The sequence below is a fragment of the Nonomuraea sp. NPDC049625 genome (assembly GCF_040675285.1).
In the GTDB taxonomy this organism is placed as follows: Bacteria; Actinomycetota; Actinomycetes; order Streptosporangiales; family Streptosporangiaceae; genus Nonomuraea; species Nonomuraea angiospora_A.
This window is the reverse complement of the sequence record NZ_JBFAOQ010000022.1, coordinates 1-56,871: the sequence shown is the minus strand read 5'-3', so window position 1 is coordinate 56,871 and position 56,871 is coordinate 1. Positions and strand designations below refer to the sequence as shown.

Genomic DNA, 56,871 nt, shown 5'->3' with positions numbered 1-56,871 from the left:
GGCCCTCGCCGCCGCGCTGGTCGGCGGCGCGGGTAGCGCCCAGGCGGTCGCCGACCCGCTGCTGTCCCAGGGCAAGCCCGTCACCGCGTCGTCCGCCGAGAACGCCGGCACGCCCGCCTCGGCGGCCGTGGACGGCAACGCCGCCACCCGCTGGTCGAGCGCCTTCGGCGACCCGCAGTGGCTGCGGGTCGACCTCGGCGGCACCGCCGTCATCAGCCAGGTGGTGCTCAGCTGGGAGTCCGCGTACGGCCGGGCGTTCCAGATCCAGACCTCCGCCGACGGCCTGACCTGGACCACCGTCTACGCGACCGGCACCGGCACCGGCGGGACGCAGACCCTCGCCGTGACCGGGAACGGGCGGTACGTACGGATGTACGGCACCTCCCGCGGCACGGCCTACGGCTACTCGCTGTTCGAGTTCCAGGTCTACGGCACGATGGGCGGTACTACGCCACCTCCAGGGGGCACCATCCCCGACCCGACCACCCAGTCGCTGGAGGCGACCACCGGCCCGCTGGCCACCGCGACCTACACCGTCCCCAACCCCAGCGGCTACAAGGCGGGCACGATCACGTACCCGACGGCCAGTGGCTCGTACCCGGGCATCGTGCTCATGCCGGGCTACCAGGGCACCCAGCAGAACCTGAGCTGGCTCGGCCCGCGCCTGGCGTCCTGGGGCTTCGTCGTCCTCAACGTCGACACCAACACGCTGTCCGACAGCCCCGACCAGCGGGGCACCCAGATCAGGGCGGCCGGCACCCAGCTGCTCAACCTCGGCAACGCCACCGGCAACCCCATCTCGGGCAAGTTGAACGGCGTGCTCGGCGCCGCGGGCCACTCCATGGGCGGCGGCGGCACGATGGTGGCGCTGCGCGACGACGCCCGGTTCAGGGCGGGCGTGCCGCTGGCGCCCTACCACCAGAGCGGGAGCTTCGCCGGGGTGGCCAAGCCGACCTTCTTCCTGACCTGCGCGAGCGACGTCGCCGCGCCCGGCGGCACGTACGCCAGGCCCTGGTACAACAGCATGACGCAGGCCGAGAAGCTGTACATCGAGGTCCCCGGCGACCACCTCTGCCCGATGACCGGCTACGGCAACAAGGCCAAGCAGGGCAAGTGGATCGTGTCGTTCTTCAGCCGCTGGCTGCGCGACGACGCCCGCTTCACCCCGTTCCTGTGCGGCAGCGTGCGTGACGCCGACCGGAACAACACCTCGCTGGTGACCCAGTGGACGGACACCTGCCCGTTCTGAACGACGTGACCCGGGCACGGCTCCCGAGAGGGGGCCGCGCCCGGCCCGGGCTAATTGAGCGCCGAGTGGCGCCGGCTGTAGGCGAAGTAGATGACCAGCCCGATCAGGAACCAGACGGCGAAGCGCAGCCACGTCACCGGACTCAGGAACGTGATCAGCCAGATCGAGAAGAGCGCCCCGACGCCCGGCACCACCGGCATCCCCGGCAGGCGGAACTGGCGCGGCAGGTCGGGCTGCCGGTAGCGGAGCACGATCACCGCCACGCACACGACCACGAACGCCAGCAGGATCCCGATGTTCGTCAGCTCGGCCGCCTCCCGGATGGGCAGGAACCCGGCGATCAACGCCGACGCGACGCCCACGATCCAGGTGACCCGCGTGGGCACCCGGCGCACCGGGTGCAGCTTGGCGAACCAGTGCGGCAGCAGCCCGTCCCGGCTCATCGAGAACCAGACCCGGGTGACGCCGAGCATGAACGTGAACATGACCGTGAGGATGCCCACCACGGCGCCCGCCGCGATCAGGGACGCGAGCCCGGGCAGCCCGACGGAGGCGAACGCCGAGGAGAAGCCGCTCTCGGGATCGATCTCCCGGTAGTTCTGCATGCCGGTGAGCACGAGCGTGGCCAGCACGTACAGGACCATGGAGATGGCCAGCGAGTAGATGATCGCCTTCGGCATGTGCCGCTGCGCGTCCCGTGACTCCTCGGCCGCGGTGCTCATCGCGTCGTAGCCGAACACCGCGAAGAACACGGTGGCGGCACCGGTGATCGCCCCGCCGACCCCGAACGGGAAGAACGGCGTGTAGTTGTACGGGTTGATGTAGAAGAAGCCGACCACGATCACCAGCAGCACGACGGCGACCTTGATGCCCACCACGGACGTCTCGAACCTGGCCGCGGCGCGGATCCCGAGATTCAGCAGGAAGGCGATGAACAGGCACAGGATCGCCGCGAACAGGTCCACCACGTGCCCCGCGCCGGTGCCGGGCGCGCCGAGCATCCACGCGGGCAGCGTGAAGCCGAGCTGCTCCACGAGGAAGCCGAAGTAGCCGGAGATGCCGATGGCCACGACCGCGACGATGGCGGTGTACTCCAGCAGCAGGTCCCAGCCGATGCACCAGCCGACGACCTCCCCGAGGACCGCGTACCCGTAGGTGTAGGCGGACCCGGCCTTCGGGATCAGGCCCGCGAACTCGGCGTACGAGAACGCGGCGGCGGCGCTGGCGATCCCCGCGATGAGGAACGAGACGAGCACCGCCGGCCCCGCGGTCTGGTTGGCGACCGCGCCGGCCAGGGCGAAGATGCCCGCGCCGATGATGCCGCCCACGCCGATGGCGGTGAGCTGCCACAACCCGAGCGACCTGGCCAGCTCGCCCTCGTGCTCGGTGGCGATGAGCTCCACCGGTTTGCGTCTGAAGACGCCTCCTGAAGTTGTCATGACGCCCCCGATGCGACTATGTGCGTCCGTCCTGCCCACCAGGGCCGTCCCTATGCGAAGGAGCCCTGGTGGGCGGGGTCACGGGCGCCACGTGCCGCCCGTCCGCGAGGTGCTGCTGCAGCTCGACATGCCGGAACTGGTAGTACGGCCCTTCCGTGCGCAGCAGGCCCAGCCGGTGGGCGTCGTCCAGGAAGTCCATCGCCCGCAGCGGCAGGCTCCCCCGGGTGGCCAGGCGGGGGATCGTCAGCTTGTAGGCCAGCCAGGCGTGGTGGCGGCCCAGGACGAGCCCGAACAGCAGCCCCAGCACCAGGCCGACCAGGATCGACATGTCCGGGGGGATCCCCGAATACAGCAGGACGCCCGCGGTGGCGAGCCCGACCACGAGCCCGCCGATGATCCGGATGGCGGTGAGGTTCCGGTCGGCCTGCCAGGTCGAGCGCGGGGATCTGGCCGTCAGGTCGGCGGTGGGGCTCTCGACCCAGCGGATCAGGCTGAGCAGGGCGACGAACCCGACGAAGGACAGCAGCCCGATCTGCACCGAGGATCTCAGGGCGAAGACCGGCTTCCCGCTCGCGTAGGCCATGAGCCAGCCGACGATGGCCCCCAGGGCTCCGACGATCAGCCCGTCCCGGAGGGCGGGAAGGAGCTCGGCGAGCCTGCCGCGCAGGTGGAAGTCGGCGTGGCCCGGCGACTCGGTGAACCAGGAGCCGATCAGGGTCTCGGCCACGAGCGCGGAGAACAGGCCGGCCATCGCGCTGAAGAAGAGCGACTTCGTCAGCAGCCCGAAGGCCAGCCCGACCACGACCCCGATCACGGCGGCGGCCCCGAACCGGACCGTGCGGCTGGAGGTGTAGCGGGCCAGATGCCACCACGCGACGTCGCGCGGGTCCTCCTCGTTGCGCTCGAGCTGGCGGGACAGGTACGTGAGCCAGCGGTCGACCTGCTCCGGCGTCCAGGCGTGCTGGGGCCGGAAGGGCTGCGGCGGGCCCTCGGCGGGCGTACGCGTGCTCACCAGAGCCGGGATGAGCTGGTCGCACAGATGGTCGTGCAACGTCGCCGCGCTGCCGCGCCCGAGCGCCAGCAGCGGCGTCGGATCCACCCGCGGCGCGATGTAGGTGGCGCGGACCAGCCAGAGCCCCAGAGACGTCGAGGTGACCTCGGACAGTGCGGGGACGGTGCCCTTGCGCAGCTCCTCCAGGACCTGGGGCCAGACGGAGTGGGGCACCGGCGGCAGGCACGCCTCCAGGTAGTCGGCCGACGCGGCGGGCGACATCGGCTGTGGCTCGATGACCGCCGCCGCCGTGAGGGCGTCGCCGATCTCCTCGACGGACTCGGCGAACTGGTCGGTACGGCAGGTGAGGATGAGCTGGTCGGTCTCGTACATCGACCGGTTCAGCGAGGTCAGCATGTCGGCGCGGGCGGTGTCGGGCAGCTCGTCCAGGCCGTCGATGACGGGCAGCACCTCGCCCCGGGCCACGAGCGTCTCCGGCATGTCCGTGCCGAGGCCCTCCGCGCGCAGCGCCGGATAGTCCAGCGCCAGGCTCGCGGCCAGCCAGTCCTGCAGCCGCCCATAGAGGCGGTCGTCCCAGCGCGCGGCCGACAGCAGCACCGGGACGGGCTCCTCCGGCTCCCGCGTGCGCAGCAGTTCGAGGACGAGCTGCACGGCCAGGGTCGTCTTCCCGGTGCCCGGGCCGCCCAGGATGACCAGCCGGCGGCAGCGCAGGGCGCGGAAGTTACGTGCCATGTCCGCGATGTGCACGTCCAGGCCGGGGAAGGCCACGGTGCCCTTGGCGATGATCTCGGGACGGTCGGCGAGCTCGCGGCGCTCGGTCGAGTGCCAGGGCAGCGGCATGGGCTCGGGATCGCACAGCGAGCGCAGGACCGTCTCGTCGCGCCACTGCTGGGTCACCAGCCCGGAGAGGACGTCCTTCGCGGTGGCGACGTCGGCCGAGGTGGGGGCGGCGGCGGCCGCGCCCCGCTTGCGCCACCAGGTCAGGAACTGCACCAGGCCGTTGCCCAGCCCTATCGCGCCCGTCACCGCCGCGATGATCTGAGCGGATCCGGCCGTGATCCCCCAGTCCTTCGGCAATCGGGTGGCCACGGTCAGGATCATGGTGGCCAGGGCCAGGAGCAGAACGCCGAGCACCACCGACATCTTGGCCTGGCGATTCTGCCAATATCGTGCGCCCATAAATCCAGTATGTGCGGATAAAGAGGCTGGTAATTCTCCACGCAAGGTCGATAAAGCGGAAAAACCATTCACCTCATTGATGGGGGCCGCCAATCCTGTGGCATCGAATCGGAAACCCGTCCGGCCGCGACGGCCAGCCCCCTGCGGCCGGGCAGGACGAGGTTGCCGTCGGTGACCAGCATGAACCGCTCCAGATCCGGCACGATCACGTGCACGGCGGTGATCCCGCAGGGGAGGACGCGCACCATGCGGTGGTAGGCCGGGTGGCCCCGCGCGGCCAGCATCGTGGCCACCTTCCGCAGCTGGGCGCCGGGAGTCCCGGCCGCCGCGGTGGCCTGCGGAAAGGGGACCACCTGCGCCTCCCGCAGGGCGTCGGTGAGGTCGAACCGTCCGCACGCGTGCAGCGCGGGGTGCGCCGCCAGCCCGGCCAGATCGCCGCGTACGGCTCCGGAGCGCGGCAGACCCTCGCCGAGCGTGGCCTGGACGAGCTCCGTGAGCGCCCGCCAGGCGGCGTACGCCGGGTCCAGCGAGGTGCCGCCGCCGCGCCGGTGCGGACGGCGGTCGGCCGGAGCCGTGTACGCCAGCATCGTCGGCATGCCGAGGTCGCTGGTGATGTCCAGCAGGTGCACCGGTGACCCGGTCAGCTCCTCCGCCGTCGCGTAGGCCCGCGCGAGGCCGTGCGGAAGCGTCCCCGGGTCGATCAGCCTGAGCCGGAAGCCGTCCCCGCCCAGGAAGGCGCGTACGAGGAGCAGCGACAGGGCGTCCCGCTCCACGGCCTCGTTGAGGGCGTGCAGCAGCGCCTCGGCGGCGGTGATGCCGACGGCCGAGCCGCTGTTGCAGCTGTAGCGCATCAGGTCGGCGTAGTCGCAGTCGTCCCCGGCCAGCTCGCGCAGCGGCGCGGCGCCGGTCTCGGCGTACCAGGGGGCCGACAGGAACAGCGGCACCAGCGCGTCGACGCGCCTGTGGGGGAGGGGCGGCCCGTCGAGGAGGCGATAGCGCAGGCAGGCCATCCGCCGGCCGGGCGTCCCGGTCAGCAGCAGCGCGCAGGCGTCCCCGCGCAGCGGGCCCGTGGCGAGGGCGGTGGGCGCGACGGGCCGCACGGCGGCGGGGTCGAACCCGGCCGGGCCGGTGAGGTAGTGCTCGACGGCCTCGAACAGAGCGCCCACGCGGGCCTCGTCCGGGCGTCCTTTGCCCATCCCGCACGCGACCGGCGAGAGGTCCCCCGCGCCGCCGAGCAGGCGGCACCACCAGGCGGTCGGGTCGCGGCCGTCGCCCGCGTCAACGAGCTCCGCCCGCAGGCCGAGCGCGGTCAGTGCCGCGGACGCCCGCCTCCCGGCCTCGTCCAGCGGCACCGCTCGTTCCGCCGCGCAGAACGGCCGCCCCGCCCGTCGCGGGGATTTCGGAAATCGACGCGGCCTACCTTCTGCCATCGCCGGTCGTGGCGGACAGCAGCTCGCCCAGCCGGTCGAGTTCGGCCTGGGTCAGGTGCTGGGTCGCGCGATCCAGCGACTCGGTCACGATATAGTCCACGACATTTCCCATGAGCCTCCCCCTTCCTTTCCGCCTTAATTGTAGCGCCGCCTCTGCAAAAGCCTAGAAAGGCTATTTGCGGACTTATTTACATTTTCTGGGGGATGGCCGCGGCCGGGGTGGGTACCCATCCCTGTCATCCGGAGTCCCAAGATCGTCACTCTGAGTGAGATGACGGCCGTTACGGTCACGAACCGTGTGCTGACAAAGAGTCAACCCGCCATTCGTGATGTTTCTTCGCATCCGTACCTTGAAGTACATCTGGCCCATCGGCATAGTGGACGCACCACAGGCGTGCCAGTCGTGGCGGACATTCTCGGGGTAGTGCCGGTTCGCGACTGCCCGGCGGCGCATCATCCGGTGCGCGGAATTGGACATGATGGATGAGTTCGCCCCCGCCGATCCGTACCAAGCTGCTCAGGATTCTCCTGCTTCCGCTGGTCTCCATGGTCGCTCTGTGGGGGTTCATCGCCTACTCCAGCGTTGAGGAGATCGTCACCGTCTCCCAGGCGCAGGACCGCTGGGAGGGCATCGGGTCGCCGGTGCTGCAGCTGATCGTCGAGTTACAGCGGGAGCGCCAGCTCTCGGCGGAGGCGGTCCGCGGCACCGGCTCGTACGAGCCGCTGGCCGAGCAGCGGCGGATCACCGACGGCAAGGCCAAGCGCCTGCGCGAGGTGATCAGCGCCCTCGACGTCGGGGCGGCGGACGGGGAGACCCCGGCCCAGGTGCAGGCGCTGCTGCAGGCGCTCGACGGGCTGCAGTCGCTGCGCGATTCGGCCGACGGCGGCGTGCTGGCCCCGCCGCTGACCATCATCGAGGCGTACAACAACCTGATCAGCGTCGCCAACGGGCAGTTCAGCGACCGCGACGCGCTCAGCGACGTCTCGTCCTACCAGGCGGTGCGCGGCATGGCGGCCTACAGCGCCGCGGCCGAGTATCTGGGCCGTGAGCACGCCGTGCTCACCACCACGATCGTGCACCACAAGATGACCCCCAGGGACCGGGCGTCGTTCGTCTCCGCGATGACCAGCCGCCGGCTCGTCTTCGCCAACGCCGAGCGCGACGTCGGCCCCGAACTGCGGGCGAACTACGACCGGCTGGTCGCCAGCGCGTCGTTCAAGCGGCTGGTGGACGCGGAGGACCTGCTGTTCGGCTGGGACACCAGCGGCGGCGCGCCGCCCGTGGACCCCACCGTGTGGAAGCGGGACGCCGACGCCATCTTCGGCGCGATCAGCCGCGACACGCAGACGGAGCTGGCCCGCACCGCGGAGGAGGCGCAGTCCCAGAAGTCCGGTGCGTACTGGCGGATCGGCCTGGTCCTGCTCCTGGGGCTGTTCGCGGTGGTGGCGTCGGTGGCGCTGTCGTACCGGTTCGGCCGCTCGCTGATCGCCGAGCTCAGCCGGCTGCAGGAGTCGGCCGTGGAGCTGGCCGAGCGGCGGCTGCCCCGGCTGGTCGAGCGGCTGCGCCGCGGCGACGACGTGGACCCGGCCACCGAGGCGCCCGGCCTCGACCGCGCCGACACCGCCGAGGTCGACCGGGTGGTGCACGCCTTCTCCGCCGTACGCCGTACGGCGGTCGAGGCGGCGGTGGGCCAGGCGACCCTGCGCAAGGGCGTCGGCCTGGTCTTCCTCAACCTGGCCCGGCGCAACCAGGCGCTGCTCCACCGCCAGCTCACGCTGCTCGACACCATGGAACGCCGGGTCGAGGAGCCGGAGGTCCTGGAGGACCTGTTCAAGCTCGACCACCTGACCACCCGCATGCGGCGGCACGCCGAGAACCTGATCATCCTGTCCGACTCCGCCCCCGCGCGGCGCTGGCGCGACCCGGTGCCGCTGTTCGACGTCGTACGCGCGGCGGGGCTGGAGGTCGAGGACTACACCCGCGTCACCGTCGTACCGATGCCGAACGCCCCGCTGCTGGTCGGCCCCGCCGTCACCGACGTGATCCACCTGGTCGCCGAGCTGGTGGAGAACGCCACCGTCTTCTCCCCGCCCGACACGACCGTGCACATCCGCAGCATGACCGCGGCCAACGGCTTCGCGCTGGAGGTGGAGGACCGGGGCCTGGGGCTGAACCAGTCCACCCTCGACGAGCTCAACTCCCGGCTGGCCGACCCGCCGGAGTTCGACCTGGCCGACAGCGACCGGCTCGGCCTGTTCGTGGTGTCCAGGCTCGCGGGCCGGCACGGGATCAAGGTCTCGCTGCGCCGCTCGCCGTACGACGGGACCACCGCGATCGTGCTGCTGCCGGCCTCCCTGCTCGTCAACCTCCAGCCCCCGGTCGTCGTCGCGCCCGCCACGGACCGCGTCGCCGCGCACATAGCCAGGCCCATGCGCGCGCTCGGCACCGGGCCCGCCGAGCCCCGGTCCCGCGGGGTGGCCGTCGCCCCTGAGCCCTTCCCGCCCCTTGGGCCGGACGCGCCCGCCCGCGCCCCGGAGCGCGGGACCTGGTTCGAGGCCGGGCCCGCGCCGACCCCGATCCTCCAGGCCGGGCCAGTGAGTGGGCCTGTGAACGGCTCCGCGAACGGGCTCACGGGCTCGTCCTCCAACGGGCTCACGGACGGGCTCACGGGCGGACTCGCGAACGGACTCGCGGGCGGACCCGCGGATGGGCTCGCGAACGGACTCGCGGGCGGACCCGCGGACCGGCTCGTGGACGGGCTCGTGGAGGAACCGGACAGCGGGCCCGCCACTGGACCGATCCGGATTCCGACGCCGGTCCCCGGCCCCGCCACCCCGCCCGGCCCGCCCGCCGACTGGAGCGTCACGGTGCCGGCCGAGGACGCGGACGAAGACCTCGACGGGCTGCCGATGCGGGTACCGCAGGCCAGCCTGGCTCCCCAGCTCCGCTCCGCCAGACGCGCGGACCGGCGCGGCACCCCGGCGCGCTCGCCGGAGGAGCTCGCACAACTCATGTCGTCCATGCAACGCGGCTGGCAGCAAGGCCGTCGCCAGGCGGAGCAGGGACCAGACGTGTGGAACCGAAAGGACGACCATCCCGATGCCCGACCCCAGAAGTGAACTGAGCTGGCTGCTGGACGACCTCACCCAGCGCATCCCCGGCATCCGGCACGCCATCGTGCTGTCCGCCGACGGGCTGGCCATGGGCGGCTCCCGGGACCTGACCCGGGAGGACGCCGAGCACCTGTCCGCCATCTCCGCCGGCAGCCACAGTCTGGCCATGGGCGCCGGGCGCCACTTCGGCATGGGCGGCGTACGGCAGACGATCATCGAGATGGAGGACGGCTTCCTGTTCGTCACCGCGGCCGGCCAGGGCGCCCGGCTGGCCGTGCTCGCCACGGGCGACGCCGAGCTGGGCATGGTCACGTACGAGATGGCGCTCATGGTCAAGCGGGTCGGCGAGCACCTCTCCGCGCAGCCGAGGGGAGCGGCACCGGCACCCGCCTGGAACGGCGCGAGACAGTGACCGGGGAGGATCCCGGGCCGCTGCTCCGGCTCTTCGGGCTGACCGGGGGCCGGGCGCGCCCGCAGGGCGAGGCGTTCGACCTGGTGGCCATCGTCACGACGGTCGCCGGCACCTACGAGCCCACGGAGCTGCTCCCGGAGCATCGCGCCGTGCTGTCGCTGTGCCAGAGGCCCACGCCGGTGGCCGACGTCGCGGCGCACCTCAGGTTGCCCCTCAACATCACCCGGGTGATCCTGAGCGATGTGCGGCGAGAGGGCCTTGTCACCATCGAGCGCCCGCGCCCCGCGGCGCAGACGATCGACGAACGCATCTACAGGGAAGTGCTGCATGGACTACGCAGCCTCTGAGCCGGGGACGACCGCCGTCGCCTCGGCCTTGGCCATCAAGATCCTCATCGCGGGCGGCTTCGGCGTCGGCAAGACCACCTTGGTCGGCACCATCAGCGAGATCCGGCCGCTGCACACCGAGGAGCTGCTGAGCGAGCGGGGCATCGGGGTGGACGACACCTCGGGCGTGGAGTCCAAGACCACCACCACGGTCGCGCTCGACTTCGGCCGCATCACCATCCGCGACGGGCTGTGGCTGTACCTGTTCGGCACTCCCGGGCAGGACCGCTTCTGGTTCATGTGGGACGAACTGGCCCTCGGCGCGCTCGGCGCCGTGGTGCTCGCCGACACGCGCCGCCTGGGCGACTGCTTCCCCGCGGTGGACTACTTCGAGCAGCGCGGCGTCCCGTTCGTGGTCGGCGTGAACTGCTTCGAGGGGGCCCGCCGCCACGACCCGGCCAAGGTGCGGCGGGCGCTCGCGCTGAACGAGCGCATCCCGATCGTGCTGTGCGACGTCCGCGACCGCGCATCGGTCAAGGAGGTGCTCACCACATTGGTGAAGTACGCGGTGGAAGGCGGATGAGCCGGGTTCAGGGGGCCGGCGTGAGTGGCGGGACGGCGTTGCGCGCCCGTTCGAGGGCCTGATCGGGCCACCACTGGCCGGAGGCCGGGGTGACGACGCCGTACACCGGGTCGGCCGGTCCCGGGGTGCCCCGGGTGCACTGGCCGTTGGAGAAACCCGGGCTGTTGAGCCAGAGGAACGCGTCGGCCAGCGGCTTCCCGGTGCCGGCGGACGGCCGGGCGCCCGCGCCTCTGCCGGGGGGATTGCACCATTCGTCCGGAACCGGGAAGCGCCCGGCGGGTGGTTGCCACTCGCCGGCCCCGTTCCGGCTCGTGTCGACGACGAAGTGCGGCAGGCCGGACGCGTCGTCCGGCACGGCGGCCAGGGCCGCGTCGGCGCACGAGGCGCTCCGCGACGCCGCCCTCAGGTAGACGCACCTGGACAGCTTCGCCGCGTACGTGAGCGATCGCGCCGTCGGCCGGTAGCCGACGGCGTTGACGTAGAAGCCGTCGGCGCGCACCGCCCCCGCGTTGACCAGCCGGTCGGCGATCTGCGTGAACGCGGGCCAGCCCGCCAGCCCGCCGTCGAGGTAGACGGCGGTGCGGGCCAGGCCGGTCAGGGTCTCCACGGCGTAGGTGAGATCGGCGTACCGCTGGACGGCGGCGGACTCCCCGCCCTGCGGGCACTCGGGGCTGCCGGGCATCCGCGCCAGGCCGCTGGGCTCCAGGGCGACGACCGCGGGCCGGTTCCCGATGCCCTCGGCCACCGCGTCGATCCACGCCCGGTAGCCCGCGGTGTCGGGGGCGCCGCCGTTCCAGCAGTCACGTCCCGGGATGTTGTTGGTGACGAACACCGGGACGGTCCGCCGGCGTTCGGCCTGGGCGACCGCCTCGCGCGCGGTGCGGGAGACGTCGGCGGGGGAGCCGCCGGCGAGCCAGATCGCCTGGGGGACCTGCGACAGCGCCCGCATGAGGGTGGCGTCGGCCGTCCTGCCCTGCGCCGACCAGGTCCGGGACTGCCGGGCCGCGTCGGTGTCCGGCTGCACGTAGAACCGCACGCCGTCCGCGCGCAGCGGGTTCTCGCCGGGGAGCTCCCGCCACAGCGTGCCCGCCTCTTTCGCGACGGCGGGGTTCACCGCCGGGTTCACCGCCGGGGTCACGGCGGGCAGGCCGGGGAACAGGCTGGGGAGCAGGTACGCGCCCGCCGTCGCCACGGCGAGCGCGGCCACCGTGCCGCCGGCCCACGCCCAGCGCCTGGAGGTCCCCCGCCGCCGGCCCCGGTGCGCCGGGGCGGCGTGGCTCCGGTCCGGTGTGGTACGGCCCTTCTCCGCGGCAGGGTGGCCCTGCTCGGGGACGGCGTGGCTCCGGCCCGAGGCGGTGGCGGCCGGGCTCGGCACCCTGGGTTCGTACGGGAACCGGCCGCTCGCCCGGCGTCGTGGAGGGGGCCCGACCGGGACCAGGTCGGGCGAGAGGCGGATCGTCGCGCCCCCGCCCAGCGCGTCCACGAGCTCGGCGGCCGTCGGGCGGGCCGCCGGGTCCTTGCTCAGCGCCCGCGCCACCAGCCGGCCGACCACGCCGCCCAGCTCGGGGAGCACGGGCTCCTCGTGGACCACGCGGTAGAGCACGTCGTGACCCGCCCCCGAGCCGAACGGCGGCCGCCCGCTCGCGGCGAAGGCCATGACACCGCCCCAGGCGAAGACGTCGGAGGCCGGCGACGCCAGCCCGCGCACCTGCTCGGGCGACATGTACGCCGGCGTGCCCATCCTGGTGACGGAGAGGGTCGTGGAGTCGGAGACGAAGGCGAGGCCGAAGTCGATGACCTTCGGGCCCATGGGGGACAGCAGCACGTTCGACGGCTTGAGGTCACGGTGGACGACGCCGGCCGCGTGGATGGCCCACAGCGCCACCGCCGTGCTCATGGCCAGTTCTTCGAGCTCCGAGCCCGACATCGGGCCCCGCTCCACGACCGCGCGGAACAGCGTCGGTCCCGGGACGTACTCGGTGACGACGTACGCCGTCTCGCCGTCCAGGTCGGCCGTGAGCACGGGAGCCGTCGAGAAGGGGGCGACCCGCTGCATGGTCGCGACCTCGCGGCGGAAGCGCCGCCGGAACTCCGGGTCGCCGGCGAGGTGCCGGTGGATGACCTTGATCGCCACGAGCCGCCGCGAACGGCTCTTCGCGAGGTAGACGACGCCCATCCCGCCGGAGCCGAGCCGGCGCACGATGCGGTGGCCGCCGATCCGCCGCGGGTCGTCGCCGGTCCGCCCGTCCACCGCCTCGCCGTGTTTGGTGCCGTTCGCCATCGCCCGCCCATCCCGACCCGACAGTCGACAGGAGGTACGGCCGGAGCGGCACCGGGGTTCAGCTGAACGCGAGCAGGACCTTGCTCGACCGCCGGGCGTCGGCCGCCTCCTCGAACGCCGCCACCGCCGCGCCGAGCCCGAAGACGGACGTGACAATGGGTGCGAACCGCCCGGCGTCCCCGCTCATGATCGACAACGCGGCCGGCATCTCGTGGTAGAAGCGGCTCGACCCCATCAGGGTCAGCTCGCGGGTGACCGCGAGGTGCAGCGGCGCGGTGACCCCGCCCGGCGGCAGGTGCCCCACGTTGACGAGGGTTCCGCCGGGGCGCAGCGCCTCCAGGGCGGAGACGAGCCCGGCCTGGGAGCCGGAGGACTCGATCGCGACGTCGGCGGCGGGGATCGGCTCGCCGAGGTCCGCGCGGACGACGTGGGTCGCGCCCACCTGGAGCGCCAGCCGGAGGGGTTCGCCGAACACGTCGGTCGCCGTGACCGTGGCCGCCCCCGCGCAGGCGGCCAGGGCGGCGCAGAGCAGGCCGATGGGCCCCGCGCCGATCACCAGCACGTCGCGGCCCTCGACGCCGGAGCCAGGCCGGCGCAGGCCGTGGAGCGCCACCGAGGCGGGCTCGGCCAGCGCCGCAGTCCGCAGGTCGAGCCCGTCGGGGATCGGCACGAGGCGGCTCGCGGGCACGACGAGGCGCTCGGCGAACCCGCCGTCCGTGTGCGGCATCCGGGCGGCGCTGCCGAGATAGCGCAGCTCCGCGCAGAGGTTCTGCTCGTCGCGCAGGCAGTAGCCGCAGCGGCCGCACACCTGGGCGGGGTGAACGGCGACGCGGTCGCCCGCCGGCGGCCCCGAGCCGTCGGCGGCGGGCTCGGCCACGACCCCGACCACCTCGTGCCCCAGGACCATCGGGGAGCGCAGGACGGACTCGCCCACCCGCCCGCTCCTGTAGTAGTGCAGGTCGGAGCCGCAGATGCCGCCGTAGACGACCGTGACGACGGCTTCGTGCGGTCGCGGCGCCGGGGTGGTCCGGGTCTCGACCGTCAGGTGCCCGGGGCCGGTGACGACGAGGGCCTTCGCGTCCATTCAGATCACCGCCGTCATTCCGCCGTCGACGTAGATGACCTGGCCGTTGACGAAGTCGGACGCCGGTGAGGCGAGCCAGATCGCGGGGCCGACGACGTCCTCGACGCGGCCCCAGCGCGCCGCGGGGGTACGCCGCGTGATCCAGCGGCTGAAGTCGGGGTCGGCGACCAGGGGCGCGTTCAGGTCGGTGTCGATGTAGCCGGGGGCCAGGCCGTTGACCTGGATGCCGGCGGACGCCCATTCGGCGCACATCGCCCGGGTGAGCCCGCCGAGCCCGCTCTTCGCGGCCGCGTAGGGGGCGGTGGTGGCCCGCACCAGGTGGTTCTGGACCGAGCAGATGTTGATGATCTTCCCGCTGCCCCGGGGGAGCATGTGGCGCGCGAAGGCGCGGCCGACGAGGAAGCCGCTGGTGAGGTTGACGTCGACCACGCGTTTCCAGTCGTCGACCGGGATCTCGGTCAGGGGGCCGCGGATCTGCACACCGGCGTTGTTGACGAGGATGTCCGGGCAGCCGTACGCGGTGACGACGGCCTCGCAGGCCTGCTCGACCTGCGCCGGGTCGGTGACGTCGAACGCGTGGACCTGCACGTCGCCGGGCGGACGGCCGGGCGCGAGCTCCTCGCGCAGGGCCGCGGCCGCCGCCTCGAGGCGCGCCGGGTCGCGGCCGTTCAGCACGACGCGCGCCCCCGACAGCGCGTAGCCGCGCGCGATGGCATGCCCGATGCCGCGACCCGAGCCGGTGACCAGGGCGAGCCTGCCTGTCAGGTCGAACGCCGGGACGCCTGGAGCGGTCTGGAGGGGCACGTCAACTCTCCCTTGCAGGTGCGGATCCGAGAACCTCGACGCGTGACGCGCGGACGAGCGACGCGGCCGCGGCCTCCGCCGCCGCCGGGTCCATGGCCGCGATGGCCTCGACGACCTGCTCGTGCCGGTCCAGCGAGGCGGCGGTGTCGGCGGTGAAGAACTGGTGGCGGTCGGAGTAGCGGGCGTGCAGGGTGGCGATGAGGGTCTGCACGAGCTGGCTCAGGACCGCGTTGTCCGCGCCCCGCAGGACCGTGCGGTGGAAGCCGGTGTCGGCCGACACGAACGCGGAGCGGCTGCGGCTTTCGTAGGCGTCCCGCATGTCCCGGAGGTGCTCGCGGAGGGTGTCCACGAGGGCCTGCCGGGCACCCAGCGCCGCGATCCTGGCGGCGGCGGGCTCCAGGGCCTCCCGCAGCGTCAGCAGCTCGCCGAGCTGGGTGTCGGCGTCGGGGCCGTCCGCCCGCCAGGCGATGACCTGCGGGTTGAGCAGCGCCCAGCTCTCCTGGGGCTGGACGGTGGTGCCGACCTTGTGGCGCGGGCGGACCATGCCGAGCACCTCCAGCGAGCGCAGCGCCTCGCGCACGACCGTCCGGGACACCTCGTACTCGGACTCGACGCGCTCGGGGGAGACGATGCCGCCCACCGGGAAGTCGCCGTGCGCGATCCGGCGTCCGAGCGCGTCAACGAGCTGCGCATGCAGGCCACCCGGCCGGGCGCTTTCGACCATCGACAACCCTTAAAAGTATGATTAAACACACTATATAACGGCTTCGGTGGGGATGCCCGCCGCAGACGCTGCAGGGCAACGTGCGGATCGACGCGCTGGACTACGCGGTCTCGGCGCCTCGATCACGCCGATCAGCGAACGGGGCGCGGTGCGGGACAACGTCCTGCTCGCCCGCGCCTCCGGTTCGTCCGGTCCGTCGTCGATCCCACCCTGATCCCCGCCTCCAGCTTCATCGGCCTGCAGACCAGCACGGGGACCGGCCGGGCGAAGTTCGCCGCCGTGTCGGTCACGGCCCGGGGCCGCCGGAGCTGAACGGCGCATTCGTTACGAGAAATACTCGCAAATATCAGAACTATGTGTATGGGTATTGGTTTTCTCTGCCTTGGCCACATAAAAGCGTAACCGCAGGTCTATGGGCCACTTCAGTGCGATTCATAACCCCCCTACGCTGTCCCCGTTCCACTTACGGCGAGGGGGATCACGTGCTCGGAATCGACACCTGCCTGGCGGAGGTCATGTCCATACCGGGGGCGCTGGACGCCATGCTGCTCGACCACACCAGCGGCATGGCGGTGGCCTTCAGCAGTGCCTCGGGCGTGGACGCCGACCGGTCGGCCGCCGCGTTGACCGAGGCGCTGCGGGCCACGACCGACGGCCTCGCCCGCGCGTGCCCGGGCGAGGTCGTCCGCATCGACGACATGCTCGTCACGACGGACAAGGGGCACCATCTGCTCAGGCCGCTGGAGACGGTCTTCGAGGGGCCGCTGGTCATCTACGTACGCCTTGACCTGGAACGATCCAACCTGGCCCTGGCGCGCCACCGCCTGCGGTCGGTCTCCAGCCAGCTGACGACGTGAGTCATGACCAGGCTCGACGCACTCCTGGCCGGGCTGGCGCACGAGCGTTCGACGGGCGCGCTCCGGCTCGGGAGGAACGGCACGATCTTCCTCCACGACGGGCGCGTGACGTACATGGAGTGCGCCCAGACCCCGGGCGTCGAGCGCCTGCTCACGGCCCGGGGCCGGATGACGGAGGCGGCGCTGCGCGGGCTCCAGGCGGACGGCGGCTGCGCGCGGCTCCTGGAGGAGGGGCCGCTCACGCCCGGCGAGCTGCAGTTCGCGGTGCTGGGCGCGGTTCTCGACGCGGCCTTCTTCCTGCTGCCGATCAGCGGGACGCGGCCCAAGTTCCGGCCGGGGGAGCGGCACTGGCTGGGCGGGCAGTGGTTCTTCGAGGTGGCGGGGCTGGTGCGGGAGTGCGCGCGGCGGCGGGCGCACCTCGCCGACATCTGGCCGTCCGCGGAGGTGGACACGCTGCCGGTACGGCCGGTGCCGTGGTTGCCCGGGCACGGGGTGACGCTGACCCGGGTCCAGTGGGAGGTGATCGTCGGCGCCGACCACAAGGCCACGCCGCTGGAGCTGGCCAAGCAGCTCGGGCGATCGGGCTACGCGGTGCTGCTGGCGGTCAGGAGGCTGGCGGCCGCGGGCCTGCTCACCCCACCCGACCCGGGCCGGGCCGCTCCCGCCGACAAGCGGCCCAGGCATGCCGAGCCCGCCGGGACCGCCGGGGCCACCGAGCCCGATGAGGTCGCCGACGGTGGTGAAGCGCCTGGAGCCTGGCTGCCGAAGCGGGCGCGGCACCCCTACGAGCGGCCGCCCCACGATCCCGGGGCGGTGGCCCAGCCGCTCGGCCCGCCCGTGACGGGAGACCCGACCGATCTGGCGCTGCTGATGCGGCTCAAGAAGGCGCTCGAGGAGCTGGCGTGAGGTTCCCCGTACTCAGGAGGAGGCCACCGGTGGAGCTGCGGAAAGAGGTTCTGGAGGAAATGACGCTCCTGCGCGAGCGCACACCGGACGTGAGCGGAAGCGTCGCCTGCACCGTGGACGGCATACAGATCGCCTGCGACCTCGAAGGAGACCGCGGCGAGCAGACCGCTGCGCTGTCGGCGGCGCTGCTCGCGATGAGCAGGCGGATGCTGACCATGACCGGCCACGGCGCTCTTGAAGAAACGCTCATCTCGGGCACCGCCGGCTTCGTGGCCTTCTACGCCGCCGGCCCCACCATCGTCCTCACAGTCCTGGCCAAGCCCGGCGCGAACGTCGGGCTGCTGCGGCTGGAGGGCAGGAAGACGGCCGCCGGAGTGGCAGCCGTCGCAGCACGTAGGCACTGAACCGTCCCCTGGCAGAAAGGGAGAGAACAATGGCCAGCATGGACGTCTCGCTCAAGGAGATGATGACGATCGACGGCGCCCTCGGAGCGGCGATCGTCGATCACGGGAGCGGCATGGCGCTGGGCACCCTCGGCGGCTCCAAGGACCTGGACCTGCAGGTCGCCGCCGCGGGCAACACGGAGGTGGTCAAGGCCAAGCTCCGCACGATGGACTCGCTCGGTCTCAAGGACAGCATCGAGGACATCCTCATCACGCTCGGCGGCCAGTACCACATCATCCGGCCGATCACGGGGCGCGGGGGGAAGGGGCTGTTCCTCTACCTGGCGCTCGACCGTGGGCGCGCCAACCTGGCCATGTCCCGGCACCAGCTCCGGGGCATCGAGGAGAAACTGGAGGTCTGACCCCGGCCCTCGGGTGGCCCGCCCTCGCTCAACCGCGGGCCACCCACCCTTCCTCTCCACCGCGCCGCGGCCGGCCGGTGAGAGGGAGGTCGGTCGTACGGACCGAGACGAGGGTGGCGGCGGCGGTCGCGAGCCGCAGCCGGATGCCGTATTGAAACGGGTTGCAGTTCGTCTTTAGGCTGAGCGCATGATCCTGGACCGCTTCCAGATCGGCGGCGCCGCGGCCGTGGTCACCGGCGCGGGCCGGGGCATCGGCGCGGCCACCGCCGTCGCCCTCGCCCAGGCCGGCGCCGACGTCGCGATCTGCGCCCGCACGGAGGACCAGCTCCACGCCATCGCCGAGCAGGTGAAACAGGCTGGGAGGCGGGTCCTGGTCGTCCCCGCCGACCTGACGCTCCCGGGCGCCGCGGAGGAGCTCGCGGAGCGGGCCGCGGCCGCGTTCGGCCGCCTGGACGTGGTCGTCAACAACGTGGGCGGTGCGATGCCCCGCGCCTTCCTCGACACGAAACGGAAGCATCTCGAGAACGCGTTCCAGTTCAACGTCGGCGTGGCGCACGAGCTGACCAGGGCCGCCGTCCCGCACCTGCTGAAGGCGGGCGGCGGCGCGGTCGTGAACGTCTCCTCCGCCGTGGGCCGCGTGGCGGGCCGCGGCTACCTGGCCTACGGCACCGCCAAGGCGGCCCTGGCGCACTACACCCGGCTGGCCGCGCTCGACCTGGCCCCCGCCGTCCGGGTCAACGCGGTCGCCGTCGGCGCGGTCGCCACCTCCGCGCTCGACATCGTCATGAACGACGAGGGCCTGCGCGCCCAGATGGAGCAGGCCACGCCGCTGCGGCGGATCGGCGAGCCGGAGGACGTGGCGGCCGCCGTGCTCTACCTGGTCTCCCCGGCCGCCCGGTACGTGACGGGCAAGGTGCTCGAAGTGGACGGCGGGATCGACCGGCCCAACCTCGACCTCGGGCTGCCCGACCTGTCATGACTTGGTGAGGACGTAGGCGCGGCCGGGGTCGATCGCGACGGTCACGTTCGTGCCCTCGGCCAGCAGGCCCTGCGGATCCGGCCCCGGCACGGTCACCAGGAGGGTGCCCGAGGCGGTCTCCACCTCGTAGTCCACGCTGTGCCCGTGGAAGGCGGCCCGCAGCACCGAGCCGGTCCCGCCCTCGGCGGCCGGGCGGAGCGACAGCGTCTCCGGCCGGACCATGAGGTAGGCGGCGGCGTTCACCTGCACGTCGGGGTGGGCCGCCACCGTCATGGTCCGCCCCAGGGCCGTGACGACCGCGCCGCCCGCGGCCATCCGCTCGGGCACGACCTCGACGAAGTTGGCCCGGCCGATGAAGTCCGCCACGAACACGGTCGCCGGCCGGAAGTAGATGTCGGCGGGGGTGGCCGCCTGCTCGATCCGGCCCCTGTTCATCACCACCACGCGGTCCGACATGGTCATCGCCTCGTCCTGGTCGTGGGTGACGTACAGGCTGGTGATGCCGAGCCGGCGCTGGATGCGGCGGATCTCGGCGCGCATGGCGCCGCGCAGCTTGGCGTCCAGGTTCGACAGCGGCTCGTCGAACAGCAGCACCTCGGGCTGGACGACGAGCGCGCGGGCCAGGGCGACGCGCTGCTGCTGGCCGCCGGACAGCTCGTGCGGGGCACGGTTCTCCAGGCCGACGAGGTTCATGCTGGTGAGGGCGATCTGGAGGGCGGTGTCGGTCTCGTCCTTGGCCCGGTGCTGGGTACGCAGGCCGTAGGCGATGTTCTCGCCCACGGTGAGGTGCGGGAACAGGGCGTAGCTCTGGAACACCATGGCCATCGGGCGGCGCTGCGGCGGCAGCCCGTCGATGACCTCGCCGTCCAGCCGCACGTGCCCGCTCGACGCCTCCTCCAGCCCGGCCACGATGCGCAGCGTCGTGGTTTTGCCGCAGCCGGAGGGCCCGAGCAGCGTGATGAACTCGCCGGGCGCCACGTCGAGCGTGATCGTGTCGACCGCGACGACGGGGGCGCCGGCGCGGCCCAGGAACGCCTTGGTCAGTTCGTCCAGGTGGAGGCGCCCCCTGCGGGTCTCGTCCGTCATCGTTCCTGCCTTCCGGGGGAGCGGTGGAGTGTCGCGGAGCGCCCGACGAGCAGCCGGATGACCCCGAAGCCGGCCAGCACGATCGCGGTCAGCACCGTGCAGTAGGCGAACGCGACCCCGTAGCGGCCGGTGTTGGCGGCGCTGAGGATCTGCGAGGTGATGATGTGCGTGCCCGGGGTGACGAGCAGGATGATCGTCGAGACGGAGGTCATGCAGCGCGCGAAGCCGTAGCTGAGCCCGGTGAGCAGCGCCGGGCGGATCAGTGGCAGCGTGACCTTGCGGAAGGTCCGCAGCGGGCCGGCGCCGAGGTTCCTCGACGCCTCCTCCAGGCTCGGGTGCAGCTGCGACAGCGCCGCCGTGCCCGTACGCAGCCCGGCCGGGACGGAACGGACGACGTACGCCAGCACGATCGCCAGCGCCCCGCCCGCCACCGCGCTGCCGCCCACCAAGCCGGGCAGGACCAGCAGGTCGCCGACGTACCGGGCGGGCCGGTAGGCCAGCACGTAGCCGATGCCGAGCACCGTACCCGGCACGGCCACGCCGAGCGTCCCGGCGAAGTCCAGCCAGCCGCCCGTCCGCGCCAGCTGCCGCACCGCGAGCCAGGCGATGAGCAGCCCGAACCCCCCGGCGACCGGGGTGGCGATCGCCGCCAGCAGGGTCGTGTCCTTCAGCGCCTCCTGGCCCACGCCGAGCAGCACCTCGCGCAGGTGCGTGAACGTGAGCGCGTTGTCCACGCCGAACACCCGCGTGACCGCGCCGGCCACCATGGTGCCGTAGAGGCTGACGATGACCAGCGCGACCAGCACCGCCAGGGCGAGGACGGGCCAGCGCACCCAGCTCGTGACCGGGTGCACGCTGCCGGACGGCCTGCCGGTGATCGTGGTGCGGACCTTGCGGCCCAGCCAGTACCGCTGCGCCACGAACACGCCCACGGACGGCACCAGCAGGATCAGGCTGTAGACGGCCGCGCCCGTGGTGTCGTACTCGCCGGTCACGGCCAGGTAGGCGCGGCTGGCCAGCACCGTGTAGTCGCCGCTCACGACGAGCGGGTTGGCCAGGTCCGCGACGGCCTCCACGAACAGCAGCAGGAACGGCGCCGCCAGCCCCGGCGCGAGCAGCGGCAGCATGACGGTCCTGAAGACGCGCCACCGGGACGCGCCCATGGTCATCGCGGCCTCCTCCATGGCCGGATCGAGGCCGCGCATCATGCCGAGCAGCCCCAGGTAGGCGACGGGGAACAGCGACAGCGACTGGACGAACACCAGCCCGTCCAGCCCGTAGACGTCGTACTCGACGCCCAGCAGGTCGTGCGTCACCATCCCGCGCCGGCCGAACAGCACGATCGTGGCCGTGGCCACCGCGAATGGCGGGCTCACCACCGGCATCAGCGCGACGAGGTGCAGCAGCCGCTTGCCCGGCACGTCCAGCCGGGTCTGCACGAAGGCGAACAGGAAGCCGATCGCCGTGCCGCACAGGCCGACCAGCACGCCGAGGACGAGCGTGTTCCAGAGGATCCGCAGGTCGACCGGCGAGGTGAAGAAGCGGGCATAGCGCGGCCACGCCTCGGCCGACAGCGCCGAGGCGAGCACCGTGCCGAGCGGGAAGACGCTGCCGACGAGGACGAGGACGACGCAGGCGGCGATCGCCAGCGCGACGCTGGTCTCGCGGCGCCGCCTGCGCCGCGCCCGCGCGTGCGGGGGGCCGGCGGGTGCGCTCATCTGGGGGCCTTCGCGATCTCGGCGTCGAAGCGCCGGGTCAGGTCGAGCTTGCGGGCGCCCGCGGCGGTGCTGTCGTAGTCGATGAGCTTCAGCGCGGCCAGGTCGGCGGTCTTGTCCGACCGCTTCGCGGCCGGGTTGGTCGGCGCCTGGTACGAGTGGACGGTCGGCCCGATCTCCTGCGCCCCCGGCGTCAGCGCCCAGTCGACGTACTTCTTCGCGCCGGCCACGTTGTGCGCCCCCTTGAGCAGCGCCACGCCGCCCACCTCGTAGCCCGTTCCCTCGGCCGGGAACGTGACCTGCAGGTCGGTGAAGCCCTGCTCCCGCGTGGCCACGCAGTCGTGGGAGAACACGACGCCCACGCCGACCTCGCCCCTGGCGGCCTGCTGCGCGGGCGCCGCGCCGGACTTGCTGTACTGCAGCACGTTCGGGTGCAGCCGCCTCATGTACGCCAGCGCCCCGTCGTCGGCGCCCCCGTGCAGCTCCACCTGCGTCCACAGCGCCGTGTACGCGGTGCCGGACGTGGAGGGGTGCGCGATGCCGACGTTCTGCCTGAGCGCCGGGTCCAGCAGGTCCTCCCACGACGTGGGCGCCTGTACGTGCTTCTCGGCGAGGACCGCGGTGTTGTCGCAGAAGCCGAGCACGCCCACGTACACGCCGGTCCAGGTGCCGTCGGGGTCCTTGTACCGGTCGGGGATGGCGGCCGCGTTCGGCGAGACGTAGTCCTGCAGGAGGCCGTCGTCGGCCGCCGCGGCGTACCCGTCGGCCGGGCCGCCGTGCCAGACGTCGAACTCCGGATCGGCCCGCCCCGCCTTGATCCGGGCGAGGGCCTCACCGCTGGACAGGCGGACGAACTCCGCCGGGATCCCCGTCTCGGAGGTGAAGACGGAGGTCATCGCCGCGCACCACTCCTCGGTGGCGCCGCACGCGACCACCACCTTCCCGGCGTCGGCGCTCGCCGCTCCGGGGGCGCGCGTGCACCCGCAGCAGGCGAGCACGAGGGCGGCGCCGATCGACAGGACCGGACGTGAGCGGGCAAGAGGTGAAGCCATCGTCGACCTCCTGGGGCGGCTGAAGGGTTGCCATGCCGCAAAGCTAGGCCGCGGGGCGGGCCCCGCCGGTGACAGCGCGGTGAGCGTTGGTGACGGCGCCGTCACCTACCGATCGGGCTGGTCGGGCATCATGTAGCCGGCGCCGCGCACCGTCTGCACGTACGAGGCGGCGTCGAGCGCCTCCAGCGCCGACCGCAGCCGGTAGACGGTGGATTTGACCACGTCCCGCCCGCCGGTCAGGTTGGTGGTGCCCCACACCTCCCGCAGCAGGTCCTGCCACGACTGCGGGGTGCCCCGCCGCGCGGCGAGATGGGCGAGCAGCCTGCACTCGGTGTCCGTCAGGGTCAGCCGCCGCCCGCCGATCGTGACGGTGTGCCGGGCGGCGTCGATGACCAGGTCGCCGACCCGCAGCAGCGCGGGGCCGGTGTAGCGGCGCAGCACGGCCCGCGCCCGCAGGACGAGCTCCCTCGGGTGGAACGGCTTGGTCACGTAGTCGTCCGCGCCCCGCTCCAGCCCGGCGATGACCTCCTCGGGCCGGGAGAGCGCGGTGACCAGCACGATCGCGACATTGGGGTACTTGGCCTTGATCAGCTCACAGAGGGAGAGGCCGTCGAGCGCCGGCATGAGCACGTCGAGCACGACCAGGTCCACGTGGTGGGTACGGAGCAGGTGCATGGCGGTCGCGCCCTCGTGCGCCTCGATCACGTGGAAGCCCTGCGTCGTGAGCGCGAAGGCGATGATCGCGGTCATCTGGGGTTCGTCGTCGACGACGAGTGCGGTGGACATGGAGGCTCTCCCTAGCCCGGCAGCGTGAACAGGAAGGTGGTGCCGTGCATCGACGTGGTGTCCACCATGATGGATCCGCCGTGCAGCTCGATGATCGTCTTGGTGATGACCAGGCCGAGCCCGGTGCCGTCGGCCAGCGGGCGGCCGGTCACGAACCGCTGGAACAGGCGCCGCCGCTGCTCCCTGGTCATTCCCGCCCCGTCGTCCGTGACGTACACCGCGATCCCCGTGTCGATGACGGCCACCCGCACGTCGATGCCGCCGCCCACGGTGGTGAACCGGCCGGCGTTGGACAGCAGGTTGGTCAGGGCCTGCACGATCAGCATGGGGTCGGCCTGGATACGCGGCGTGACCTGCGGGGTGTCGAGAGTGATGTGCTGCTTGCGCTCGGCGCACAGGGCGCGCATGGCGATGACCACGTCGCGCGCCACGACCGAGACGTCCACCTGCTCCAGCCGCGGCGTGAACAGCCCCGCCTCGATCTTGGCCTGGGTGAGCAGGCTCTCGCACAACGCGATGACCTGCGCGCACTGCTGGTCCACGATGGTGATGAAGCGCTGCTGATCCGGGGTCAGCGGCCCGGGGCTGCCCTCTCCCAGCAGGTCCGCCGCTCCCTTGATCATGCTGAGCGGCGTACGCAGCTCGTGGCTGAGCGCCGTCACCTGCTCGGCCCGCCGCTCTACCAGCTCGCCCAGCCTGGCCAGCTCGGCCTGCTGGGCCACGGCCGCCCGCCGCATGGCGGCCACCGCCAGCCCGGCGCCGCCGAGCAGCCCGGCGAACGCCGCCGGCGCCGGCCACGTCCCGGTCAGCACCGCCGCCACCGCGCCCGCGACCCCGATCACGCCGGTCAGCAGGGGTAATCGCGGCGACCTGGCGATGCCGGACAACTCCTTCCATCCCATCCACGCCTCCCTCGCCGAAACGTGCGGCATCGTGAAAAGGATGACGTACCGGTACGCATGGCGGAAGCGGTGATCCGACGGGGTGTCAGGAATGCCCCGCCGGGCCTGACACACTGGGAGATATGGGACCAAAAACTGGCAGTGAGCTGGGGAACTTCCTGCGGGCCCACCGCGCGCGGGTGACCCCCGCCGAGGCCGGTCTCACGGCCGGTCCCGGCCTGCGGCGCACGCCCGGGCTGCGCCGGGAGGAGCTGGCCACCCTGGCCGGGGTCAGCATCGACTACTACACGCGCCTGGAGCGCGGCAAGGAGACCCGGCCCAGCCCGTCCGTGGTCGACGCGCTCGCCCGCGCCCTCCTGCTGGACGAGCGCGAGCACGAGCACCTGCGGGACCTCGCCGCGTGCGCCGCCCGCCCCGCGCCCGAACCGTCGTCCCCGCCCAGCCGGTCGGTGCCGTCCGGGATCAAGCTGCTGCTGGAGAGCCTGCGGCCCAACCCCGCGCACGTGGTCAGCCGCACCATGGACGTGCTCGCCTGCAACCCGAGCGGGATGCGGCTGTTCGCCGGGATGGAGAAGTGGCCGATCACGCAGCGCAACGTGGTCCGCTACGTCTTCCTCCACCCCGACGCCCCGGACCTGTACGACGACTGGGACGAGCAGATCCGGGCCTGCGTCGGCCGCCTGCGCGCGTTGGCCGGCACCGAGCCGGACGCCCCCGACCTGGCCGAACTGGTGGACGAACTGCTGTCCAAGAGCCCGGAGTTCGCCCGCCTGTGGGAGCGTTACGACGTGCGGGCGCACACCCAGGGCCGCAAGACCTTCCACCACCCGGACGTCGGCGATCTCACCCTCGGCTACCAGTCCATGCAGCTGGAGGGCACCCCCGGCCACCGCCTGGTCGCCTACTACGCCGAGCCCGGCACGCCCGAGTACGACGCCATGGTCCTGCTCGACCTGGCCGCCTCCGAGCACGCCTCGAAGCCCGCCGCGGACCACCGCCACCCGTGACCCACGGATTATGAGAACCGGGCCCCGAGCCGGGTCGTGACCCGGCGGAGCTTCCTGGGCACGCCGGCCGGGTACGGCTCGCGGGTGTGCAGCAGGGTCTGGTTGTCGGCGATCACGACGTCGCCGGCCCGCCAGCGGTGGGCGTACATGTGCCGGGGGTCGTAGAGCGCCCGGCGGATCCCCTCGATGATCCGCGTGGCGTCGTGGCCCGCCGGCGGGCGCGGCAGCGTGGTGGTGGTCGGGTTGATGATGACGACGTCCTCGGGAACGGGCTCGGAGAACCTCAGGGTCGGATGGCCGAGACGCGGATGGGGCACGACGAGCGGCACCTCGCGCGTCACCACTTCGCCGCCGGCGGTGGGCCGTTCGTAGCGGAACGTCAGGCCCTCCCACAATGCCCGCGTCTCCGGGTCGGCGTCGGCCAGGACCAGCGTCGTGTCGCAGAACAGCGTCGCCCCGCCCACGACCGGGTCGGTGGCCCGCAGGCACTGGAAGATCTGCAGGTCGGGCGCGCTCCCGGCGTTCATGTAGAGGCCGTCCCAGTGGATCGGCATGAACCCCGTCTCGAAGAGGTGGTCCTCCGGCTCGGCGTGCGCCTCCACGTAGAACGTCCGGCTGCCGTTCCACGCCACCGGCTCGCCCAGCCCACCGGCGAACTCCTCGAACTCCTCGTCGGTCGCGGCCCCCGTGAAGCCCCGCAGGACGACCAGGCGATGCTCGGCGACCAGGTCCAGGAGCCGCTCCGGCGGCAGCCCGGTGAGCGGGGCGTCCCCGCCGCCCAGCAGCCGCGCGCCGAACGGCTCCTGCCGCCGGACGTCGATGGTCGGATCGGACGGGGGTGGGACGGACATCGACGCGCCTGCCTTCGGTGGTCTCCGGTAGTACGTTCGCCGGATCGATACCCCCGCACGCGGCCGCTCATTTACGGAGAGTGATATAGCGTTACGTTCGGCAATCTTTCGTGGTCGGTGAGGAGTGCGATGAGTTCCGCGCCCGAGGTCGTCCCGCCGTCGGCCGTGGTGGTCTTCTCCGGCGGGCTGGACTCCACGGTGCTGGCCGCCCACTACCGCGCGACCCACCGCCTGCTGCTGATCTTCTTCGACTACGGCCAGCGCAACGGCCCGCGGGAGCTGGTGGCCGCCCGGGAGGTGGCGGCCCACCTGGAGGCCGAGCACCACACGATCACGATCACCGGTCTCGGCCCCCTGCTGACCGGCTGCTCGCTCACCGACCGGGCCCAGGACGTGCCGACCCTCGTGCCCACCGGCGCCGCCCTGCGCTCCATCACCATCCCCAACCGCAACGCCTTCATCGCCGACATGGCCGTGGCCGTCGCGATGGCCCGCCGCGCCGACGTGGTGGCGCTCGGCATCCACCGCACCCCGGAGGGCCATCCGATGCCCGACGGCAGGCCCGACTTCTTCGACGCCTACTGCGAGATGATCCGCCTCGGCGGGCGCGGGTTCCACCTTCCCCGTGTCGAGACGCCTTTCCTCGGCATGCTCAAGGAGGACGTCGTCGCCTACGGCCTGCGCCTGGACGCGCCGATGGGCAGGAGCTGGACCTGCTACCTCGAGGGCCCGGTCCACTGCGGAGTGTGCCTGGCGTGCGTGTCACGCAGGGACGCCTTCTCGCTGAGCGGAGTGCCCGACCCGACCGTCTACGAAGGTGAGGCCAGTGATGACGCATCAGATCTGCGTACGGCATAACTTCGAGACCGCGCACCGGCTCCCGCACCTGGCGGGCAAGTGCGTGAACCTGCACGGCCACTCCTGGTGGGCCGAGGTCACGGTGCGGGCGGCCTGCTTGAGCGAAGAGCAGACCGTGGTGGAGTTCGGCGCGTTCAAGAAGGCTCTGCGGGCTTTCGTCGACGAGCACCTCGACCATGGCGCCATGCTGGGGATCGATGACCCGCTGGCCTCGCTCCTGGTGGCCCATGGCAGCAAGGTCTACCTGTTCGGTGAGCACCCGTACGCCAGGGATCTGCCGTATCCCACGGTCGAGGCGGTGGCGGTGATGCTCGGCAGGGCCGCGCAGAGCCTGCTGGCCGGCCTGCCGCACGCCGCGGGCGCCGCCGTGGCCAGGGTGAAGGTGACCGAGACGCACGTCAACGCCGCGGAGTTCCGGCCGCAGGCCGGCGCGACGCCCGCCATCCGGCCGCCGGTCGCCGACACGGTCAGCGGTGCGTGAACGCGGCCGTCGCCCGATGCGCCGCCCTCGACCCGCCACCACCGCCCCCGGCCCGCCACCACCGCCCCCGGCCCGCCGTCGCCTCCTCGGCCCGCCGCCACAGCCCTCGGCCCGTCGCCGCCACCGCCGTCCTCGTCCGGGCGGCCACGGCTGAGCCCGGCGTGGCCCACCGGCACTGTCCCTTCGACCGGGTCCACCACGATGCGCACGTCCCTCTCCGTGACACGGCGCCGGGTGCGTGGGCCTGCGCGCTTGGGCGAAGGTCGCCGGGTCCGGCCTGGTCATCGTGGGCCGGAGCCGGGTGGCGGCTTGTCGTCGAGGGGTGCCCCCGTCGGTCGGGGCGGCGGGGCCGGGGGGTGGTCGTGTGGGTGGAGCCGTGGTGTTGAAGTTGACGACGACTAGGAGGGTGTGCGATCCTAAGGCGGGAGAGAGGTTGACATCAACATTAAATGTTGCCATCCATGTCCCTCTCGGTTTATGCTGCCATTCCGCGCTGCCTTTCGACGCCTCATGTCCCGGTGACTGCCGGGCGCTCGGCATGCGCGCATTCAGTCCCGCCGTCAGCTCCCGGAAGGACATCTGTTGGCAGCCTCGCGCAACGCCTCCGCCGTACCCGCTGGTCCCCGTCGCGTGTCTTTCGCGCGCATCCAGGAGCCCCTCGAAGTTCCTGACCTTCTCGCTCTGCAGACCGAGTCGTTCGACTGGCTGCTCGGGAACGAGAGGTGGAAGGCCCGGGTAGAGGCGGCTCGCCAGGCCGGGCGCAAGGACGTCCCGGCTCAGTCGGGCCTCGAAGAGATCTTCGAAGAGATCAGTCCGATCGAGGACTTCTCGGGGACCATGTCCTTGTCGTTCCGCGACCACCGATTCGAGCCGCCGAAGTACTCCGTGGATGAGTGCAAAGACAAGGACATGACCTTCTCCGCCCCGATGTTCGTGACGGCGGAGTTCATCAATAACACCACCGGTGAGATCAAGAGCCAGACGGTGTTCATGGGCGATTTCCCGCTCATGACGCCGAAGGGCACGTTCATCATCAACGGCACCGAGCGTGTCGTGGTCTCGCAGCTGGTCCGTTCGCCCGGTGTCTACTTCGAACGCAATGTGGACAAGACGTCCGACAAGGACCTGTTCGGCTGCAGGGTCATCCCGTCGCGGGGTGCCTGGCTGGAGTTCGAGATCGACAAGCGCGACAGCGTCGGTGTGCGCATCGACCGTAAGCGCAAGCAGGCCGTCACGGTGCTGCTCAAGGCGCTGGGCTGGACCAGCGAGCAGATCCTCGAGAAGTTCGGCCAGTACGAGTCGATGCGGGCCACCCTGGAGAAGGACCACACGGCCGGCCAGGATGACGCGCTGCTGGACATCTACCGCAAGCTGCGGCCGGGTGAGCCGCCGACCAAGGAGTCGGCGCAGACCCTGTTGCAGAACCTCTATTTCAACCCCAAGCGGTACGACCTGGCCAAGGTCGGTCGCTACAAGGTCAACAAGAAGCTCGGCTCGGACACCGACATCAACGTCACCGTCCTGACCGAGGAAGACATCGTGGCGATGGTCGAATACCTGGTGCGGCTGCACGCCGGTGCGGAGCCGGCGGACCGGCCGCTGGAGACCGACGACATCGACCACTTCGGCAACCGGCGGATCCGTAACGTCGGCGAGCTCATCCAGAACCAGGTCCGCCTGGGCCTGGCCCGCATGGAGCGCGTCGTTCGCGAGCGCATGACCACGCAGGACGTCGAGGCGATCACGCCGCAGACCCTGATCAACATCCGCCCGGTCGTGGCGTCCATGAAGGAGTTCTTCGGCACCTCGCAGCTGTCGCAGTTCATGGACCAGACCAACCCCCTGTCCGGCCTGACGCACAAGCGGCGGCTGAACGCCCTGGGCCCCGGTGGTCTGTCCCGTGAGCGGGCCGGCTTCGAGGTCCGCGACGTGCACCCGTCCCACTACGGCCGGATGTGCCCGATCGAGACCCCTGAAGGCCCCAACATCGGCCTCATCGGCTACCTCGCCTGTTTCGGCCGGCTCAACGCCTTCGGCTTCATCGAGACTCCCTACCGCAAGGTCGTCGACGGCAAGGTCACCGAGCAGATCGACTACCTCACGGCCGACGAGGAAGACCGCTACGTCAAGGCGCAGGCCAACACGGTGCTCCACCCCGACGGCTCGTTCGCCGAGTCCCGCGTCCTGGTCCGCACCAAGGGCGGCGAGACCGAGCTCATGCGGGCCGAGGAGGTCGACTACATCGACGTGTCGCCGCGCCAGATGGTGTCGGTGGCCACGGCCATGATCCCCTTCCTGGAGCACGACGACGCCAACCGGGCGCTCATGGGCGCGAACATGATGCGCCAGTCGGTGCCGCTGCTGAAGAGCGAGGCGCCGCTGGTCGGAACCGGCATGGAATACCGTGCCGCGACCGACGCCGGCGACGTCATCAGCGCCGGGAAGGCCGGGGTGGTCGAGGAGGTCTCCGCCGACTACATCACGATCTCGAACGACGACGGCACCAGCACGACACATCGGCTGGCGACCTTCGACCGCTCCAACCAGGGCACGAGCTTCAACCAGAAGCCCATCGTCGCCGAGGGCGACCGGGTGGAGGTCAACCAGGTCATCGCCGACGGCCCCTGCACCGACAAGGGCGAGATGGCGCTGGGCAAGAACCTCCTGGTGGCGTTCATGCCGTGGGAGGGCCACAACTACGAAGACGCGATCATCATCTCGCAACGGCTGGTGCAGGACGACGTGCTCTCCTCGATCCACATCGAGGAGCACGAGGTCGACGCCCGCGACACCAAGCTGGGCCCCGAGGAGATCACCCGGGACATCCCGAACGTCTCCGAGGAGGTCCTGGCCGACCTCGACGAGCGCGGCGTCATCCGCATCGGCGCCGAGGTCACGCAGGGCGACATCCTCGTCGGCAAGGTCACCCCGAAGGGTGAGACCGAGCTGACGCCGGAGGAGCGGCTGCTGCGCGCGATCTTCGGTGAGAAGGCCCGCGAAGTCCGTGACACCTCGCTGAAGGTGCCGCACGGCGAGCAGGGCAAGATCATTGGCGTCCGCGTGTTCTCCCGCGAGGAGGGCGACGAGCTGCCTCCGGGCGTGAACGAGCTGGTCCGCGTCTACGTGGCCCAGAAGCGCAAGATCACCGACGGCGACAAGCTGGCCGGTCGGCACGGCAACAAGGGCGTCATCTCCAAGATCCTGCCCGTGGAGGACATGCCGTTCCTGGAGGACGGCACGCCGGTCGACATCATCCTCAACCCGCTGGGCGTGCCCGGCCGGATGAACGTCGGCCAGGTGTTGGAGACCCACCTGGGGTGGATCGCCGCCCGCGGCTGGGACATCTCCGGCATCGCCGAGGCATGGGCCGAGCGACTGCGTGACAAGGGCTTCGAGAAGGTGGCCCCGCGCACCAACATGGCCACGCCGGTCTTCGACGGCGCCCACGAGGAGGAGATCGTCGGTCTCCTCGACAACACCGTCCCCAACCGCGACGGTGACCGGATGGTGCAGCGCAGCGGCAAGGCGCAGCTGTTCGACGGTCGCAGTGGCGAGCCGTTCCCCTACCCCATCGCGGTCGGCTACATCTACATCCTGAAACTGCTGCACCTGGTCGACGACAAGATCCACGCGCGTTCGACGGGTCCGTACTCGATGATCACCCAGCAGCCGCTGGGTGGTAAGGCGCAGTTCGGTGGCCAGCGCTTCGGTGAGATGGAGGTGTGGGCGCTGGAGGCGTACGGCGCCGCCTTCGCGCTCCAGGAGCAGCTGACCATCAAGTCCGACGACGTTCTCGGCCGGGTGAAGGTCTACGAGGCCATCGTCAAGGGCGAGAACATTCCCGAGCCGGGCATTCCGGAGTCCTTCAAGGTCCTCATCAAGGAAATGCAGTCGCTGTGCCTCAACGTCGAGGTGCTCTCCAGCGACGGCACGTCCATCGAGATGCGCGACACGGACGAGGACGTCTTCCGCGCGGCGGAAGAGCTCGGCATCGACCTGTCCCGGCGTGAGCCGAGCAGCGTCGAGGAGATCTGAGCCCGCCCCCAGCGAGATCCGGCGCCTCCGGAGGGAGGCGCCGGACGGCTCAGGTCGCGTCCGGCGCTGGGAGCGCCTGCTCGGCCCAGATGCACTTGCCGTCGGCGGTGAAGCGGGTTCCCCAGCGTTGCGAGAGGGCCGCGACGAGCTGGAGGCCGCGCCCGCCCTCGTCGGTCTCGCTGGCGCGGCGGATCCTCGGGGTGGTCTGGCTGCCGTCGGCGACCTCGCAGATGAGCGTACGGCTGCGCAGCAACCGCAGCCGGAGCGGGCCCCTGGCGTGCCGGATGACGTTGCCGACCAGCTCGCTGGCCACGAGTTCGGTGGTCATGACGAGGTCGTCCAGATGCCAGCGGGCAAGCTGGTCGCGTACGTGCTCGCGGGCCTCGCCTGCCGCGATCGGGTTGTCGGGAAGGGCCCAGGAGGCGACGTCCTCGGCCGGGAGCCGGTGGGTGCGGGCGATGAGCAGGGCGGCGTCGTCGGGGATCTGCTTGCGGGTCGGCAGCATGGCCTCGATGACGGACTCGCAGAGCCGGTCGAGGTCGCTGTCCGAGAGGCCGCCGCGCAGGCCGGTCAGGAGCCGGGTGAGCTCGGCCAGGCCGCTCTCGATGTCGCGGGTGGAGGACTCGATCAGCCCGTCGGTGTAGAACACGAGCAGGCTGTCCTCCGGCACGCGCAGCTCGTGCGTGCTGAGGGGCGGCGCGACGGCGCCGAGGGGCGGATCGGGCGTCACGTCGAGGACGCGGACCGTGCCGTCGGGGTGGACCAGAGCGGGCGGCGGATGACCGGCGCTGACCAGGGAGCATTCGCCGCTCGTCGGGTCGTACACCGCGTACAGGCAGGTGACGTAGAAGTCGTCGCCGAGGTCGCTGACGAGGTCGTTGAGGTGGGCGAGCAGCTCCCCCGGCGGCAGTTCGAGGTCCGCGAGCGTGCGTACGGCGGTGCGCAGGCGCCCCATGGTGACGGCCTCGGTCAGGCCGTGGCCCATGACGTCGCCGATGACGAGGGCGACCCGGTCCGCGGACAGCGGGATGATGTCGTACCAGTCGCCGCCGACCGCCACGGTGCCGCCGGGCAGATAGCGGGCCGCGGCGGTGAGGCCGGGCAGGGACGGCAGCGCGCGGGGGAGCAGGTGGCGCTGCAGCTCCTGGGCGCGGGTGTGCTCCAGGTCGTACATGCGGGCCCGGGCCAGGGCCTGGGCGATCAGCCCGCTGAGCGCGGTGAGCAGGGTGCGCTCCTCGCTGGTGAACTGGTGGGGCCGGTCGAAGGAGATCACGCAGTAGCCCATCGGCTGGTCGGGCACGCGCAGCGGGAGGATGGCCCAGCTGTCCATGCGCGAACCGGCCCTACGGTCGCCGCCGCCGGCACCCGGTGGCCGCTGCTCGGCCGTCGACGTGATGAAGATCGGCACGTGGGACCGGAGCACGTCCGCGTAGGCGGAGGGGACGAGGGCCGCGCGGTTCTGGAACTCGCCGAGGAGGTCGGTGGGGGCGCCGATCGACTCGACCAGATGGAGGTGATCGCCCTCCCGGGTCAGGACCGCCAGCCCCGCGGCCCCGAACGGCGGCAGCACCTGCTCGGCGATGACCTGCATGACGTCGCGGAGCGTCACCGCGTCGCCGAGGGTGCGGGTCAGCTCCTGGATCCGCGCGGCCCGCTCGGCGGAGGCCTGCTCGGCGGCCTCGCGCTGCTCGTCCTGGATCCGCTTGTCGGTGACGTCGGCGAGGTAGAGCGTCAGCCCGTCCGGCACCGGCACCAGGCGTACGTGGTACCACCGGTCGTCGGTCGGCCAGCGCATGTCGAAGCTGGCGGGCACGCGTTCGGCGGCGGCCTGGCGGCACATCGCCTGCAGCTCCGGCGTGTGGGCCGAGGTCAGCTCCCACAGCACCCGGCCGTTCAGGTCGCTGGACCCGAGGAGCCGCTCGGCGACGAGGTTGACGAACATGATCCGCCCGTCGCGGTCCACGGCGAGGAAGGCGTCGCTCATGTCGCGCAGCGCGCGGCCGGCCGACTCGCGGGCCACGCGGCTCTCGGTGGTGTCCCAGACCGTCCCGACCATGCGGACCGGCTCGCCCTGCTCGTCCAGCACCAGGCGGCCCCGGGCGTGCATCCAGCCCGTGGTCCCGTCCGGGCGGCAGGCGCGGTACTCGACCTCGTAGATGGCCCGGGTGCGGATGGCCTCCTCGGTCGCGGCCATCACCCTGGGCAGGTCCTTCGGGTGGACGATGTTCGACCAGGTGTCGATGTGGTGCGGCCCGGTCGCGGGGTCGATGCCCAGCATGATCAGCGCCGGCTCGTCCCAGTAGAGCTCTCCGGTGCGGATGTTCCAGTCCCAGGACCCGATCTTGACGGCCTTCAGCGCCTTGCGCAGGCCGGAGTCGGCCGAGCGCTCCGGCCACCACGAGCCTTTCGTACCCGAGTCGGCGCCGGTCCTGGCCAGCCGCTTGGCCAGCCAACCGGCCAGCGACCCGAGGAACTCCCGCTGGTCGCCGGTCGGCTCGGCGGCTCCGTCGCAGAGCACGGACAGCACGCCGAACGGCGGGCCCGGGCCGCGCAGCGGGACGGCCGCCACCGTCATGGGCCTTGCCCCGTCCAGGTCGGAACGCGAGACGGGGCTGCAGGCGGGCGTCCCGTCACGCAGGACCCGCACGATCACGTCCCGGGTCCCGCCCCACGCCTCCTGGACCGCCGGGGGCAGCCCGGACGCGGACACCAGCCGCGGCTCCCGGCTGCCGACGGGCCCGGCCCAGTGGATCATGCCGCCGAGCGCGTGCAGGTCGGCGACCGCCTGATCAAGGGCGTACTCCAGCACCTCGATGTCGCTCAGACCGGCGCACACCGAGGTGAGCACGCGAAGGCGTTCGTCCCCCGAAGCCGCGACGGGGGACCTGTTCACCGCCATCCTCTCGCCCCCCAGCAGTCACGAGAGAAGTAGGCCACCAGCCCGATGCCGGACGCTTCTTCCACAGGGTAACGAAACGGCCGCCAAGGGCGGGCAAAGCGGTCAGCGGGCCGCCGCGCCGGCGGCGGAGTACGCCTGCTGGAGGGCGGACAGGAACAGGTCGGCCGGCTGGGCGCCCGACACGCCCCAGGTGTCGTTGAGCACGAAGAACGGCACGCCGCCGGCACCGAGCCGGCGCGCCTCGCGGACGTCCGCGGCCACCTCGCCGACGTACGCGTCGCCGCCGACGACCCGCCGCACCTCCTCGTCGGGGAGACCGACCTCGGTGCCCAGGCGTACCAGGGTGTCGGGGTCGTCGACCGTCTCGCCCTCGATCAGGTGCGCGCGCAGCAGCCGCTCGTGCATCGGGCCGTCCAGGCCGTGCTCGGCGGCGAGCTGGCCGAGCCGGTGCGCGTCCAGGGTGTTCACCGAGACCGCCCGGTCGAAGTCGTAGGTCAGGCCCTCGGCGGCGGCCAGCTCGGCGACCTGGCCGGTCATCTGCCGTACCTGGGCCGCCGACCCGCCGATCTTCTTGGCCAGCATGTCGTACACCGGTTCGCGGACGCCCTTGGGGTGCGACGGATCGAGCTGGAAGCTGTGCCAGCGCACCTGGACCTGGTCGGCGTGCTCGAACCGGCCGATGGCCGTCTCCAGGCGGCGCTTGCCGATGTAGCACCACGGGCAGACGATGTCGGACCACACGTCGATCCGTACCTGCGCGCTCACAGGTAGCACACCCCGTCCGTGCACACCGGCGCGGCATCCGTGCCGACGGGGATCAGCGTCGGGAGCCCGGCCGGCTGAGGGTCGGACTGGTCGGTGCCGTCGACCGGCGCCGGCGTCTCGAAGGGGGAGACAGACATGGTCACTTCCTAATAGTTACTTCTTGTATGCAACCTAAGGATAGGTAACCCTAGAGGTAACCGGGAAGAAGGTACATTCATGTCAGTTACGCACACACGTGTGCCTGGGAAGGAGGCGCTCCGGTGTCAGGCCCGTACCTGAACGTTCCCGTGCCCGTCCCCGCCGACGGCGACTGCCCCATCCGCGAGGTCCTCGACATCGTGGCCGACAAGTGGAGCGTGCTGATCGTCGTGCTGCTCGGGCAGCGGATCCACCGCTTCAGCGAGCTGCACCGCTCGATCGAGGGCATCAGCCAGCGCATGCTCACCCTCACCCTGCGCACCCTCGTACGCGACGGCCTCGTGGCCCGGACCGCCTACGCGACGGTCCCGCCGCGCGTCGAGTACGAGCTGACCGAGCTCGGCCGTACCCTGCTCGACCCGCTGACCGCGCTCGACGCCTGGGCCCGCGAACACCGCGACGACATCGTGGCCGCCCGCCGGCACCATGACGCCCCGGAGGCGGAGGCCGCCCGGGGGTGAACCCGGGGCCTCAAACCCGGCCGTACAGCTCCGCCGGGCGTATGGTGATGGCCGTCACGAGCAGGCCGTCGGCGGCGAGCCAGCGGCCGACGAAGCCGGTCAGCTCCCGCCCCAGCACCCGGGGGCCGGGGACGAGGAAGCGGGCCGTGAAGGTCCCCGTACGGGTGAGGGTGATGTGGGCCTGGTCGAAGCCCAGCCAGCGCCGCGTCAGCGGGAACCACGCCTTGTAGACCGCCTCCTTGGCGCAGAACAGCAGCCGGTCCCAGTGGACGCCGGGGCCGAGCCGGGCCAGGGCGGCGAGCTCCCGGTCGAGGGCGATGGCCGGCAGGACGCCGTCGGGGAGCGGTTCGTGGGGCTCGGCGTCGATGCCGACGGTCAGCGCGTCCAGGGAGACCGCGGCCGCCCGGTATCCGGCGCAGTGCGTGATCGCCCCGGCCACCCCCGGCGGCCAGCCGGGAGCGCCGCGCTCGCCGGGCAGGATCGGTGCCGCGGGCAGCCCGAGCCGGTCCAGGGCGCGGCGGGCGCAGTGGCGGGCCGTGGTGAACTCGCGGCGCCGCTTGTCCACCGCGCGCGCGATGACGGCCTCCTCCTCGGGGAAGAGGGTCGCGTCCGGCGGGTCCCCGAACGCCTCCTCGGCGGCCACCCACGGCGGCAGGATCTTCTCGATCATGGCACGGGCAGGATCTGGCGGAGCCGGCCGGGCGGGGTGGGGCGGGGCCGCCACTCACGCGGGTAGCCCAGGGAGACCTCCTCGAAGCGGACGCCGTCGTGCCAGGTGGTGCGGGGGATGTGGAGATGGCCGTAGACGGCCGCGCAGGCGTTGAAGCGCAGGTGCCAGTCGGCGGTGCGCTCGGTGCCGCACCAGATCGCGAACTCCGGATGCCGCAGGACCAGAGTCGGCTCCCTGACCAGCGGATAGTGGTTGACCAGCACCGTCGGGACGCCCGGCGGGAGCTCGGCCAGGCGGCGTTCGGTCTCGGCGACCCTGGCGGCGCACCAGGCGTCCCGGGAGGCGTGGGGGTCCGGGTGGAGGAGGAACTCGTCGGTGCAGACCACGTCCTTGGCGTACGCGAGGGCGAGGGCTTCTTCCTTCGTCTCGGCGTCGGGGGTGCGGAAGGTGTAGTCGTACAGGACGAACAGCGGGACGATCACGGCGGGGCCGCCGGGGCCCGTCCAGGTGGGATACGGGTCCTCCGGCGTGACCACGCCCAGGCTGCGGCAGACCTTCACCAGGTGCTGGTAGCGCTCCTCCCCGCGCAGCTGGACCGGGTCGGAGGGATGCGTCCACATCTCGTGGTTGCCCGGCACCCACACCACCTTCGCGAAGCGGCGGCTGAGCAGGGTCAGGGCCCATTCGAGGCCGGCGACCTCCTCCGACACGTCCCCGGCGACCAGCAGCCAGTCCGAGGGGTCGCCGGGGTGGAGTCCTTCGAGGATGCGCCTGTTCTCTGCGTATCCGATGTGCAGATCGCTGATGGCCAGCAGCGCGGTCATGCGCGGATCGTCTCCAGGGACTTGAGGATCGTCTCGGCCACGGCCGCGTTGTGGTCGCGGACGAAGAAGTGCCCGCCGGACAGGACGTGCAGCTCGAAGCCGCCGCTGGTGTGCGCCTCCCACGCCTGCGCCTCGGCCGGGCTCGTCAGGGGATCGGCGTCGCCGGTCAGCGCGACGATCGGGCAGCCCACCGGCGCCCCTCCCGCGAACCGGTAGGTCTCGATCGCCCGGTAGTCGGCGCGGATCGTGGCCAGCACCATCGCCCGCAGCTCGGCGTCGTCCAGCACCGCCGCCTCGCTGCCGTTCAGCGCCTTCAGGTGCGCCACCAGCTCGTGGTCGTCGAGCAGGTGCAGCATGTCGTGGCGGACCCGGCTGGGCGCGCGCCGCCCCGACACGAACAACGCCGTGGGCCCGTGGTCGCCGAGGGCCAGGGCGGTCTCGAACGCGACGAGCGCCCCCATGCTGTGCCCGAAGAACGCCCGCGGCCGGCCGTCCCCGGGGCCCAGGACGTCGGCGATGCGGCCGGCCAGCAGCCGCAGGTCGTTGACGGGCGGCTCGTGGCGGCGCTCCTGCCTGCCGGGGTACTGGACGGCGACCAGTTCGGCGGCGGGCACCAGCGCCGCCGCCAGGGGGTGGTAGAAGCCGGCCGAGCCTCCGGCGTGCGGGAAGCAGATCACCTGCGCGTCGCTGTGCGGCGACGGATGGGAGCGGTGCAGCCAGGGATTGGTCCTCGTCACGGCGTCTCTCCTTCGGTTCGGGGACTCAGTTCGGGGACGGGGAGTCGCGGAACTCGGCGGCGACGGAACGGACATAGCGACCATAACTGGACGCGGAGAGCTCGCTGCCCAGCCGGTCGCAGGCCTCGGCGTCGATGAAGCCCATCCGGAGCGCGATCTCCTCCACGCAGGCGATGCGCACCCCCTGCCGCTGCTCCAGCACCTGGACGTACTGGCTGGCCTGGAGGATGGACTCCGGGGTCCCGGCGTCCAGCCAGGCGAACCCGCGCCCGAGGTCGACGAGCCGGGCCTTGCCGCGCGCCAGATAGGTACGGTTCACGTCGGTGATCTCCAGCTCGCCCCGGGCGGAGGGCTGCAGGTTCTTGGCGATGTCCACCACGTCGTTGTCATAGAGGTACAGGCCGACGATCGCCCGGTTGGACCGGGGATTGATGGGTTTCTCCTCGATGGAGATGAGCCGGCCGTCGGCGTCGGTCTCGCCGATCCCATAGCGTTCGGGGTCGCTCACCGGATAGCCGAACAGCACGCAGCCGTCCACGTCGGACGTGCTCTGCTGGAGGATGTCGAAGAACGAGTGGCCGTGGAAGATGTTGTCACCGAGCACGAGGGCCACCGAGTCGTCGCCGATGTGGTCGGCCCCGATGATGAAGGCGTCCGCCAGGCCGACCGGCTGGGACTGCTCCGCGTAAGTGATGTCGAGCCCCAGATGCGACCCGTCGCGCAGCAGGCGGGTCAGCTGGGGCAGGTCCGTGGGGGTCGAGATGATCAGGATGTCGGTGATGTTCGCCAGCATGAGCGCCGACAGCGGGTAATAGATCATCGGCTTGTCGTTCACCGGGAGAAGCTGCTTCGAGACGGCCAGGGTGAGCGGGTAGAGCCGGGTTCCGTGACCGCCCGCCAGAATGATGCCCTTCATGTCTGATTCCTTCGATGAAAACTCGTAAACGGAAATCAATCAGTGGGGGGTGAGTGTGATCCTGCTCGCGGCGTGCCGTTCCACCTGCGCGCGGCTGTAGAGAAGCGGGAAATACTCGCCCGACCTCCAGCGCTCCGCGAGATCCCGGTAGTGCGGGCTGCGCGGGTCGCCGGACTGGCCGGGCGCGTTCACGGCGCGGGAGTTGTCCCATCGGCCGACGTCCAGCACCATCTTGAACGAGGCCCCCGACGACTGCTGGAAGGTGGCCGGGCTGTAGGAGGACGCGTCGACCGTGTACGCCGACCCGCCCCGGGGGAAGGGACCCACGTCCGCCCCGACGGGGCTCGTGAACGCGGTGTACTGCAGCGCCCCCCACCTCCACGTGCGCGGGTCGGCGCCGAGCCGCCCGGCGACCTCGCGGTAGGCGGCGGCCAGCGACGTGTCCAGCAGCTCGTCCCGCGCCGCCTTCCCGCCGGAGCCGAACCACCGGTCCGGGTTCTCCAGCGCGTCGACCAGCAGGCGGGCGTCGACGAAGGGGATGGAGTCCGCCACCTCCGGCGGCAGCACGGCGCGGCGGAAGGCCGGCCCGAGATGGCGCGAGAACCACGGCTCGAACAGCGCCGCCTCCGGCGAGTCCGCGTCCGCGACCCCGTCATAGGAGCGGAGCAGCCGCAGCGCCCGCGTGGTGTCCGGGTCCGTGCTCGTCACGCCGTCGAGCAGGCGCACGATCCGCCGCGCGGGCGTGGACACCTTGTCGGCCTGCAGGCGGATGGAGTCCTCGACCGTGCCGCGCGGGCTCGCCGCGAGCACCTCGTCGATCCGCTGCCTGCGGTAGGGCGGGTCCCACTCGAACCCGATCTCGTCGGGGTGGTCCGCGGGGAGGTTGAACTCGTTCGCCGAGGAGACGAACCCCTGCCGTGGATTGTAGGAGCGCGGCAGGCGGGCGCCGTCGAGGAAGCCGTCCCACTCGTAGCGGCCGTCGCCCGGGACGGGCAGCAGGCCGTCGTAGCCGTCGCGTTTGGGGGTGAGGGCGCCGGGCACCCAGCCGATGTTGCCCGAGACGTCGGCGTACACCTGGTTCTCGGGAGGGCCGCCCCAGGTGCGCATGGCCGCCGAGAACTCCGTGAAGTCGCGGGCCCCCATGTACGTCATGCTGCCGAAGTAGGGGGACGTGCCGGGCTCCAGCCAGGTGGTGCGCACGGCGTACGCGAGGTTGCGCTGCCGGTCGATCTTGATCACCGGGCCGTGCCGGGTGAAGGGGAGCTCCACGTCCACCGGCGCCGCGCCCGCGACCGGCACCCGCTCGGCCGTCGTCCTGAAGCGCTCCCAGCCGCCGCCGTACCGGTACCTGCCCGGGTCGGCGGGGTCGAGCTCGTAGACGTAGAGGTCCTCCTGGTCGGCGCCGAAGATGGTCAGGCCGAACGCGACGGTGCCGTTGTGCCCCATCGAGATCCCGGGGAGCGCGGGCTCACCGGCCCCGATGACGTCGAGCCCGGGGGCCGACAGATGGGCCATGTAGCGCAGCGAAGGCGCGGTCAGCGACCGGTGCGGGTCGCCGGCCAGGATGGGCCGGCCCGTGGCGGTGCGGCCCGGCGAGATCGCCCAGCTGTTGCTGCCACCGTTGCTGCCACCGGGGTCCGCGGGGGAGGCGGGGGCCGGGCGTAACGCGCCGTTCTCGAAGACCACGCCCCGCGTGGCCAGCTCGTACGTCCGCAGCACGTCCATGGGCACGGAGCAGGGGTCGAGTCCCTTGGGCACGGCGGCGGCGCGCTCGGGCTCCAGCCGCCACAGCGCCGCCGAGGCCTTGGCCCCGCCCGCGCAGACGACGAGCGAGCGCAGCACCTCGCTGTAGACGTTCTTGGCGATGCCGTGGCTCCTGATCCGCACGACGTCCTCCGGCTTCCACAACGCGGGCGCGTACCCGAGCTGCCGGAACTCGGGCGGCAGCTGCTCCGGGTTCTGCCCGAGCCGGCGCACGTAAGCGTTGATGCCCTCGGTGAAGCGGGTCGCGGCCCGTTGCGCCCCGGGGCCGTAGCTCGCCCACTCCCGGTCCATGTCACCGCGGTAGAGGAACATCCGCGCGGCCTTGTCCTGCTCCACGTAGGCGGGGCCGAGGACCGAGGAGAGCTCTCCCAGGCCGCGCCGCCGCCAGAGGTCGATCTGGAACAGCCGGTCCCTGGCGGCGTTGAAGCCCTGCGCGAGGAAGAGGTCGTCGGTGTTCCGGGCGTAGATGTGCGGCACGCCCCACCGGTCCACGATCAGCTCGACCGGCTGCTTGAGGCCGGGGACCCGCAGGGTCTCCGCATCCTGCGGGCGGGCGGCGGCGGGCAGTGTCGTCAGTGCCAGGACGAGCCCGGCGGTCAGCGCCGTTCCGGCACGCAGGCGTCTCCGCATGGCACAGCACCTCTCGTTCAACGCGGCTCATATGCTTTGAGGGGCTTCCACCAGTCGCGGTGCTCCAGATACCAGCGCACCGTCTCCGCCAGCCCCTCGGTGAACGGGACGCGCGGCGCGTAGCCCAGCTCCTTCTGGATCTTGCTGATGTCCACGGAGTAGCGGAAGTCGTGGCCTTTGCGGTCGGCGACCGGCCGGACCATCGACCAGTCCATGCCCATGATGTCCAGCACGCGCCTGGTCAGCGTCAGGTTGCTCAGCTCGGTACCGCCGCCGATGTTGTAGACCTCCCCGGCGCGTCCCGACTCCGCGACCAGCGCGATGCCGTCGCAGTGGTCGTCCACGTGCAGCCAGTCCCGCACGTTCGCGCCGTCGCCGTAAAGAGGCACCGGCAGCCCGTCCGCCAGGTTGGTGACGAACAGCGGGATGACCTTCTCCGGGAACTGGTAGGGGCCGTAGTTGTTGGAGCAGCGGGTCACGCACACGTCCAGCCCGTGCGTCCGGTGGTAGGCCAGGGCGAGCAGGTCGGAGGACGCCTTCGACGCCGAGTACGGGGAGTTCGGGCCGAGGGGGTCGTCCTCCGAGAACGAGCCCTCCGGGGTGGAGCCGTAGACCTCATCCGTGGAGACGTGCACGAACCTGCCGACCCCGGCCTCCAGCGCGCACTGCAGCAGCGCGTGGGTGCCGAGCACGTTGGTCCGGACGAACTCCGCCGACCCCTCGATGGAGCGGTCGACATGCGACTCGGCGGCGAAATGGACGACCAGGTCCACCTTCTCCATCGCGTCCCGCACGAGTGCCACGCCGGCGATGTCCCCGTGGACGAACCGGAGCCGGGGGTCGTCGAGCACCTCCGCCAGGTTCTCCAGGTTCCCCGCGTACGTCAGCTTGTCGAGCACCACGACCTCGGCCTCGGCCAGCGCCGGATAGTGCCCCTGGAACACCCTGTTGACGAAGTTCGACCCGATGAAACCGGCGCCACCCGTCACAAGAATGCGCATCCTCAGTCCTCTTCGTAGGCCCTGTCCGGTCCGCCCGGCGGCGACTTCCATGACAGGACGCGCGCGGTGGCATCGGCCAGTGAATTCCGGATATTTAGGGGGGACCGGCACCGGAAAAAGCTCTTCGGTCCCGTCCCGCCGTACATTTAGGGGCTGTTTAGGGGCTGACGGGACGGCACCCGGCCGTGCCTGCCGAAACCCGGTAGGGGTGGGGATAAGGGTTGGTGTGGGAGGGGTGCCCATGTAGCGTTCTTGCTGATGAGACCGGCCGAATTCAGAGCCGTCTCGGAAATTCCCGGAAGATCGGTCGCACCCGTGCCCACGGCATGTGAGAGGTGGCGAACGTGCGAGAAAAGACCTCCTTTTCGGAATCAAATCTTTTTGAGGGCGGACGACGTTGCTGACTATCAGCCCCACCGGCTCCCCTGTCGTTCAGGAGGAGCGCGAGCGCGATTTTCGTGAACCTGCCGTCCGCCTGGCCCGGCTGCTGGACGCCGGCTCCGTCGTGCCGCTGCACGACAAGGACGCCAGCGGCGTGACCGCCGTGCGCGGGCGCGTCGCGGGAAGGGATGTGATCGCCTACTGCACCGACGCCCTCAACATGGGCGGCGCGATGGGCGCGGAGGGCTGCCGCTGGGTCGTGGAGGCCATCGACGCGGCCGTGCTCGAAGGCGTTCCCGTGATCGGCCTGTGGCACTCCGGCGGGGCCAGGCTGGCCGACGGCGTCGAGTCGATGGACGGCGTCGGAAAGGTGTTCCGCGCGATGACGCGGGCCTCCGGCCGGGTGCCCCAGATCTCGGTCGTCCTCGGACCGGCCGCCGGGGCCGCCGCCTACGGGCCCGCGCTGACGGACGTCGTGATCATGTCGTCCGCCGCCCGCATGTTCGTGACCGGCCCTGACGTCGTACGCACCGTCACGGGCGAGCAGGTCGACATGGAGTCGCTCGGCGGCCCTGGCGCCCACGGCCGCAAGTCGGGCGTGGCGCACGTGGTCGTCGAGAACGAGGCGGAGGCGTACCAGACGGCACGGCGCTTCACCGAGCTCTTCAACGGCCCGCGCTCCTTCGACCCGGACCTGGTGAAGGACGGCGACGACCTCGGGGCGCTGCTGCCGGAGAACCCGCGCCGCGCCTACGACGTGCGCCCCCTGGTCCGCGAGCTCCTCGACGACGGCGCGTTCGAGGAGTTGCAGCCGCGCTGGGCGGCCAACGTCGTCATCGGGCTCGGCCGGCTCGCCGGCGGGACCGTCGGCGTCATCGCCAACAACCCCCTGCGCAAGGGCGGCTGCCTGGACTCGCTCAGCGCCGAGAAGGCCTCGCGGTTCGTCCGCATGTGCGACGCGTTCGGCATCCCGCTGGTCGTGCTCGTGGACGTGCCCGGCTACCTGCCCGGCGTCGGCCAGGAGTGGGACGGCGTGATCCGGCGCGGTGCCAAGCTCCTGCACGCGTTCGCCGAGGCCGTCGTGCCCAGGGTCACCCTCGTCACGCGCAAGTCGTACGGCGGCGCGTACATCGCGATGAACTCCCGCTGCCTCGGGGCGACGGCGGTCTTCGCCTGGCCCCAGGCCGAGGTCGCGGTGATGAGCGCGGAGGCCGCCGTGGGCATCCTGCACCGCAAGCGGCTGGCCGCCGCCCCCGACGAGGACCGCGAGGCGCTGCGGCTGAGCCTCGTCGAGGAGCAGATCCGTACGGCCGGCGGCGTGGGACGGGCCCTCGCGCTGGGCGTCGTGGACGAGGTGGTCGAGCCCGAGCACACCCGGCGGAGGATCGCCGAGGCCCTGGCCGCGACGCCGGCGCGGCGCGGCGACCACGGCAACATCCCCCTCTGACCGCGCCCGGTGGTACTGATGGGAAAGGCGTACTGGCAGTGGCCAAGCAATTCACGGGAATCCTGGGAACCGGTTCCTACCTGCCCAAGGAAGAGGTCGCCAACGAGGAGGTGGCGGCCAAGGCCGGCGTGACCGCGGAATGGATCCAGCGCAAGACCCAGATCTCCGCCCGCCGCCATGCCGCTCCCGACGAGGCCACCTCCGACCTCGCCGTCCGGGCTGCCAGGAACGCGCTGAGCCAGGCCGGCGTCGACATCGGCCGGATCGGCTACATCATCGTGTCCACCTCGACCGGCGACTCGCCCCAGCCGCCGACCTCGTACCTGGTCCAGGACGCGCTCGGCGGGCGCGGCGCCGCCTGCTTCGACATCAACGTCGTCTGCAGCGGTTTCGTGTACGCGCTGGCGCTGGCCGACAGCCTCGTCGCGCTCCGCCCCGACACTTACGCGCTGGTGGTGGCCGCGGACGTGTACTCGCGCATCCTCGACGCCACCGACCGCCGCACGGCCGTGCTCTTCGGGGACGGCGCCGGCGCGGCCGTCGTCGGCCCGGTGCCGGAACGCTCCGGGATCATCGGCTTCGACCTGACCAGCGACGGTGGGGCCAGCCAGCTCATCAGGGTCGACGCCGGAGGCAGCAGGCTTCCCGCCTCCCACGAGACGGTCGAGGCCGGCGACCACTACTTCCGCATGGACGGCCGCGGAGTCAGGAACTACGTGATGGAACACGTGCCGCCCATCCTGGAGGGCCTGGTGAGCCGCGCCGGGTTCCGGCCGCAGGAGGTCGACGTCTTCGTGCCGCACCAGGCGAACGGGGTCATGGTCACCGAACTGGTCGAACGCGTCGGCCTCACCGGCGCGCGCACCGCCCGGACGCTGGAGCGGTACGGAAACGTGGGCAGCGCCTCGGTCCCCGTGGCGCTCGACGAGGCGAACCGGTCGGGCCTCATCAAGGACGGCGATCTCGTCCTGCTCGCCGGGTTCGGCGGCGGCATGTCCATCGGGGCGTGCCTTCTTCACTGGTCGGCGCCGACGGTGCCGGTGTCACAGGAGGCGTGATGAGCGAGATGCGCAAGGTCGGCATCGTCGGGTGCGGCGTCATGGGCTCGGGCATCGCGGAGGCGTGCGCCCGCGCCGGGCTCGACGTGATCGTCGCCGTGTCCACGGAGGCGTCCCTCGCGCCCGCGCGGCGGCGCGTGACCGCGTGGCTCGACCGGGGCCTGCGCAGGGCCACGATCACCGAGGCCGAGCGGGACACGGCGCTGGCCCGCGTCTCCTTCGTCACGGACCTCGCCGAGCTCGGCGACCGGCAGATCGTCTTCGAGGCCGTCCCCGAGAGCGAGTCGATCAAACTCGACGTACTGGGGGCGCTGGACAAGATCCTGGACGACCCGGACGCGATCCTCGCGTCGAACACCTCCTCCATCCCGATCATCCGGCTGGCGCGGGCCACCAGCCGGCCCGCCCAGGTGATCGGGGTGCACTTCTTCAACCCGATGCCCGCGCTCCCGCTGGTGGAGCTCATCGGGTCGCTGCTGACGGCGGACGAGACGTACGCGCGGGCGGAGTCGTTCGTCGCCGGGACGCTCGGCAAGCAGGTGATCAGGTCGCAGGACCGCGCCGGTTTCGTGGTCAACGCGCTGCTCATCCCGTTCCTGCTGTCGGCCGTGCGGATGGTGGAGAGCGGGTTCGCCCGCGCCGACGTCGTCGACCAGGGCATGGTGCTGGGCTGCTCCCACCCGATGGGCCCGCTGAAGCTGGCCGACCTGATCGGCCTGGACACGGTGGCCTCGATCGCGGAGGCCCTCTACGAGGAGTTCAAGGAGCCGCTCTACACGCCCCCGCCGCTCCTGCTGCGCATGGTCGAGGGCGGCCTCCTGGGAAAGAAGACCGGCCGCGGATTCTACGAATACGCGTAGCGGCCGGCGGACACCACAGAAAGGTTTTCGGACATGCAGATCCGCCAGCTCAGGGTGGACGGCGCGTTCTTGATCCAGCCCAAGGTCTTCCACGACGACAGGGGCCTGTTCCTCGAGGCCTTCAGCCAGCCGGAGTTCCGGAAGGCGGTCGGCCACGAGCTCTCGGTCGCCCAGGTCAACTGCTCGGTGTCGCGGCGCGGGACCATCCGCGGCCTGCACGCCACCGCGCTGCCGGGCCAGGCCCGCTACATGACCTGCCCGCAGGGCGCCATCATCGACATCCTGGTCGACATCCGGGTCGGCTCGCCCACCTACGGCGAGCACGTCGCGGTCGAGCTGAGCGCGGAGAACCGCAACGCCCTCTACCTGGCCGAAGGGCTCGCCCACGGGTTCGCGCCGCTGACGGACCAGGCCACGGTGGTGTACCTGTGCTCCAGCACGTGGTCCCCCGGCACGTCGATCCAGATCGACCCCCTGGACCCGGAGCTGGCCCTGCCCTGGCCGGCCAAGCGCGACCTTCTGTCGGAGAAGGACCTCGCCGCCCCGTCCCTGCGCGAGGCCGAGAAGCTCGGGCTGCTGCCGGACTACTCCGCCTGCCGCGCCCGCTACGCCGAACTCGAGGACCCCGCCCTCGTCGGCTGACGACGGGCGAGACAGGCAAGGAGCACAGCCAATGATCCCGTTGTTCAAGGTGCCGATGTCCGACGAGGCGCCGGCCGCCGTCGCCGAGGTGGTCGGCAGCGGCCAGATCGGCCAGGGAGCCAAGGTCGTCGAGTTCGAGGCGGCGCTCGCCGCCAGGATCGGCAACCCCAGGGTGGCCACCGTCAACAGCGCCACCGCCGGGCTCCAGCTCGCGCTGCGCCTGGTCGCCGGCGACGACGACGGCCAGGGCGAGGTGCTGTCCACGCCGCTGACCATGGAGGCCACCAACTGGGCGATCCTGGCCAACCGGCTGCGGATCAAGTGGGTGGACGTCGACCCGGCCACCCTCAACGTCGACCTCGACGACCTGGCCAGGAAGATCACCCCCAGGACCCGCGCCATCATGGTCGTGCACTTCGCCGGATACCCGGTGGACCTCGACCGGCTGGCCGAGATCCTCGACGACGCCGAGGCCGCGTTCGGCTCCCGGATCACCGTGATCGAGGACTGCGCGCACGCCTGGGGCGCCACCTACCGCGGCGCGCCGATCGGCACCCACGGCAACATCTCCGTCTTCAGCTTCCAGGCCATCAAGCACCTCACCACCGGCGACGGCGGCGCGCTCGCGCTGCCCACCGACGAGCTGCACGAGCGGGCCAGGCTGCTGCGCTGGTTCGGCATCGACCGCAGCGCGGACCGGCTGCGCAACCCGCCCGACGTGCCCGAGTGGGGCTACAAGTTCCACATGACCGACATCAACGCCTCGATCGGGCTGGCCAACCTGGCCAAGGCGGACGAGGTGGTGGCCAGGCACCGCGACAACGCCGCCTTCTACGACCGGGAGCTGGCCGGCGTCCCGGGGCTGGAGCTGACCGAACGCTCCGGCGACCGCCAGTCCTCCTTCTGGATCTACCCGATGAAGGTGGACGACCGGGACGGGTTCCTCAAGCGCATGGACGCGGCCGGGATCATGGCCAGCAACGTGCACGAGCGCAACGACCTGCACACCTGCGTGCGCGAGTACGCCGCCCTGCTCCCCGGTCTGGAGCGGGTCGCCAAGCGCGTGGTGTGCGTACCGGTGGGCTGGTGGGTGACCGACGAGCAGCGCCGCCACATCGTGGACACCATCAAGGAGGGCTGGTGACCTCCGCCACCTCACCCCGGACCGCGATCGTCTTCCCCGGGATGGGCCCCGTCCAGTTCGCCGACGTCGCCGAGTTCATGCGGGGCGATCCCGCGGCGCGGCGGCTGATCGCCGCCGCCGACGACGTCCTCGGCTACTCGCTGGTGGACCGCTTCCAGGAGTCCAGGAACGACTACAGCGAGGCCGCCCAGGTGGCGTTCATGGTGAACTGCGTGGCCCTCGCGGACTGGGCCGAGCGAACCCTGGGCGTGGAGCCGGTCGTGTGCGTCGGCCCGAGCTTCGGCGGCAAGGCGGCCGCGGCGTACTCGGGCGCCCTGTCCTTCGAGGACGCCGTGCGGATGACGGCCGGGCTGGCCCGCTGCACCGACGACTACTTCGCCCGCGAGCACCGGGACATCGTCACCCACTCCTTCGTGCGCACCCCGGAGCCCGGGCTGCGGGAGGTGCTGGCCGAGCTGGACGAGCGCGGCGAGTGGTACGACCTCTCCTGCTACATCGACCACGACTTCTACATGCTCTCCCTGGCGGAGCGGCAGGTGGAGTGGCTGCAGCGGCGGGTACGCGCCCTCGGCGGGCTCCCGCTGTACACGATGCGCCCCCCGATGCACTCGGCGGCGTTCCAGGCGCTGCGGCGGCGGGCGGAGGAGGAGGTCCTCGACGGCCTCCGGTTCTCCGACCCGAGGCTGCCGGTGGTGGACGACCACGACGGCGCCCTGCTGACGACCGGGGACGGCGTGCGGACGATGCTGCTCGACGGCTTCGTACGGCCCCTGCGCTGGCCGGAGGTGGTGGCGGCGCTGCGGCGGCTGGAGGTGGCCCGGGTGTGCGTCTCCGGCCCGGACAGCCTGTTCGGCCGGGTGGCGGTCACCAGGGAGAACTTCGCGGTGACACCGGTGAACCCGAGGCTGGCGATGATGCCCCGCCCGGCCCCGGTGGCCTAGCCCGGCATGCGAGGAGGCCACGGCTCACCGGGTGATGAGCGCGTGGCCTCGTCGCGGGCGTCAGCCGGCGGTCTCGGAAATCCCGGTCAAGGTGTTCCACAACACGGCGGGGGTCTGGAAGGTCTCCGGGGTCAGCGCGTCGTCCCGGAATCGCACCCCGTACGTGTCCTCCAGAGCGCCCAGCAATTGCACGATGCCGAGCGAGTCGAGGCCGAAGTCCAGCAGCGCGACGTCCTCCCGGAGTTTCTCGTCGGCCGGGAGAAAAGGCAGGTGCTGGCGCAGGATCTCCTCGAAACGGTTGTCCCACATGGCGCGCGGATTCCTTTCTCAATCGAATTATCTGGACTTGACGTTATAGCGCGGAAACCCCAATGTCCACGGATTCGACAAAAGAATTTGACAAACATATTCGGACCTGGTGCCCGGAATAATTCTGGCCGGAGGAAACAATGACCGGAGAATGCAGCCCCGCCCTCTATGAATTCTTTCTGCGCGGTCTGGCGAAGTCGCCCGGCCGGGCGGCGTTCCGGGCCGGCGCGGACACCTTGACCTACGACCAGGTCCACCGGCTGGCCCTGCTGTGGGGCGGCGCGCTGCCGCGTACCTCACCCGCCGCCGTCGGGGTGCTCGCCGCCAAGGGGACCGTCTCCTACGTCGGGATCCTCGCCGGCCTCTTCGCCGGGGTGACCGTCGTGCCGCTGCAACCGGACTTCCCGGCCGCGCGCACCAGGCAGATGATCGAGGCGGCCGGGGTGTCGGCGCTCATCGTGGACGAACGCGGGCGGAAGATCGCCGAGGAGCTGCTGGGCGAGGGGGTGGACGTCGCCGTCCTCGCACCCGGCACCGACCCGATCGACCCCGGGCTCGCCCTCCCGCGGCCCCGGCCGGTCGAGGCCGGCGACATCGCGTACGTGCTGTTCACCTCGGGCTCCACCGGGACGCCCAAGGGTGTGCCGATCACCCACGGCAACACCGCCCACTATTTCCGGTTCCTGGCCGGACGGTACGACTTCACCGGCGACGACGTCTTCTCCCAGACGTTCGACCTGACCTTCGACTGCGCCATGTTCGACCTGTTCTGCGCCTGGGGAGCCGGGGCGACGTCCGTGGCGGTGCCGCCGCACGCGTACCGGAACCTGCCGCGCTTTCTCGCCGAGCAGGGGATCACGGTGTGGTTCTCCACCCCCAGCGCGATCTCGATGGTGCGCAGGACCGGTGGTCTCGGCGGAGCCGCCATGCCGTTCCTGCGCTGGAGCTTCTTCGCCGGAGAGGCGCTGAAGGTCGCGGACGCCACCGACTGGCAGCGGGCCGCCCCCGCCTCCGTCCTGGAGAACCTGTACGGCCCGACCGAGCTGACCATCACCATCGTCGGTCACCGCTGGTCCCAGGAGACCTCGCCCGGGCTGGGCGTCAACGGCCTGTCGCCGATCGGGTTCGTCAACGACGGCCACGACCACCTGCTGCTCGACGACGAGGGACGGCCGACCGGCACCGAGGGCGAGCTGTGGATCACCGGCCCGCAGACCACCCCCGGATACCTCGACCCCGAGCACGACCACGGCCGGTTCGTCGAGCGCGAGGGCCGCGTCTGGTACAACACCGGTGACCGGGTCCGGCGCGCGGCCAACGGCGAGCTCGTCTACCTCGGCCGGGGCGACGCCCAGGTCCAGGTGCAGGGCTGGCGCGTCGAGCTGGCCGAGATCGACCACGCCGTACGCGGCTGCGACGGCGTCGAGGACGCGGTGACGGTGAGCACCACGGCCGACGACGCCACCGCGCTCGTCGTCTTCTACACCGGAGTCCCCGCGCCGCCGGCCCGCTTCGCCGCCCAGCTCCGCAGGACGCTGCCGGCGGGCCTCATTCCCCGGCACTACCACCACCTGGACGAGCTGCCCCTGAACCCCAACCGCAAGGTCGACCGGGCCGGCCTGCGGGCCCGCGCCACGGAGCTGGTCGGCTGAGCGAATGCTAGGGGCGGGGCTTGGTGCCCCGCATCCCGCGGCGCAGTGAGAAGATCATGTCCTCGCGCATCTTCTTCGTGATCTCGGCGTGCGCGATCACGGACGCGCCGTGGAAGGTCCCCGGATACAGCACGAGCTCCGTCGCAACCCCCGCCTGGACGAGCCGCTGGGCGTACTCGATGCCCTCGTCGCGCAGCGGGTCGAACTCGCACACCACCACCAGCGCCGGAGGCAGCCCGGTGAGGTCGCCGGCCCGCATGGGCGCGGCGTAGGGGGACACGTCCGGTCCGCCCGGAGCCGGGCCGTCCTTGAGGTAGTACCGCCACATGGCCTCGTTGTTGCGGCTGTTCCAGCTGGGGGTGTCGACGAAGTCCCGCATGGACCGCGTCGTCATCCGGTCGTCCAGCACCGGCACGTCCAGGAACTGGAAGCAGATCTCCGGGCCGCCGCGGTCGCGGGCCAGGAGGGAGACCGCCGCGGAGAGGTTCCCGCCGGCGCTGTCACCGCCGACCGCGATCCGCTCGGGGTCCACGCCGAGCTCTCCGGCCGCGGAGTGCAACCACGTCAGCGACGCGTACGTGTCCTCCAGCGCCCCGGGGAACGGGGTGTCGGGGGAGAGCCGGTAGTCGACCGACACCACGACGGCGCCGACCCGGTCGGCGATCTCCGTGCACCGGGCGTCGAACACCACTAAGTCCGAGGCGACGAATCCGCCTCCGTGGAGGTAGAGGAGCGCCGGTCGGGGCCGGTCGGCGGCGGGCGGCCGGTAGAGGCGTACCTTCACCGGGGGCGCGCCCTCGGGGCCGGGGATCTCGCGATCGCTGATGTCCACGGCCTGCTCGGGCGTGTAGTGCGGGAGCTTCTCGTGGAACGCCTGCTCTTCCTCTGGGGTGAGGGTGATCTCCCGGTTGACGACCTGGGAGAGTTCGACGTCGGGGATCATCGACGCCCATGGCGCGAGCTCTGAGTCGAGGTTGTAGCGCATGAGATCATCCTCCGCGCCGGGGCGGCGCCGGGTCATCCGCCGAATGGCCGCCGCCGGGCGGGTCCGCCCGGCCGAACGGCGGTGTTCATTTGGGCAGCGTCTATTGCGCGGTGGCGCCGCCGTCGATGGCCAGTGCCGCGCCGGTGATGAAGGCCGCGTCATCGCTGAGGAGGAACGCGACGAGCGCGGCGATCTCCTCGGGATGCGCCGCCCGTCCCGAGGGGTTGGGCACCCGGGTCTCCAGCGGCCCGTCCAGCGGCGCTCCCAGCAGGTTGCGGAGCAGCGGGGTGTCGACGTTGCCGGTGACCAGCGCGTTCACCCGTACGCCCCGCTCGGCGTTCTCCAGGGCGACGGCCCTGGTCAGCCCGACCACACCGTGCTTGGCGGCCACGTACGGCGCCGCGCCCGGGATCCCGGCGCAGCCGTAGGTGGAGGCGTTGGTCACGATCGAGCCCCCGCCGGCGGCCAGGATCGCCGGGACCTGGTGCTTGAGGCCGTAGAAGACGCTGGTGAGGTTCTGCTCCAGGTCCGCCCGCCAGTGGGCCTCGTCCACGTCCGACACCAGCCCCGTCCCGTTCACGCCGCCGACGTTGTTGAACGCCCCGTCCAGCCGGCCGAACTCCGTGACCGCCGAGCGCACCACCCGTTCGGCGTCGGCCTCCACCGTGACGTCGGCCGGGACGAACAGCGCCCGGCCGCCCTTCGCCTGGATGTCGGCCGCCACCTGCGCGCCGACGTCCTCGCGCCGGGCCGCGATCACCACGGCACCGCCGTCGGCGGCGACCCGCTCCGCGACGGCCTTCCCGATGCCGGAAGTCCCTCCTGTGATCACGACGACCTTGGAAGCCAGGTCAGCAGCCACGTCTCATCCTCCGCAAGCTAGTTGTCCGACGGTTCGCGGAACCGGTTGATCTGGTCGATGTGGCGGGCGCGGAACTCGGGGTCGTCGACGCCGAGACCGGGCCGCGGCGCCAGGCACAGGACCCCGACCTTGCCGCTGTGGGCGTTCGCGTGGACGCGGCGGGTCGCCACCCCGACCTCGTCGAGGTCGTATACGGCGGACAGGGTGGGGTGGATTGCCCCCTTGGCGATGAGGCGGTTGGCCTCCCAGGCCTCCCGGTAGTTCGCGAAGTGGGTGCCGACGATCCGCTTCAGCGCCATCCACAGGTAGCGGTTGTCGTACTGGTGCTGGTAGCCGGAGGTGGAGGCGCAGGTGACGATAGTGCCGCCGCGGCGGGCCACGTACACGCTCGCGCCCATGGTCTCCCGGCCCGGGTGCTCGAAGACCACGTCGGGGTCGTCGCCGCCGGTCAGCTCGCGGATCCGCGCCCCGAACCGCTTCCACTCCTTGGGGTCGGGGGTCTCCGGGTCCTTCCAGAACCGGAAGCCCTCGTCGGCCCGGTTGATCACCAGCTCCGCGCCCTGGGCCCGGACCAGCTCGGCCTTGTGGTCGCTGGAGACCACGCACACCGGGATCCCCCCGGCGCGCAGGACGAGCTGGGTGGCGTACGAGCCGAGCCCGCCCGCGGCCCCCCAGATCAGCACCACGTCGCCGACCTTGATCTGGGCGCCGTTGCGCGAGATGAGCTGGCGGTAGGCCGTGGAGTGCACCAGGCCGGAGGACGCCGACTCCTCCCAGGTCAGGTGGGCGGGCTTGGGCATGAGCTGGTTCGCCTTGACCAGGCTGAGCTGTGCGAGCCCGCCGTAGTTGGTCTCGTACCCCCAGATGCGCTGGTCGGGGTCGAGCATGCTGTCGTCGTGGCCGTCGGCCGAGGAGAGCTCGACCGACAGGCAGTGCGCCACGACCTTGTCACCGGCCTGCCACCGGTGGACGCCGGGGCCGGTCCTCAGCACGACGCCGGACATGTCCGAACCGAGCACGTGGAAGGGCTGGTCGTGGATCCCGGCCGACGGGACCGCCTTCGCGTAGCGCTTCAGGAAGCCGAACGTGTGCATCGGCTCGAAGATGGCGCTCCACACCGTGTTGTAGTTGATGCTGCTCGCCATCACCGCGACGAGCACCTCGCCCGGGCCGGGCTCCGGCGTGGGGACGTCGGACAGGGTCAGCGACTTCGCGGGATCGCGGTTCTCGGCCGCGATGCCGCCGAACATGTCCACGTCGTCGTGGAGCACGACCGCCGCCCGGTAGCTCTCCGGGATCGGGAGGTTCCTGAGCTGCTCGGCGTCGTACTGCTCGGACAGGAGGACGTCTCTGATTTCCTTCATCGATTCTCCTTGGCGGGAGTTCGAGCGGGTGGGGGTCAAGGGCCGGCGACAGGACGCGCGGCCCGCCGGGTCAGGACGCGCCGAGCTGGTCGTCCAGCGCGGCGAAGAGCTCCTCGTCGGAAAGGTCGTCGAGGTCCCGGTCGGCCTCCTCCGCCGCGCCGTTCACCCCTTCGGCCGCGTGCAGGATGGCCCGGAAGCGGTCGCTGATCTGCGCCCGGTCCCCGGTGGACAGGGCCTGCTCCCGTAGCAGCCGCTCCATCTCGTCGAGCTGGGCGAAGATCGAGCCGGACGGCGTCTCGGGCGCGAGCCTGTCCTGGACGAACCGGGCGAGGGCGATCGGGGTGGGATAGTCGAAGACCAGGGTGGCCGGTAGCTTCAGGCCGGTGGCCCGGCCCAGGCGGTTGCGCAGCTCCACCGCGGTCAGCGAGTCGAACCCGAGCTCGTTGAACGCCCGGTCCGGTTGTACCGGGTCGTCCGAGGTGTGCCCCAGCACCGCCGCGGCCTCCGCGCGTACCAGGGAGACCACCAGGCGCTCCCGCTTGGCCGGCGGCAGCTCCGCGAGCCGCGCCGCGAACGCCGTACCGTCGTCGTCGCCCCCGGTGGCCGCCGGCGCTTCGAGCGCCCGCGTGAACTCGGGAACGGCGCTCACCAGGGGCCGCGGCCGCGCCAGCGCGAAGGCGGGCGCGAAGCGCTCCCAGTCGATGTCGGTCACCACCAGGTGGCCCCCGCCGCTGCCGACCAGCTGGCCGATGGCCATCGCCGCGGCGTCGGGCGCCATCGGCCGCAGACCGCTCCTGCCCAGCTGCTCTCCGGCGTCCTCCATCATCCCGCCGCCGCCCCAACCGCCCCAGGCGATCGAGGAGCCCGCGAGCCCGCGGATCCGCCGGCGCTGCGCCAGCCCGTCGAGGAATGCGTTGGCGGCGGCGTAGGAGGCCTGCCCGCTCGACCCCCACACGGCCGCGCCGGAGGAGAACATCACGAACGCCTCCAGCGGCCGGTCGCCCAGGACCTCGTCCAGGTTGATCGCCCCGATGACCTTGGACCGGGCGAAGCCGGCGAAGTCCTCCAGCGTGGTGTCGGCCACGAGCACGTCGTCGTGCCCGACACCGGCCGCGTGCATCACCGCCGTCAGGTCGGGGATCGACTCCAGCAGGTCCCGTACCGCCGGCCGGTCGGCGACGTCGCAGGCGGCCACCGTGACCGCGGCGCCCAGCTCGGTCAGCTCCGCCTCGAGCTCCGCGACGCCCTCGGCGGCGCCTCCGCGTCGGCTGACCAGCACCAGGCGGTCGGCGCCCTCCCGGGCGAGCCACCGTGCCACGTTCGCTCCGACCCCGCTGGTGCCGCCGGTGACCAGCACCGTTCCGTTCGGCTTCCAGCTCCGCGCCCGGTCCGCGCCGCCGTTCGGCGAGCGCACCATGCGGCGTGCCCGTACGACGCCTGAGCGGATCGCCACCTGGTCCTCGCCGCTCGTGCCCGCGAGCACCCCCTGGAGCAGCGCGATGTCGTCGGCTCCGGGGGCGGGGGGAAGGTCGACGATGCCGCCCCAGGTGTCCGGATGGTCCACCGCGAGAACCGCGCCGAGCCCCCAGAGCGCAGTCTGGAACGGACTGACCCTCTCCACAGCCCTGTCTCCGCCGCTTCCCTCTTCGGTTGCGCCGTCTCCGCTGGCGCTGTCTCCGGTGGCGCCGACTTCAGCCGCTCCGTTTCCGGTCGCTCCGTTTTCGGTGGCCTCGTCCAGGGCGACCGCGCCGGACGTGGTCAGCCACAGGGGCGCGCTCACCTCCGCATCGGCCAGCGCCTGCACCAACGTGACGGTGGCCGCGGCGCCCCGGGACAGCGTCGGGTGCTCCTCGTGCGGCTCGTCGTCGAGCGGCAGGAGACAGAGCACACCGGTCAGTCCAGGCCGGGCCTGCGCACGTATGGCTTCAGCGAGCGCGGCGCGGTCCTCACCGCCGACCACCAGCGGATACACCCGGGCGGCCCGCGCGGACAGACCGTCCAGGACGTCCCGGACGATCCGCGGATCGCCGCCCGCGGCGGGCACGGCCACCAGCCACGCCGTACCGGTGATCCCCGCCGGGCTCGGCGCGCTCACCCCGCGCCACACCAGCTTGTAACGCCAGTCGTCGAGCACGGACCGCTTGCGCTCCGCGTCCCGCAGGGACGACAGGGCGGGAAGCACGGTCCTGAGCGCGTCCGCGTCCACCTTCAACCGGGTGGCCAGTGCCTCCGTCTCCTCCGACTCCAGCGCCTTCCAGAAACCGTCGTCCTGGGGGCCGTCCGACCCGTGCCCGTGGGACGACGGCTCAAGCCAGTAGTGGTGGTGTTGGAAGGGGTAGGTGGGCAGGTCGGTGGTGGTGGCGTGGGGGATGAGGGTGGTCCAGTTGGGGGTGGTGTTGGTGTT

49 protein-coding genes (1 of these 49 only partly in view) are annotated in these 56,871 nt (G+C 71.8%); 22 read left to right on the top strand and 27 right to left on the bottom strand.

Annotated elements, in window-relative coordinates:
- Positions 1-1,249 carry the 3' portion of a discoidin domain-containing protein gene (locus AB0J87_RS55220; RefSeq protein WP_363982166.1) on the top strand. The gene continues 29 nt to the left of window position 1, outside the view, so the window shows 1,249 of its 1,278 coding nt (coding positions 30-1,278); its start codon lies beyond the left edge, outside the window; its stop codon occupies positions 1,247-1,249.
- Positions 1,250-1,299: 50 nt separating this feature from the next.
- Here the strand turns inward: AB0J87_RS55220 and AB0J87_RS55215 are convergent, their stop codons facing one another.
- From AB0J87_RS55215 to AB0J87_RS55205, 3 genes are all read right to left on the bottom strand, one after another.
- Positions 1,300-2,688, bottom strand: coding sequence for an amino acid permease (locus AB0J87_RS55215; RefSeq protein ID WP_363982163.1), 1,389 nt, complete (start codon positions 2,686-2,688; stop codon positions 1,300-1,302).
- A 16-nt stretch (positions 2,689-2,704) separates the two neighbouring features.
- Positions 2,705-4,879 (bottom strand): NACHT domain-containing protein, encoded by a 2,175-nt coding sequence (locus tag AB0J87_RS55210; RefSeq protein WP_363982160.1) that lies wholly within the window; start codon positions 4,877-4,879, stop codon positions 2,705-2,707.
- A 68-nt stretch (positions 4,880-4,947) separates the two neighbouring features.
- On the bottom strand, positions 4,948-6,231 hold the full coding sequence (locus AB0J87_RS55205) for a YcaO-like family protein (RefSeq protein WP_363982157.1): 1,284 nt from the start codon (positions 6,229-6,231) through the stop codon (positions 4,948-4,950).
- Positions 6,232-6,792: 561 nt separating this feature from the next.
- On the opposite strand from AB0J87_RS55205, the gene AB0J87_RS55200 reads away from it, so the two are divergent.
- The 4 genes from AB0J87_RS55200 to AB0J87_RS55185 are packed head-to-tail and all read left to right on the top strand — an operon-like array spanning position 6,793 to position 10,744.
- Positions 6,793-9,429, top strand: a complete 2,637-nt coding sequence (locus tag AB0J87_RS55200) for a nitrate- and nitrite sensing domain-containing protein (RefSeq protein ID WP_363982154.1) — start codon at positions 6,793-6,795, stop codon at positions 9,427-9,429.
- Positions 9,410-9,835, top strand: a complete 426-nt coding sequence (locus AB0J87_RS55195) for a roadblock/LC7 domain-containing protein (protein ID WP_363982151.1) — start codon at positions 9,410-9,412, stop codon at positions 9,833-9,835. The genes AB0J87_RS55200 and AB0J87_RS55195 overlap by 20 nt, the downstream gene beginning before the upstream one ends.
- The gene (locus AB0J87_RS55190) at positions 9,832-10,182 is read left to right on the top strand and encodes a DUF742 domain-containing protein (RefSeq protein ID WP_363982148.1); all 351 of its coding nucleotides are present in this window, start codon (positions 9,832-9,834) and stop codon (positions 10,180-10,182) included. The genes AB0J87_RS55195 and AB0J87_RS55190 overlap by 4 nt, the downstream gene beginning before the upstream one ends.
- Complete coding sequence (locus AB0J87_RS55185; RefSeq protein WP_350740995.1) at positions 10,163-10,744, top strand: ATP/GTP-binding protein; 582 nt, start codon at positions 10,163-10,165, stop codon at positions 10,742-10,744. The genes AB0J87_RS55190 and AB0J87_RS55185 overlap by 20 nt, the downstream gene beginning before the upstream one ends.
- Before the next feature lie 7 nt (positions 10,745-10,751).
- Here the strand turns inward: AB0J87_RS55185 and AB0J87_RS55180 are convergent, their stop codons facing one another.
- From AB0J87_RS55180 to AB0J87_RS55165, 4 genes are read right to left on the bottom strand one after another with little or no spacing between them, the layout of a single operon-like run.
- Positions 10,752-13,025 (bottom strand): glycoside hydrolase family 6 protein, encoded by a 2,274-nt coding sequence (locus AB0J87_RS55180; protein WP_363982144.1) that lies wholly within the window; start codon positions 13,023-13,025, stop codon positions 10,752-10,754.
- Positions 13,026-13,083: 58 nt separating this feature from the next.
- Positions 13,084-14,109, bottom strand: a complete 1,026-nt coding sequence (locus AB0J87_RS55175; protein ID WP_363982141.1) for an alcohol dehydrogenase catalytic domain-containing protein — start codon at positions 14,107-14,109, stop codon at positions 13,084-13,086.
- Positions 14,110-14,913, bottom strand: a complete 804-nt coding sequence (locus tag AB0J87_RS55170) for an SDR family oxidoreductase (RefSeq protein ID WP_363982138.1) — start codon at positions 14,911-14,913, stop codon at positions 14,110-14,112. It lies immediately after the preceding gene.
- A gap of 1 nt (position 14,914) precedes the next feature.
- Positions 14,915-15,637 carry an FCD domain-containing protein gene (locus AB0J87_RS55165; protein ID WP_363982135.1) on the bottom strand — a complete coding sequence of 241 codons (723 nt, stop codon included), beginning with the start codon at positions 15,635-15,637 and terminating at the stop codon, positions 14,915-14,917.
- 482 nt (positions 15,638-16,119) lie between these two features.
- Here AB0J87_RS55165 and AB0J87_RS55160 point away from each other — a divergent pair, with 482 nt between their 5' ends.
- From AB0J87_RS55160 to AB0J87_RS55140, 5 genes are all read left to right on the top strand, one after another.
- Positions 16,120-16,494: a roadblock/LC7 domain-containing protein gene (locus AB0J87_RS55160; RefSeq protein ID WP_319719198.1), complete on the top strand. Its 375-nt coding sequence runs from the start codon at positions 16,120-16,122 to the stop codon at positions 16,492-16,494.
- 3 nt (positions 16,495-16,497) lie between these two features.
- A complete protein-coding gene (locus AB0J87_RS55155; protein ID WP_355211086.1) occupies positions 16,498-17,400 on the top strand; it encodes a hypothetical protein in 903 nt (300 codons plus the stop codon).
- A gap of 29 nt (positions 17,401-17,429) precedes the next feature.
- Entirely contained in the window at positions 17,430-17,804 is a 375-nt protein-coding gene (locus AB0J87_RS55150) for a roadblock/LC7 domain-containing protein (protein ID WP_350741003.1), read from the top strand.
- A 29-nt stretch (positions 17,805-17,833) separates the two neighbouring features.
- Complete coding sequence (locus tag AB0J87_RS55145) at positions 17,834-18,205, top strand: hypothetical protein (RefSeq protein WP_363982130.1); 372 nt, start codon at positions 17,834-17,836, stop codon at positions 18,203-18,205.
- A gap of 187 nt (positions 18,206-18,392) precedes the next feature.
- On the top strand, positions 18,393-19,184 hold the full coding sequence (locus AB0J87_RS55140) for an SDR family oxidoreductase (RefSeq protein ID WP_363982127.1): 792 nt from the start codon (positions 18,393-18,395) through the stop codon (positions 19,182-19,184).
- On the opposite strand, the gene AB0J87_RS55135 is transcribed toward AB0J87_RS55140, so the two are convergent.
- The 5 genes from AB0J87_RS55135 to AB0J87_RS55115 all read right to left on the bottom strand — a co-directional run bounded on the left by AB0J87_RS55135 (position 19,179) and on the right by AB0J87_RS55115 (position 24,725).
- Positions 19,179-20,270, bottom strand: coding sequence for an ABC transporter ATP-binding protein (locus AB0J87_RS55135; RefSeq protein WP_363982124.1), 1,092 nt, complete (start codon positions 20,268-20,270; stop codon positions 19,179-19,181). The two genes, AB0J87_RS55140 and AB0J87_RS55135, sit on opposite strands and share 6 nt — an antisense overlap.
- The gene (locus AB0J87_RS55130) at positions 20,267-21,988 is read right to left on the bottom strand and encodes an iron ABC transporter permease (RefSeq protein ID WP_363982121.1); all 1,722 of its coding nucleotides are present in this window, start codon (positions 21,986-21,988) and stop codon (positions 20,267-20,269) included. Before AB0J87_RS55130 ends, AB0J87_RS55135 begins: the two co-directional genes overlap by 4 nt.
- Complete coding sequence (locus AB0J87_RS55125; protein WP_363982118.1) at positions 21,985-23,037, bottom strand: ABC transporter substrate-binding protein; 1,053 nt, start codon at positions 23,035-23,037, stop codon at positions 21,985-21,987. Before AB0J87_RS55125 ends, AB0J87_RS55130 begins: the two co-directional genes overlap by 4 nt.
- 105 nt (positions 23,038-23,142) lie before the next feature.
- Positions 23,143-23,823: a response regulator transcription factor gene (locus AB0J87_RS55120; protein WP_363982115.1), complete on the bottom strand. Its 681-nt coding sequence runs from the start codon at positions 23,821-23,823 to the stop codon at positions 23,143-23,145.
- Positions 23,824-23,834: 11 nt separating this feature from the next.
- Positions 23,835-24,725 carry a HAMP domain-containing sensor histidine kinase gene (locus tag AB0J87_RS55115; protein WP_363982112.1) on the bottom strand — a complete coding sequence of 297 codons (891 nt, stop codon included), beginning with the start codon at positions 24,723-24,725 and terminating at the stop codon, positions 23,835-23,837.
- Positions 24,726-24,847: 122 nt separating this feature from the next.
- Here AB0J87_RS55115 and AB0J87_RS55110 point away from each other — a divergent pair, with 122 nt between their 5' ends.
- Positions 24,848-25,732, top strand: a complete 885-nt coding sequence (locus AB0J87_RS55110; protein ID WP_363982109.1) for a helix-turn-helix transcriptional regulator — start codon at positions 24,848-24,850, stop codon at positions 25,730-25,732.
- A gap of 8 nt (positions 25,733-25,740) precedes the next feature.
- Here the strand turns inward: AB0J87_RS55110 and AB0J87_RS55105 are convergent, their stop codons facing one another.
- Positions 25,741-26,583 carry a TauD/TfdA family dioxygenase gene (locus tag AB0J87_RS55105; protein ID WP_363982106.1) on the bottom strand — a complete coding sequence of 281 codons (843 nt, stop codon included), beginning with the start codon at positions 26,581-26,583 and terminating at the stop codon, positions 25,741-25,743.
- A 117-nt stretch (positions 26,584-26,700) separates the two neighbouring features.
- Here AB0J87_RS55105 and AB0J87_RS55100 point away from each other — a divergent pair, with 117 nt between their 5' ends.
- The 3 genes from AB0J87_RS55100 (at position 26,701) to rpoB (ending at position 31,957) form a co-directional block, all read left to right on the top strand.
- Positions 26,701-27,441 (top strand): 7-cyano-7-deazaguanine synthase, encoded by a 741-nt coding sequence (locus AB0J87_RS55100; RefSeq protein ID WP_363982103.1) that lies wholly within the window; start codon positions 26,701-26,703, stop codon positions 27,439-27,441.
- Positions 27,413-27,922 carry a 6-carboxytetrahydropterin synthase gene (locus AB0J87_RS55095; RefSeq protein WP_363982100.1) on the top strand — a complete coding sequence of 170 codons (510 nt, stop codon included), beginning with the start codon at positions 27,413-27,415 and terminating at the stop codon, positions 27,920-27,922. Before AB0J87_RS55100 ends, AB0J87_RS55095 begins: the two co-directional genes overlap by 29 nt.
- A gap of 582 nt (positions 27,923-28,504) precedes the next feature.
- The gene (gene rpoB / locus AB0J87_RS55090) at positions 28,505-31,957 is read left to right on the top strand and encodes a DNA-directed RNA polymerase subunit beta (RefSeq protein ID WP_363982097.1); all 3,453 of its coding nucleotides are present in this window, start codon (positions 28,505-28,507) and stop codon (positions 31,955-31,957) included.
- A 49-nt stretch (positions 31,958-32,006) separates the two neighbouring features.
- Here rpoB and AB0J87_RS55085 read toward each other — a convergent pair whose 3' ends face one another.
- From AB0J87_RS55085 to AB0J87_RS55075, 3 genes are all read right to left on the bottom strand, one after another.
- Entirely contained in the window at positions 32,007-34,850 is a 2,844-nt protein-coding gene (locus tag AB0J87_RS55085) for a SpoIIE family protein phosphatase (protein WP_363982094.1), read from the bottom strand.
- A gap of 108 nt (positions 34,851-34,958) precedes the next feature.
- A complete protein-coding gene (locus AB0J87_RS55080) occupies positions 34,959-35,621 on the bottom strand; it encodes a DsbA family oxidoreductase (RefSeq protein ID WP_363982091.1) in 663 nt (220 codons plus the stop codon).
- Positions 35,618-35,758 (bottom strand): hypothetical protein, encoded by a 141-nt coding sequence (locus tag AB0J87_RS55075; RefSeq protein WP_350742972.1) that lies wholly within the window; start codon positions 35,756-35,758, stop codon positions 35,618-35,620. The genes AB0J87_RS55080 and AB0J87_RS55075 overlap by 4 nt, the downstream gene beginning before the upstream one ends.
- 123 nt (positions 35,759-35,881) lie before the next feature.
- Between AB0J87_RS55075 and AB0J87_RS55070 the strand changes: the two genes are divergently transcribed.
- Positions 35,882-36,280 carry a helix-turn-helix domain-containing protein gene (locus AB0J87_RS55070; protein WP_350742974.1) on the top strand — a complete coding sequence of 133 codons (399 nt, stop codon included), beginning with the start codon at positions 35,882-35,884 and terminating at the stop codon, positions 36,278-36,280.
- Between the two features lie 10 nt (positions 36,281-36,290).
- On the opposite strand, the gene AB0J87_RS55065 is transcribed toward AB0J87_RS55070, so the two are convergent.
- From AB0J87_RS55065 to rfbB, 6 genes are read right to left on the bottom strand one after another with little or no spacing between them, the layout of a single operon-like run.
- The gene (locus tag AB0J87_RS55065) at positions 36,291-36,950 is read right to left on the bottom strand and encodes a 4'-phosphopantetheinyl transferase superfamily protein (protein WP_363982087.1); all 660 of its coding nucleotides are present in this window, start codon (positions 36,948-36,950) and stop codon (positions 36,291-36,293) included.
- Positions 36,947-37,774 (bottom strand): metallophosphoesterase, encoded by an 828-nt coding sequence (locus AB0J87_RS55060; RefSeq protein ID WP_363982084.1) that lies wholly within the window; start codon positions 37,772-37,774, stop codon positions 36,947-36,949. Before AB0J87_RS55060 ends, AB0J87_RS55065 begins: the two co-directional genes overlap by 4 nt.
- Positions 37,771-38,511, bottom strand: a complete 741-nt coding sequence (locus tag AB0J87_RS55055; protein WP_363982081.1) for an alpha/beta fold hydrolase — start codon at positions 38,509-38,511, stop codon at positions 37,771-37,773. Before AB0J87_RS55055 ends, AB0J87_RS55060 begins: the two co-directional genes overlap by 4 nt.
- Positions 38,512-38,536: 25 nt before the next feature.
- Positions 38,537-39,427: a glucose-1-phosphate thymidylyltransferase RfbA gene (rfbA, locus tag AB0J87_RS55050; protein WP_350742982.1), complete on the bottom strand. Its 891-nt coding sequence runs from the start codon at positions 39,425-39,427 to the stop codon at positions 38,537-38,539.
- A 39-nt stretch (positions 39,428-39,466) separates the two neighbouring features.
- Positions 39,467-41,821 carry a penicillin acylase family protein gene (locus AB0J87_RS55045; RefSeq protein ID WP_363982078.1) on the bottom strand — a complete coding sequence of 785 codons (2,355 nt, stop codon included), beginning with the start codon at positions 41,819-41,821 and terminating at the stop codon, positions 39,467-39,469.
- A gap of 17 nt (positions 41,822-41,838) precedes the next feature.
- Positions 41,839-42,822, bottom strand: coding sequence for a dTDP-glucose 4,6-dehydratase (gene rfbB / locus AB0J87_RS55040; RefSeq protein WP_350742986.1), 984 nt, complete (start codon positions 42,820-42,822; stop codon positions 41,839-41,841).
- 406 nt (positions 42,823-43,228) lie between these two features.
- On the opposite strand from rfbB, the gene AB0J87_RS55035 reads away from it, so the two are divergent.
- The 6 genes from AB0J87_RS55035 to AB0J87_RS55010 are packed head-to-tail and all read left to right on the top strand — an operon-like array spanning position 43,229 to position 49,295.
- Positions 43,229-44,650 (top strand): carboxyl transferase domain-containing protein, encoded by a 1,422-nt coding sequence (locus AB0J87_RS55035; protein WP_363982451.1) that lies wholly within the window; start codon positions 43,229-43,231, stop codon positions 44,648-44,650.
- A gap of 38 nt (positions 44,651-44,688) precedes the next feature.
- Entirely contained in the window at positions 44,689-45,708 is a 1,020-nt protein-coding gene (locus AB0J87_RS55030) for a ketoacyl-ACP synthase III (RefSeq protein ID WP_350742988.1), read from the top strand.
- Entirely contained in the window at positions 45,708-46,568 is an 861-nt protein-coding gene (locus AB0J87_RS55025) for a 3-hydroxybutyryl-CoA dehydrogenase (RefSeq protein WP_350742989.1), read from the top strand. The genes AB0J87_RS55030 and AB0J87_RS55025 overlap by 1 nt, the downstream gene beginning before the upstream one ends.
- 33 nt (positions 46,569-46,601) lie before the next feature.
- Positions 46,602-47,210, top strand: coding sequence for a dTDP-4-dehydrorhamnose 3,5-epimerase (gene rfbC, locus AB0J87_RS55020; RefSeq protein WP_350742991.1), 609 nt, complete (start codon positions 46,602-46,604; stop codon positions 47,208-47,210).
- 31 nt (positions 47,211-47,241) lie between these two features.
- Positions 47,242-48,354 (top strand): DegT/DnrJ/EryC1/StrS family aminotransferase, encoded by a 1,113-nt coding sequence (locus AB0J87_RS55015; RefSeq protein ID WP_363982073.1) that lies wholly within the window; start codon positions 47,242-47,244, stop codon positions 48,352-48,354.
- Entirely contained in the window at positions 48,351-49,295 is a 945-nt protein-coding gene (locus tag AB0J87_RS55010; protein WP_363982070.1) for an acyltransferase domain-containing protein, read from the top strand. The genes AB0J87_RS55015 and AB0J87_RS55010 overlap by 4 nt, the downstream gene beginning before the upstream one ends.
- A gap of 60 nt (positions 49,296-49,355) precedes the next feature.
- Here the strand turns inward: AB0J87_RS55010 and AB0J87_RS55005 are convergent, their stop codons facing one another.
- A complete protein-coding gene (locus AB0J87_RS55005; RefSeq protein ID WP_350742997.1) occupies positions 49,356-49,604 on the bottom strand; it encodes an acyl carrier protein in 249 nt (82 codons plus the stop codon).
- 140 nt (positions 49,605-49,744) lie between these two features.
- On the opposite strand from AB0J87_RS55005, the gene AB0J87_RS55000 reads away from it, so the two are divergent.
- Positions 49,745-51,256, top strand: coding sequence for an AMP-binding protein (locus tag AB0J87_RS55000; RefSeq protein ID WP_363982067.1), 1,512 nt, complete (start codon positions 49,745-49,747; stop codon positions 51,254-51,256).
- 7 nt (positions 51,257-51,263) lie between these two features.
- Here the strand turns inward: AB0J87_RS55000 and AB0J87_RS54995 are convergent, their stop codons facing one another.
- The 4 genes from AB0J87_RS54995 to AB0J87_RS54980 form a co-directional block, all read right to left on the bottom strand.
- Entirely contained in the window at positions 51,264-52,241 is a 978-nt protein-coding gene (locus AB0J87_RS54995; RefSeq protein ID WP_363982064.1) for an alpha/beta hydrolase, read from the bottom strand.
- Positions 52,242-52,341: 100 nt separating this feature from the next.
- Positions 52,342-53,103 (bottom strand): SDR family NAD(P)-dependent oxidoreductase, encoded by a 762-nt coding sequence (locus tag AB0J87_RS54990; RefSeq protein ID WP_350743003.1) that lies wholly within the window; start codon positions 53,101-53,103, stop codon positions 52,342-52,344.
- A 17-nt stretch (positions 53,104-53,120) separates the two neighbouring features.
- A complete protein-coding gene (gene ccrA, locus AB0J87_RS54985; RefSeq protein ID WP_363982061.1) occupies positions 53,121-54,467 on the bottom strand; it encodes a crotonyl-CoA carboxylase/reductase in 1,347 nt (448 codons plus the stop codon).
- A gap of 70 nt (positions 54,468-54,537) precedes the next feature.
- Positions 54,538-56,871, bottom strand: a 2,334-nt coding sequence (locus AB0J87_RS54980; protein WP_363982058.1) for an SDR family NAD(P)-dependent oxidoreductase, incomplete at its 5' end; no start/stop codon positions are given.

Coding starts and splice junctions, on each gene's coding strand:
- AB0J87_RS55215 (WP_363982163.1), bottom strand. CDS start 2,688: ATGACAACTTCAGGAGGCGTCTTCAGACGCAAACCGGTGGAGCTCATC.
- AB0J87_RS55210 (WP_363982160.1), bottom strand. CDS start 4,879: ATGGGCGCACGATATTGGCAGAATCGCCAGGCCAAGATGTCGGTGGTG.
- AB0J87_RS55200 (WP_363982154.1), top strand. CDS start 6,793: ATGAGTTCGCCCCCGCCGATCCGTACCAAGCTGCTCAGGATTCTCCTG.
- AB0J87_RS55195 (WP_363982151.1), top strand. CDS start 9,410: ATGCCCGACCCCAGAAGTGAACTGAGCTGGCTGCTGGACGACCTCACC.
- AB0J87_RS55185 (WP_350740995.1), top strand. CDS start 10,163: ATGGACTACGCAGCCTCTGAGCCGGGGACGACCGCCGTCGCCTCGGCC.
- AB0J87_RS55180 (WP_363982144.1), bottom strand. CDS start 13,025: ATGGCGAACGGCACCAAACACGGCGAGGCGGTGGACGGGCGGACCGGC.
- AB0J87_RS55175 (WP_363982141.1), bottom strand. CDS start 14,109: ATGGACGCGAAGGCCCTCGTCGTCACCGGCCCCGGGCACCTGACGGTC.
- AB0J87_RS55165 (WP_363982135.1), bottom strand. CDS start 15,637: ATGGTCGAAAGCGCCCGGCCGGGTGGCCTGCATGCGCAGCTCGTTGAC.
- AB0J87_RS55155 (WP_355211086.1), top strand. CDS start 16,498: ATGACCAGGCTCGACGCACTCCTGGCCGGGCTGGCGCACGAGCGTTCG.
- AB0J87_RS55145 (WP_363982130.1), top strand. CDS start 17,834: ATGGCCAGCATGGACGTCTCGCTCAAGGAGATGATGACGATCGACGGC.
- AB0J87_RS55140 (WP_363982127.1), top strand. CDS start 18,393: ATGATCCTGGACCGCTTCCAGATCGGCGGCGCCGCGGCCGTGGTCACC.
- AB0J87_RS55135 (WP_363982124.1), bottom strand. CDS start 20,270: ATGACGGACGAGACCCGCAGGGGGCGCCTCCACCTGGACGAACTGACC.
- AB0J87_RS55130 (WP_363982121.1), bottom strand. CDS start 21,988: ATGAGCGCACCCGCCGGCCCCCCGCACGCGCGGGCGCGGCGCAGGCGG.
- AB0J87_RS55125 (WP_363982118.1), bottom strand. CDS start 23,037: ATGGCTTCACCTCTTGCCCGCTCACGTCCGGTCCTGTCGATCGGCGCC.
- AB0J87_RS55120 (WP_363982115.1), bottom strand. CDS start 23,823: ATGTCCACCGCACTCGTCGTCGACGACGAACCCCAGATGACCGCGATC.
- AB0J87_RS55115 (WP_363982112.1), bottom strand. CDS start 24,725: ATGGGATGGAAGGAGTTGTCCGGCATCGCCAGGTCGCCGCGATTACCC.
- AB0J87_RS55110 (WP_363982109.1), top strand. CDS start 24,848: ATGGGACCAAAAACTGGCAGTGAGCTGGGGAACTTCCTGCGGGCCCAC.
- AB0J87_RS55105 (WP_363982106.1), bottom strand. CDS start 26,583: ATGTCCGTCCCACCCCCGTCCGATCCGACCATCGACGTCCGGCGGCAG.
- AB0J87_RS55095 (WP_363982100.1), top strand. CDS start 27,413: ATGACGCATCAGATCTGCGTACGGCATAACTTCGAGACCGCGCACCGG.
- AB0J87_RS55075 (WP_350742972.1), bottom strand. CDS start 35,758: ATGTCTGTCTCCCCCTTCGAGACGCCGGCGCCGGTCGACGGCACCGAC.
- AB0J87_RS55065 (WP_363982087.1), bottom strand. CDS start 36,950: ATGATCGAGAAGATCCTGCCGCCGTGGGTGGCCGCCGAGGAGGCGTTC.
- AB0J87_RS55060 (WP_363982084.1), bottom strand. CDS start 37,774: ATGACCGCGCTGCTGGCCATCAGCGATCTGCACATCGGATACGCAGAG.
- rfbA (WP_350742982.1), bottom strand. CDS start 39,427: ATGAAGGGCATCATTCTGGCGGGCGGTCACGGAACCCGGCTCTACCCG.
- AB0J87_RS55045 (WP_363982078.1), bottom strand. CDS start 41,821: ATGCGGAGACGCCTGCGTGCCGGAACGGCGCTGACCGCCGGGCTCGTC.
- rfbB (WP_350742986.1), bottom strand. CDS start 42,822: ATGCGCATTCTTGTGACGGGTGGCGCCGGTTTCATCGGGTCGAACTTC.
- AB0J87_RS55025 (WP_350742989.1), top strand. CDS start 45,708: ATGAGCGAGATGCGCAAGGTCGGCATCGTCGGGTGCGGCGTCATGGGC.
- rfbC (WP_350742991.1), top strand. CDS start 46,602: ATGCAGATCCGCCAGCTCAGGGTGGACGGCGCGTTCTTGATCCAGCCC.
- AB0J87_RS55015 (WP_363982073.1), top strand. CDS start 47,242: ATGATCCCGTTGTTCAAGGTGCCGATGTCCGACGAGGCGCCGGCCGCC.
- AB0J87_RS55005 (WP_350742997.1), bottom strand. CDS start 49,604: ATGTGGGACAACCGTTTCGAGGAGATCCTGCGCCAGCACCTGCCTTTT.
- AB0J87_RS55000 (WP_363982067.1), top strand. CDS start 49,745: ATGACCGGAGAATGCAGCCCCGCCCTCTATGAATTCTTTCTGCGCGGT.
- AB0J87_RS54995 (WP_363982064.1), bottom strand. CDS start 52,241: ATGCGCTACAACCTCGACTCAGAGCTCGCGCCATGGGCGTCGATGATC.
- ccrA (WP_363982061.1), bottom strand. CDS start 54,467: ATGAAGGAAATCAGAGACGTCCTCCTGTCCGAGCAGTACGACGCCGAG.